The 54864-nt window shown below is 72.5% G+C and carries 55 protein-coding genes and 1 pseudogene (1 of these 56 only partly in view); 32 read left to right on the top strand and 24 right to left on the bottom strand.

Translation table 11 applies throughout. From position 1 onward, the window contains the following. Positions 1 to 298: the final stretch of a LysR family transcriptional regulator gene (locus tag AB0L00_RS33365; protein ID WP_364441127.1), read on the top strand. 593 nt of this gene lie to the left of the window's left edge; the window shows 298 of its 891 coding nt (coding positions 594–891); the start codon falls outside the window, past its left edge; it ends in the stop codon at positions 296 to 298. A gap of 95 nt (positions 299 to 393) precedes the next feature. On the opposite strand, the gene AB0L00_RS33360 is transcribed toward AB0L00_RS33365, so the two are convergent. Genes AB0L00_RS33360 through AB0L00_RS33345 form a run of 4 tightly spaced genes read right to left on the bottom strand, consistent with a single transcriptional unit; the run spans position 394 to position 2533 of the window. Next, positions 394 to 777, bottom strand: a complete 384-nt coding sequence (locus tag AB0L00_RS33360; protein ID WP_364441126.1) for an ACT domain-containing protein — start codon at positions 775 to 777, stop codon at positions 394 to 396. Continuing rightward, positions 765 to 1133 (bottom strand): antibiotic biosynthesis monooxygenase, encoded by a 369-nt coding sequence (locus AB0L00_RS33355; RefSeq protein WP_364441124.1) that lies wholly within the window; start codon positions 1131 to 1133, stop codon positions 765 to 767. The genes AB0L00_RS33360 and AB0L00_RS33355 overlap by 13 nt, the downstream gene beginning before the upstream one ends. Before the next feature lie 60 nt (positions 1134 to 1193). Then, positions 1194 to 1991, bottom strand: coding sequence for a cytochrome c oxidase assembly protein (locus AB0L00_RS33350; RefSeq protein WP_364441123.1), 798 nt, complete (start codon positions 1989 to 1991; stop codon positions 1194 to 1196). Next, positions 1991 to 2533 carry a DUF2243 domain-containing protein gene (locus tag AB0L00_RS33345; RefSeq protein WP_364441121.1) on the bottom strand — a complete coding sequence of 181 codons (543 nt, stop codon included), beginning with the start codon at positions 2531 to 2533 and terminating at the stop codon, positions 1991 to 1993. The genes AB0L00_RS33350 and AB0L00_RS33345 overlap by 1 nt, the downstream gene beginning before the upstream one ends. Positions 2534 to 2737: 204 nt before the next feature. Here AB0L00_RS33345 and AB0L00_RS33340 point away from each other — a divergent pair, with 204 nt between their 5' ends. After that, positions 2738 to 3535, top strand: a complete 798-nt coding sequence (locus AB0L00_RS33340) for an alpha/beta fold hydrolase (RefSeq protein WP_364441120.1) — start codon at positions 2738 to 2740, stop codon at positions 3533 to 3535. A 15-nt stretch (positions 3536 to 3550) separates the two neighbouring features. Beyond that, entirely contained in the window at positions 3551 to 4501 is a 951-nt protein-coding gene (locus AB0L00_RS33335) for a MerR family transcriptional regulator (RefSeq protein ID WP_364441118.1), read from the top strand. Between the two features lie 55 nt (positions 4502 to 4556). On the opposite strand, the gene AB0L00_RS33330 is transcribed toward AB0L00_RS33335, so the two are convergent. Continuing rightward, the gene (locus tag AB0L00_RS33330) at positions 4557 to 5774 is read right to left on the bottom strand and encodes a Cmx/CmrA family chloramphenicol efflux MFS transporter (protein WP_364441116.1); all 1218 of its coding nucleotides are present in this window, start codon (positions 5772 to 5774) and stop codon (positions 4557 to 4559) included. A gap of 487 nt (positions 5775 to 6261) precedes the next feature. Between AB0L00_RS33330 and AB0L00_RS33325 the strand changes: the two genes are divergently transcribed. From AB0L00_RS33325 to AB0L00_RS33315, 3 genes are all read left to right on the top strand, one after another. Beyond that, positions 6262 to 6540: a hypothetical protein gene (locus AB0L00_RS33325; RefSeq protein ID WP_364441115.1), complete on the top strand. Its 279-nt coding sequence runs from the start codon at positions 6262 to 6264 to the stop codon at positions 6538 to 6540. A 5-nt stretch (positions 6541 to 6545) separates the two neighbouring features. Continuing rightward, positions 6546 to 7289 carry a glucose 1-dehydrogenase gene (locus AB0L00_RS33320; protein ID WP_364441114.1) on the top strand — a complete coding sequence of 248 codons (744 nt, stop codon included), beginning with the start codon at positions 6546 to 6548 and terminating at the stop codon, positions 7287 to 7289. A gap of 219 nt (positions 7290 to 7508) precedes the next feature. Beyond that, positions 7509 to 8120 carry an NAD(P)H-binding protein gene (locus AB0L00_RS33315; protein ID WP_364441113.1) on the top strand — a complete coding sequence of 204 codons (612 nt, stop codon included), beginning with the start codon at positions 7509 to 7511 and terminating at the stop codon, positions 8118 to 8120. 50 nt (positions 8121 to 8170) lie between these two features. Here the strand turns inward: AB0L00_RS33315 and AB0L00_RS33310 are convergent, their stop codons facing one another. Together AB0L00_RS33310 and AB0L00_RS33305 are read right to left on the bottom strand one after the other, a co-directional pair. Next, positions 8171 to 8713 (bottom strand): TrmH family RNA methyltransferase, encoded by a 543-nt coding sequence (locus AB0L00_RS33310; RefSeq protein ID WP_364441237.1) that lies wholly within the window; start codon positions 8711 to 8713, stop codon positions 8171 to 8173. Then, positions 8707 to 9312 carry a methyltransferase gene (locus tag AB0L00_RS33305; RefSeq protein WP_364441111.1) on the bottom strand — a complete coding sequence of 202 codons (606 nt, stop codon included), beginning with the start codon at positions 9310 to 9312 and terminating at the stop codon, positions 8707 to 8709. The genes AB0L00_RS33310 and AB0L00_RS33305 overlap by 7 nt, the downstream gene beginning before the upstream one ends. Before the next feature lie 99 nt (positions 9313 to 9411). On the opposite strand from AB0L00_RS33305, the gene AB0L00_RS33300 reads away from it, so the two are divergent. Then, positions 9412 to 9864: a hypothetical protein gene (locus AB0L00_RS33300; RefSeq protein ID WP_364441110.1), complete on the top strand. Its 453-nt coding sequence runs from the start codon at positions 9412 to 9414 to the stop codon at positions 9862 to 9864. Positions 9865 to 9935: 71 nt separating this feature from the next. Here AB0L00_RS33300 and AB0L00_RS33295 read toward each other — a convergent pair whose 3' ends face one another. Continuing rightward, positions 9936 to 10937, bottom strand: coding sequence for a sigma-70 family RNA polymerase sigma factor (locus tag AB0L00_RS33295; RefSeq protein ID WP_364441108.1), 1002 nt, complete (start codon positions 10935 to 10937; stop codon positions 9936 to 9938). Positions 10938 to 11108: 171 nt separating this feature from the next. On the opposite strand from AB0L00_RS33295, the gene AB0L00_RS33290 reads away from it, so the two are divergent. Next, positions 11109 to 11834 (top strand): SDR family NAD(P)-dependent oxidoreductase, encoded by a 726-nt coding sequence (locus AB0L00_RS33290; protein ID WP_364441106.1) that lies wholly within the window; start codon positions 11109 to 11111, stop codon positions 11832 to 11834. A 22-nt stretch (positions 11835 to 11856) separates the two neighbouring features. Here AB0L00_RS33290 and AB0L00_RS33285 read toward each other — a convergent pair whose 3' ends face one another. The 3 genes from AB0L00_RS33285 to AB0L00_RS33275 are packed head-to-tail and all read right to left on the bottom strand — an operon-like array spanning position 11857 to position 14758. Then, positions 11857 to 12804 carry a VWA domain-containing protein gene (locus AB0L00_RS33285; protein WP_345347698.1) on the bottom strand — a complete coding sequence of 316 codons (948 nt, stop codon included), beginning with the start codon at positions 12802 to 12804 and terminating at the stop codon, positions 11857 to 11859. After that, positions 12801 to 13757 (bottom strand): DUF58 domain-containing protein, encoded by a 957-nt coding sequence (locus AB0L00_RS33280; RefSeq protein ID WP_364441104.1) that lies wholly within the window; start codon positions 13755 to 13757, stop codon positions 12801 to 12803. The genes AB0L00_RS33285 and AB0L00_RS33280 overlap by 4 nt, the downstream gene beginning before the upstream one ends. Beyond that, positions 13754 to 14758 (bottom strand): MoxR family ATPase, encoded by a 1005-nt coding sequence (locus AB0L00_RS33275; RefSeq protein ID WP_364441102.1) that lies wholly within the window; start codon positions 14756 to 14758, stop codon positions 13754 to 13756. Before AB0L00_RS33275 ends, AB0L00_RS33280 begins: the two co-directional genes overlap by 4 nt. 127 nt (positions 14759 to 14885) lie before the next feature. Here AB0L00_RS33275 and AB0L00_RS33270 point away from each other — a divergent pair, with 127 nt between their 5' ends. Beyond that, on the top strand, positions 14886 to 15668 hold the full coding sequence (locus AB0L00_RS33270) for a hypothetical protein (protein ID WP_364441101.1): 783 nt from the start codon (positions 14886 to 14888) through the stop codon (positions 15666 to 15668). Between the two features lie 89 nt (positions 15669 to 15757). Here the strand turns inward: AB0L00_RS33270 and AB0L00_RS33265 are convergent, their stop codons facing one another. Further along, positions 15758 to 17245, bottom strand: a complete 1488-nt coding sequence (locus tag AB0L00_RS33265) for a carboxylesterase family protein (protein ID WP_364441100.1) — start codon at positions 17243 to 17245, stop codon at positions 15758 to 15760. 85 nt (positions 17246 to 17330) lie between these two features. On the opposite strand from AB0L00_RS33265, the gene AB0L00_RS33260 reads away from it, so the two are divergent. The 5 genes from AB0L00_RS33260 to AB0L00_RS33240 all read left to right on the top strand — a co-directional run bounded on the left by AB0L00_RS33260 (position 17331) and on the right by AB0L00_RS33240 (position 20752). After that, complete coding sequence (locus tag AB0L00_RS33260) at positions 17331 to 17933, top strand: TetR/AcrR family transcriptional regulator (protein ID WP_364441098.1); 603 nt, start codon at positions 17331 to 17333, stop codon at positions 17931 to 17933. Positions 17934 to 18026: 93 nt separating this feature from the next. Further along, positions 18027 to 18656, top strand: coding sequence for a LysE family translocator (locus tag AB0L00_RS33255; protein WP_364441096.1), 630 nt, complete (start codon positions 18027 to 18029; stop codon positions 18654 to 18656). 259 nt (positions 18657 to 18915) lie between these two features. After that, complete coding sequence (locus tag AB0L00_RS33250) at positions 18916 to 19065, top strand: hypothetical protein (protein WP_364441094.1); 150 nt, start codon at positions 18916 to 18918, stop codon at positions 19063 to 19065. A gap of 131 nt (positions 19066 to 19196) precedes the next feature. Continuing rightward, positions 19197 to 19520, top strand: a complete 324-nt coding sequence (locus tag AB0L00_RS33245; RefSeq protein ID WP_364441093.1) for a YciI family protein — start codon at positions 19197 to 19199, stop codon at positions 19518 to 19520. Continuing rightward, complete coding sequence (locus AB0L00_RS33240; protein ID WP_364441091.1) at positions 19517 to 20752, top strand: DUF6596 domain-containing protein; 1236 nt, start codon at positions 19517 to 19519, stop codon at positions 20750 to 20752. The genes AB0L00_RS33245 and AB0L00_RS33240 overlap by 4 nt, the downstream gene beginning before the upstream one ends. A gap of 111 nt (positions 20753 to 20863) precedes the next feature. Here the strand turns inward: AB0L00_RS33240 and AB0L00_RS33235 are convergent, their stop codons facing one another. Beyond that, on the bottom strand, positions 20864 to 22123 hold the full coding sequence (locus tag AB0L00_RS33235; protein ID WP_364441089.1) for an MFS transporter: 1260 nt from the start codon (positions 22121 to 22123) through the stop codon (positions 20864 to 20866). Positions 22124 to 22246: 123 nt separating this feature from the next. On the opposite strand from AB0L00_RS33235, the gene AB0L00_RS33230 reads away from it, so the two are divergent. Continuing rightward, entirely contained in the window at positions 22247 to 23683 is a 1437-nt protein-coding gene (locus tag AB0L00_RS33230) for a PLP-dependent aminotransferase family protein (RefSeq protein ID WP_364441088.1), read from the top strand. A gap of 19 nt (positions 23684 to 23702) precedes the next feature. Here AB0L00_RS33230 and AB0L00_RS33225 read toward each other — a convergent pair whose 3' ends face one another. Beyond that, a complete protein-coding gene (locus AB0L00_RS33225; protein ID WP_364441086.1) occupies positions 23703 to 24380 on the bottom strand; it encodes a TetR/AcrR family transcriptional regulator in 678 nt (225 codons plus the stop codon). On the opposite strand from AB0L00_RS33225, the gene AB0L00_RS33220 reads away from it, so the two are divergent. After that, a complete protein-coding gene (locus AB0L00_RS33220) occupies positions 24299 to 25165 on the top strand; it encodes an MFS transporter (protein ID WP_364441085.1) in 867 nt (288 codons plus the stop codon). The genes AB0L00_RS33225 and AB0L00_RS33220 overlap by 82 nt on opposite strands. 114 nt (positions 25166 to 25279) lie before the next feature. Here AB0L00_RS33220 and AB0L00_RS33215 read toward each other — a convergent pair whose 3' ends face one another. Further along, a complete protein-coding gene (locus AB0L00_RS33215) occupies positions 25280 to 26293 on the bottom strand; it encodes a tyrosine-type recombinase/integrase (RefSeq protein WP_364441083.1) in 1014 nt (337 codons plus the stop codon). Between the two features lie 206 nt (positions 26294 to 26499). Continuing rightward, positions 26500 to 27114: a TetR/AcrR family transcriptional regulator gene (locus AB0L00_RS33210; RefSeq protein ID WP_364441082.1), complete on the bottom strand. Its 615-nt coding sequence runs from the start codon at positions 27112 to 27114 to the stop codon at positions 26500 to 26502. A 226-nt stretch (positions 27115 to 27340) separates the two neighbouring features. On the opposite strand from AB0L00_RS33210, the gene AB0L00_RS33205 reads away from it, so the two are divergent. Continuing rightward, positions 27341 to 28840, top strand: a complete 1500-nt coding sequence (locus AB0L00_RS33205) for an MFS transporter (protein ID WP_364441080.1) — start codon at positions 27341 to 27343, stop codon at positions 28838 to 28840. A gap of 32 nt (positions 28841 to 28872) precedes the next feature. Here AB0L00_RS33205 and AB0L00_RS33200 read toward each other — a convergent pair whose 3' ends face one another. After that, a complete protein-coding gene (locus AB0L00_RS33200; protein ID WP_364441079.1) occupies positions 28873 to 29508 on the bottom strand; it encodes a TetR/AcrR family transcriptional regulator C-terminal domain-containing protein in 636 nt (211 codons plus the stop codon). A 125-nt stretch (positions 29509 to 29633) separates the two neighbouring features. Between AB0L00_RS33200 and AB0L00_RS33195 the strand changes: the two are divergent. The 3 genes and pseudogenes from AB0L00_RS33195 to AB0L00_RS33185 form a co-directional block, all read left to right on the top strand. Then, positions 29634 to 29942 (top strand): annotated as a pseudogene (locus AB0L00_RS33195) (alcohol dehydrogenase catalytic domain-containing protein); the annotation flags it as partial. A 149-nt stretch (positions 29943 to 30091) separates the two neighbouring features. Further along, a complete protein-coding gene (locus AB0L00_RS33190; protein WP_364441077.1) occupies positions 30092 to 30760 on the top strand; it encodes an immunity 49 family protein in 669 nt (222 codons plus the stop codon). A gap of 291 nt (positions 30761 to 31051) precedes the next feature. Then, the gene (locus tag AB0L00_RS33185; RefSeq protein ID WP_364441075.1) at positions 31052 to 32203 is read left to right on the top strand and encodes an MFS transporter; all 1152 of its coding nucleotides are present in this window, start codon (positions 31052 to 31054) and stop codon (positions 32201 to 32203) included. 662 nt (positions 32204 to 32865) lie between these two features. Here the strand turns inward: AB0L00_RS33185 and AB0L00_RS33180 are convergent. After that, complete coding sequence (locus AB0L00_RS33180) at positions 32866 to 33156, bottom strand: hypothetical protein (protein WP_364441074.1); 291 nt, start codon at positions 33154 to 33156, stop codon at positions 32866 to 32868. A 528-nt stretch (positions 33157 to 33684) separates the two neighbouring features. Between AB0L00_RS33180 and AB0L00_RS33175 the strand changes: the two genes are divergently transcribed. From AB0L00_RS33175 to AB0L00_RS33160, 4 genes are all read left to right on the top strand, one after another. After that, positions 33685 to 35151 carry a hypothetical protein gene (locus AB0L00_RS33175; RefSeq protein WP_364441073.1) on the top strand — a complete coding sequence of 489 codons (1467 nt, stop codon included), beginning with the start codon at positions 33685 to 33687 and terminating at the stop codon, positions 35149 to 35151. Between the two features lie 180 nt (positions 35152 to 35331). Continuing rightward, a complete protein-coding gene (locus tag AB0L00_RS33170; RefSeq protein WP_364441236.1) occupies positions 35332 to 37101 on the top strand; it encodes a copper resistance protein CopC in 1770 nt (589 codons plus the stop codon). 58 nt (positions 37102 to 37159) lie between these two features. Continuing rightward, entirely contained in the window at positions 37160 to 37882 is a 723-nt protein-coding gene (locus tag AB0L00_RS33165; RefSeq protein WP_364441072.1) for a hypothetical protein, read from the top strand. Positions 37883 to 37914: 32 nt separating this feature from the next. Beyond that, entirely contained in the window at positions 37915 to 38565 is a 651-nt protein-coding gene (locus AB0L00_RS33160; protein WP_364441071.1) for a YcnI family protein, read from the top strand. A gap of 466 nt (positions 38566 to 39031) precedes the next feature. On the opposite strand, the gene AB0L00_RS33155 is transcribed toward AB0L00_RS33160, so the two are convergent. Genes AB0L00_RS33155 through aroB form a run of 3 tightly spaced genes read right to left on the bottom strand, consistent with a single transcriptional unit; the run spans position 39032 to position 43372 of the window. Continuing rightward, positions 39032 to 40177, bottom strand: a complete 1146-nt coding sequence (locus AB0L00_RS33155) for a sugar phosphate nucleotidyltransferase (RefSeq protein WP_364441070.1) — start codon at positions 40175 to 40177, stop codon at positions 39032 to 39034. A 31-nt stretch (positions 40178 to 40208) separates the two neighbouring features. Continuing rightward, the gene (locus tag AB0L00_RS33150) at positions 40209 to 42203 is read right to left on the bottom strand and encodes a TIM barrel protein (RefSeq protein WP_364441069.1); all 1995 of its coding nucleotides are present in this window, start codon (positions 42201 to 42203) and stop codon (positions 40209 to 40211) included. Beyond that, positions 42200 to 43372, bottom strand: coding sequence for a 3-dehydroquinate synthase (gene aroB, locus AB0L00_RS33145; RefSeq protein ID WP_364441068.1), 1173 nt, complete (start codon positions 43370 to 43372; stop codon positions 42200 to 42202). Before aroB ends, AB0L00_RS33150 begins: the two co-directional genes overlap by 4 nt. A 209-nt stretch (positions 43373 to 43581) precedes the next feature. Here aroB and AB0L00_RS33140 point away from each other — a divergent pair, with 209 nt between their 5' ends. The 4 genes from AB0L00_RS33140 to AB0L00_RS33125 are packed head-to-tail and all read left to right on the top strand — an operon-like array spanning position 43582 to position 48240. Beyond that, on the top strand, positions 43582 to 44508 hold the full coding sequence (locus AB0L00_RS33140; RefSeq protein ID WP_364441234.1) for a sugar nucleotide-binding protein: 927 nt from the start codon (positions 43582 to 43584) through the stop codon (positions 44506 to 44508). Between the two features lie 2 nt (positions 44509 to 44510). Continuing rightward, positions 44511 to 45935: a trehalose-6-phosphate synthase gene (locus AB0L00_RS33135; RefSeq protein ID WP_364441067.1), complete on the top strand. Its 1425-nt coding sequence runs from the start codon at positions 44511 to 44513 to the stop codon at positions 45933 to 45935. Continuing rightward, the gene (locus AB0L00_RS33130) at positions 45935 to 47197 is read left to right on the top strand and encodes an aspartate aminotransferase family protein (RefSeq protein WP_364441066.1); all 1263 of its coding nucleotides are present in this window, start codon (positions 45935 to 45937) and stop codon (positions 47195 to 47197) included. The genes AB0L00_RS33135 and AB0L00_RS33130 overlap by 1 nt, the downstream gene beginning before the upstream one ends. Continuing rightward, on the top strand, positions 47194 to 48240 hold the full coding sequence (locus AB0L00_RS33125) for an alcohol dehydrogenase catalytic domain-containing protein (RefSeq protein WP_364441065.1): 1047 nt from the start codon (positions 47194 to 47196) through the stop codon (positions 48238 to 48240). Before AB0L00_RS33130 ends, AB0L00_RS33125 begins: the two co-directional genes overlap by 4 nt. 88 nt (positions 48241 to 48328) lie before the next feature. Here the strand turns inward: AB0L00_RS33125 and AB0L00_RS33120 are convergent, their stop codons facing one another. Beyond that, positions 48329 to 49018 carry an HAD-IA family hydrolase gene (locus AB0L00_RS33120; protein ID WP_345347806.1) on the bottom strand — a complete coding sequence of 230 codons (690 nt, stop codon included), beginning with the start codon at positions 49016 to 49018 and terminating at the stop codon, positions 48329 to 48331. A gap of 259 nt (positions 49019 to 49277) precedes the next feature. On the opposite strand from AB0L00_RS33120, the gene AB0L00_RS33115 reads away from it, so the two are divergent. Both AB0L00_RS33115 and AB0L00_RS33110 read left to right on the top strand, forming a co-directional pair. After that, a complete protein-coding gene (locus tag AB0L00_RS33115) occupies positions 49278 to 50801 on the top strand; it encodes a serine/threonine-protein kinase (protein ID WP_364441064.1) in 1524 nt (507 codons plus the stop codon). Positions 50802 to 50956: 155 nt separating this feature from the next. After that, on the top strand, positions 50957 to 51082 hold the full coding sequence (locus tag AB0L00_RS33110; protein ID WP_364441063.1) for a hypothetical protein: 126 nt from the start codon (positions 50957 to 50959) through the stop codon (positions 51080 to 51082). Positions 51083 to 51215: 133 nt separating this feature from the next. On the opposite strand, the gene AB0L00_RS33105 is transcribed toward AB0L00_RS33110, so the two are convergent. Both AB0L00_RS33105 and AB0L00_RS33100 read right to left on the bottom strand, forming a co-directional pair. Beyond that, positions 51216 to 52466, bottom strand: coding sequence for an MFS transporter (locus AB0L00_RS33105; protein WP_364441062.1), 1251 nt, complete (start codon positions 52464 to 52466; stop codon positions 51216 to 51218). Positions 52467 to 52540: 74 nt separating this feature from the next. After that, entirely contained in the window at positions 52541 to 53362 is an 822-nt protein-coding gene (locus AB0L00_RS33100; RefSeq protein ID WP_364441061.1) for a universal stress protein, read from the bottom strand. A gap of 299 nt (positions 53363 to 53661) precedes the next feature. Between AB0L00_RS33100 and AB0L00_RS33095 the strand changes: the two genes are divergently transcribed. Both AB0L00_RS33095 and AB0L00_RS33090 read left to right on the top strand, forming a co-directional pair. Next, positions 53662 to 54321 carry a response regulator transcription factor gene (locus AB0L00_RS33095; RefSeq protein WP_364405822.1) on the top strand — a complete coding sequence of 220 codons (660 nt, stop codon included), beginning with the start codon at positions 53662 to 53664 and terminating at the stop codon, positions 54319 to 54321. Then, complete coding sequence (locus AB0L00_RS33090) at positions 54311 to 54748, top strand: pyridoxamine 5'-phosphate oxidase family protein (RefSeq protein WP_364441060.1); 438 nt, start codon at positions 54311 to 54313, stop codon at positions 54746 to 54748. Before AB0L00_RS33095 ends, AB0L00_RS33090 begins: the two co-directional genes overlap by 11 nt. Positions 54749 to 54864: the final 116 nt, after the last annotated feature.

The raw sequence follows: 54864 nt of genomic DNA, 5'->3' as shown, positions 1-54864 counted from the left end.
ACCGCCGGGCTCGTGTCTCGACGTCATGCTCGACGCCTGCGCTGCGGCCGGTTTCAGCCCGAACTTCGTCGCGGTGAGCGAGGACTACGCCACCGCACAGGGCCTGGTCGCGGCCGGCCTCGGGGTCGCGCTGATCCCCGGGCTCGGGCTGGGCGGCCGTCGTCCCGGCGTCGTCATGCGCAGGGTGCGGCGTCCTCGGCCGATCAGGGCGATCTACGCGGCGGTACGCGAGGCCGCGCTGGCCCAGGCCGCTCTGCGCACGCTGCTTGAGGCGCTCGAGGCGGCGGCGAAGCCGTGAGGACACCGACCCATGCACTTACCTTACTGCGTAAAGGCGGTGGGCTTGTTGTTATGCCATCGACCCGGTCCGACCCCGATCGACCCCCGACCTGCTCAACGATCCCAAGCCGTCGTCGCCGCCGCGCCGGCGCGCGGATCGTCCACGACGAGGATCAGCCGGTGGTCGTGGTCGGAGTAGAGCACCTCGATGTTCACGCCGGCGTCGGCGAGGGCCCGGGTGATCGCCCCCAACTGGCCCGGCCGGTCCTGGTCCAGACGGCGGGCCAGGACCGGCCGGCAGGCCGTGACCCGCAGACCGGCCGCGCGCAGCGCCGCGCTCGCCGCCTCGCCGTCGTGGAACAGGAAGTGCGCGACGGCCCGCCCGCCGACGACGAACATGCCGCCGCCCTCCACGCTGACGCCCGCGGCGCCGAGCGCCTCGCCCATGGCCGCCAGCGCGCCCGGCTCGTCGTCGAGGTCGATGGTCAGGTCGTACATGGAGATTCCTCCTTGTCGTGGGCGCGGCGGCTGTCGGCGGGGGCCTCTCCGCGGTCGCGCGGCCCGTAGTCGCGGATCACCTCGGCCATCCGCAGCCGGTAGTCGGTGAAGAACCGGTGCCGGCCCAGCGCCTGCGCGCGCCGGTGCGCCGGGGTGTTACGCCACGCGGCGACCGCCTCCTCGTCCCGAAAGTAGCCGATCGCGACGAACCGCCCTGGATCGGTGTCGCTGGTGAACCGCTCGATCCCGTGGAAGCCGTCCAGGTCCGGGAGCAGCTCACGCAGCCGCGCCGACTCCGCGAGGTACTCCCGGTAGGCGGCCTCGTCACCGGGATCGAACCGGTACTCAAAGATCATCGCTATCACCAGGTGAACGTATCCCGGTGACGGTTGCGCCGCCGTCGAAGTGTCGGCGCCCTACCGCGACTCGCCGAGCCGTACGACCCGCAGCCGGGAGCGCTCGGGACGCCAGGTCGCCACCAGCGCGGCGGCCAGGAGGAGCTCGGCGACGTCCCCGCCGTAGTACATGATCACCGCGGCGTCCCGCAGCTGGGGGATCGGGGCGTGGACCTGAACGAGGAACCCGCCGTACAGCAGCTGCGCGACGGTGGCGTGCGCCGCCACGGCCACCCCGAGCAGCACGAGCCGCGCGCGCACGCCCGGACGGGCCGGCGCGGGATCGGGCCCGGCCACCACCCAGGCGAACAGGTAACCCGACGCCAGGAAGTGGGCGTGCAGCAGCCAGTGCGCGGCGGGCCGGACGGCGATCGCGTCGTACAGCGGCGTGAAGTACAGCACGCCCAGGCTGCCGGTGCCGAGGATGAGGGCGGTGACCGGGTGGGCGAGCACGCGCGCGGGACGGGCGCGCAGCAGGCGGGTCACCCGCCGCGCGTGGCCGCCGGGCAGCGCCCGCAGCAGCGTCGTCAGGGGAGCGCCGAGGACGAGGGCGAGCGGCGCGTACATCCCGATGATCATGTGCTGCAGCATGTGGTGGCGGAAGTCGCCATGAGCGGCGACGGGTGGCAGCAGCGCGACGGTGAGCAGGGCGCATCCGCCGAGGAAGCTCGCCGTCCGCAGGTGGTGCCGGCCCCGGCAGGGGCTCCGGTCGCGGGCCCGCGCGACGAGCCACAGGTACGCGGCCGCCGCCAGGACCGGGGCCAGGGCGATGAGCATGCCGGGCGTCGTCTGCCCGGCGTGGTGGAGGTGGCCGTCCATCAGGCGGGGACCGTCCCGGCCGGGACCGGGCCGACGGGCCGGGCGCCGCGCCGCAGCAGCGTGCCGGCGGCGACCAGCAGTGCGCCCAGCGCCAGGAAGCCGATGTCCCACCACAGCCGGTTCGGGCCGCCGCGGACGTGGTGGATGGCGAGGATGTGGTGGTCGAGGATCCCCTCGACGAGGTTGAACAGGCCCCAGCCGACGAGGACCCAGCCCCACAGGACGCGGGAGGTCCACACGCGGCGGCGGTCGCGGGTCACGCGGGAGTACAGCACGGCGAGCCCGGTGAGCACCGACAGCCAGCACACGACATGGAAGATCCCATCCCACACGGTGTTCATCCGCAGCCCGGACACGGTGTTCGGGTCGTAGTACCTCACGCCGATGCGGTCGCCGTTCGTGCTGGAGAGCATGTGGTGCCACTGCAGGAGCTGGTGGAGCAGGATGCCGTCGACGAAGCCGCCCAGGCCCACTCCCAGCAGGATTCCGGGCAGCCGGATGCTCCGGGCCGGCGGGTGGACCTCGCGCCCGGTCGTGCCCATCGTCGGCCTCCGTCCCCCCGCCCGCGTGATCCACGCGGGTGGGGTCCTTCCCTCGCCGCGTACCCGCCACACAGGCACCGCGCCGGCGGGCCCGGGCGCCCGCTTCCTCCCCGCCGCCGAGCCGGGCCGCCCGGGTTGAGTCTCAAGGGACTTGAGGCTCCATAGTCTCCGCGTCGGCCGAACCCCGGAATCGAAGGAGTCACGATGAGCGAAGGAACCGACCATGTCGTGTCCCGCGGAGGTGTGGACATCGCCGTTCGCGACCACGAGGGAACGGGCGCGACGGTCGTCCTGCTGCACGGCGGTGGCCGCGCCATGGACGACTGGCGGCGGGTGACCCCGCTGCTCACGGCGGCCGGGCTGCGCGTGGTCACCGTCGACCTGCGCGGGCACGGTGCCTCCGGGGCGGCCCTGTGGTCCTGGCCGGACGCGATCGACGATCTCGCCGCGGTCATCGACCATCTCGGGCTGGACGACCCGGCGGTGGTCGGGCACTCCCTCGGCGGGATCGTCGCCGCGCTGTGGGCCACACGGCGCCCGCGCTGCCCCCTGGCCGTCAACCTGGACGGGCACACCAACCCCACCGGGCCGTTCGACCTGGACACCGGCGCCGCGCGGGCGGCGGAGCAGACGATGCGCGGCTTCCTCGACGCGGAGGTACGGCGGGCCGGCGATCCCGCGCTGGCCCGGCTGGTCGCCGAGCTGGGCGCCCTGGACCTGTTCGCGACCTACCGCGCGACGCGCTGCCCGCTCGTGGTGGTCCAGTCGGCGGGCCAGGACCTGGAGGAGCTGCTGCCGCCGGAGGTCGCCACGGTGTTCGCGGCCTACCGGCGCGGGTTCGCGCGCGAGCTGGCGGCGGTCGCGGCGGCCACGCCGCTGCTGACGGTGGTGGACGTAGCGACCGGCCACGACGTTCACCTGGAGGCGCCCGGCCGGGTCGCCGACCTGATCCTGGACCGGCTGAGCCCGGCGGGGGACGGGTCCCGTCCGGCGGATCGATGAGCCAGGCTGGACGGCATGCACGAGGGTCTGCACACGATCGGCGAGATGGCCCGGCTCAGCGGGCTTCCGGTGGCCACGATCCGGTACTACTCCGATCAGGGACTGGTGCCCCCGGTCGCCAGGTCGCCCGGCGGATACCGCCTGTACGACGATGAGGCGCGGGCCCGGCTTGAGCTCGTCCGCACGCTTCGTGATCTCGGTGTCGGTCTCGCCACGGTCGCCCGGGTGCTCAGTGGGGCGCAGAGCCTGGCGCAGGTCGCCGACCGGCAGGCGGCCGCGCTGGAGGCACGGATCCAGGAGCTGCGGGTACGGCAGGCCGTGCTGCGGCACGCCGCCTCCCACGGCGCGGATCCGGCTGCGGTCACCCGGGCGCACCGGCTCGCCGCGCTCGCGGCGGGGCAGCGCCGCCGGATGGTGGCCGACCTCATCGGCGAGGCGACCCGTGGCCTGGACATGGATCCGGGCTTCGCCGCGCGGCTGCGCTCGATGGTGCCCGACCCGCCGGACGACCCGGCGCCCGCGCAACTCGAGGCGTGGGTCGAACTGGCGTACCTGGTCAGCGATCCGGACTTCCGGGCGGCGGTACGCGCCGGGTTCGAGCGGCACGCCGCCGATCGGGCCTCCGGAGCGGACCGCGGCGATCCGGCGAGCTGGCGGCGGGCCGAGCGGGCCGTCCTCGACCTGGCCGGCGCGGCGCTCGCGGAGGGCGTCCCACCGGGCTGCGCGCGGGCTCGGGCGGTCGTGGCGGAACTGGTCGCGGTCTTCGCCGACGCGCACGGCCGCGACGACGACGCGGAGTTCCGGCGCTGGCTGGCCGAACGGGTCCGGGTCGGCGCGGACGCGCGGGTCTCGCGGTACTTCGCGCTGCTGGCCGTGGTCGACGGCCGGCCCACCGGGCCCGACCCCGTCCCGGAGGCCCGGTGGTTCCTCAGTGCGCTGGAGTCCTCGGCCGCGCAGCCGGTGTGAGCGGCCGGGGCGGCCCCGGCCTGCGACGACGCACCGTGGATCTTCAAGGTCTCGGTCATCCGCGCGGTCGCCCCGTGGCGGGGAAGGCCGGTGCGTCATCGCGCGGCGTGGCCCGCGAGCGCCGTACGGCGTGGGCGAGGCTCGCCGTGGCCAGCGCCGCGGCCACCAGCAGGGCGCTGACCCACAGCGGCGAGCGGTAGCCGAGCCCGGCGGCGATGGTGGCGCCGCCGATGGCGGGGCCGGCGGCCGCGCCGACGTTGAGCGCCGCGGTCGCGAACGAGCCGCCGAGTGAGGGCGCCCGGGTCGCCGCGTACAGGACCTGGGCGATCAGGGTCGAGCCGACGGCGAACGAGAGGGCCCCCTGGACGAAGATGAGCAGGACCGCGGCGACCGGGCTGGCGGCCGTGGCCGTGAAGAGCGCCCACCCGGCGAGCAGGGCGATCCCGCCGGGAATCAGGACCCGCATCGGCCGGGTGTCGGACAGGCGGCCGCCGAGGGTGACCCCGGCGAACGACCCGAGACCGAACAGCGCCAGCAGCGCGGGCACCCAGCCCTCGGCGAAGCCGCTGACGTCGGTGCTCAGCGGGGTCAGGTAGGTGAAGGTGCAGAAGGTGGCGGCGTTGACCAGCGCCGCCAGCAGCAGCATGACCAGCAGCCGCGGGTCGCGCAGCGCCCGCAGTTGGTCCCGGGCGCCGGGACGGGCCTCGTCCGGGTCGTCGGCCGCCCGGACGGTGTCCGGCACCGAGCGCAGGATGGCGAGGACGGCCGGCAGGGAGACGAGGGCCACCGCCCAGAACGCCGACCGCCAGCCGAGGGTCTGACCGAGCGCGGCGCCGGCGGGTACTCCCGCGACGCACGCGAGTGTGATCCCGCTCAGCAGGACGGAGGTCGCCCGTCCCTTGGCGTCCGGCTTGGCCATGCCGGTCGCCGTCGCGAGTCCCACGGCGAGGAAACCGGCGTTGGCCAGTGCCCCGAGCGTCCGAGTCACCAGGAGGACCGGGAAGCTGGTGGTGATCGCGCCGACGGCGTGCACGATCACGAACGCGGTCAGGAAGACCAGAAGCGCCCGCCGGCGCGGCCAGCGCAGGCTGAGGACCGCCATCAGCGGGGCTCCGACGATCATCCCCGCGGCGAACGCGGATGTCAGCGTGCCGGCGGCCGAGATGGAGACGCCGAGGTCATGGGCGATGTCGGGGATCAGCCCGGACAGCATGAACTCGGACGTCCCCTGGGCGAAGACCGCCAGTCCGAGGATGTAGATGGCGAAGGGCATGGGCAGGAACTCCACGGTCGCGTCGAAAAGGCATCGCGGGCAGGACGCGGACGCACCATCGCGGCGTCCCGGGCAGGCCGCGGGAAGGCGGGCGGCTACCGGGGACGCGCGGGTGTCATCGCGTGAGGGAGACCGGGCTCGGCACCACGAGGGCGGTGGAGCTCACGGAATCCCGGGGAAGAACCGGTCCGGACGACGGTGATCGGGCGGCGGGGGAGGCGTGGCCTCAGCGACGGCGCCGCCGCGTGTCATCACGAGAAGCCACCGAAGGACCGGTGGCTAGCGTCTGGATGCCTCGGGACCGGACATGAGCCCACACGATAGTGAGGGGGCACCGGACTCGTCCACTCGAGCTCGTGGGTCTCCAGTTAAATGATGCCTGCAGGTTATCGCTGGAGATCGAACCGGTCTTGGACATCAGAGGCGTCCGCCCTCAAGAATCAACAGCGTGATTAAGCACACGATGATCGTTTCCTTCGATCAAGCCTTGCCCGACACCGAGCTCGATCAGTACCTCGCGGACATCGAACGGGTCATGCTCGACTCCGGTTTCGTGCAGTCGGTCGTGACCCGGCGCCACATCCCCCTCCCCGGCGAGGAGTCCATCCCGGCGCTGATCGCGACCGCGATCGTGCAGGCCGCCGTGGCCGACCTCGACGCGTTGGCGAAGGCGTTCACCGCGCCCGGCGTGCACGAGGTCATCGACCACTGGCAGTCGCGGCACCCGTACAAGGTCGCCTGGGCGAACCACGGGCCGCTGGCATGAGCGCGATGTCCGGGAAGGTGGGGCTGGTGACCGGCGCCGGCAGTGGGATCGGCCGTGCGGCGGCGCTGGAGTTCGCCAGGAGCGGTGCCACGGTCGCCGTGCTCGACATCGAGGAGAGCACGGCGACCGAGACCGCCGAGATGATCAGGAAGGACGGTGGGGAGGCGCTGGCCGTGACCGTCGACATCGCCGACGAGCGCTCCGTGCGGGCGGCCGTCGAGCGCACGGTCACGGCGTACGGTGGCCTCGATTTCGCCGTCAACAACGCCGGTCTGGCCTCGCACCACCGGCGGCTCGATCAGATGACCTTGGAGGAGTTCGAGCGCGTCGTCCACGTCAACCTGGCCGGGACGTTCCTGTGCATGAGGTATGAGCTGCCTCTCCTTCGGCGGCGTGGTGGCGGCGCGATCGTCAACGTCGCCTCGAACGGAGGTCTGTACGCGATCCCGACCGCGCCCGCCTACGTGGCGGCCAAGCACGGCGTCGTCGGGCTCACCAAGGTCGCCGCGGTCGACTACGCGCCGGACGGCATCCGGGTCAACGCCGTCTGCCCCGGCCCGACCCTCACGCCCGGGTTCGAGGAGGTGGCGGCCGGCACCGACATGATCGCGCGGCAGGCGGCGATCACGCCGCTCGGCCGGCTGGCCACGCCGGAGGAGGCCGCGGCGGCGGCCGTCTGGCTCTGCTCGGACGCCGCGTCCTTCGTCACCGGGATCGCGTTGTCGGTCGACGGCGGGCGGCGGGCGTGAGGGAGGACCCGGCGGCCGCCGTGGCCTTCCTGCGGGACGTGCCGCTTTCCGGCGATCAGCGGACGGCGATCGGCCGCCGCACGGCCGAGCGCGTGTTCGGTATCGCCTAGGCCGGCCCGTATCGAGATCGCCTCGCCGCAGATCTCGATACGGGCCTTCTCGCGGTAGGACCTGTCCACCTGTCTCACCAACACTTGTTCGGCCAGAGGATGGATCATCATGCGCATCGCCGTACTCGGCGCGTCCGGGAAGGTCGGCCGCCTGCTCGTCGACCAGGCACTCGAGCGGGGACACGAGGTCGTGGCCCTCGCCCGTACTCCAGACCGGGTCACCGTGCCCACGTCGCGGGAGGTCGACGTCCGGCGGGCGGATGTCTTCTCCCCTCGGGACTTCCCCGACCTGGACGACGTCGACGTGGCCGTCTCGGCCATCGGTATCAGTAAGGGCGACCGCCCGGGCGCACTGGTCGCCGGGGCCGGGCTGCTCGCCGCGGCGCGCGTTCGCACGGTGTGGCTCGGTGCTCTGGGGTCGGGCGCGTCGAAGGGCGCGGGCGGGCTGATCTACTCGGCGGTGATGCGGATGTTCGTCGGCGCGGAACTGGCCGAGAAGGCCGAGGCCGACCAGGTCGCCCTGGACGCCGGTGCCACGGTGTTCCACGCTCCGGACCTCACCGACGGGCCCGTCGGACCCGGGCGTCGCGTCGTGCCGCTCGCGGAGCTACGGCGCCCCCTGCTGCCGCCCCGGATCTCCCGCGCTTCGGTGGCCGCCCTCATGCTGGACGAGGCGCAGACGGGCGACCACGGTGGCGGAATCGTCGTGCCGCTCAGCTGATCGGCGGCTACCGGGAACCGGCCGACGCCGCGGCGGGGGAGGGCCGCCGGTCAGCGGGCCCACTCGCGGCGGCGGGCCTCGGCCAGGGCGATGGCGGTGGCGACCGCGACGTTGAGGGATCCGACCCGCCCGATCTGGGGGATGTAGGCGACCGCGTCGGCGGCGGCCAGCAGGGCGGGGGAGCAGCCGTGGTCCTCTCCGCCGACGGCCAGGCAGACGTCGCCGTCCAGCGGCGCCTCGTGCAGGGGCGTCGCGTCGCCGGTCAGCTCGATCGCCACGATCCGGAAGCCGTCCTCGCGTGCGGCGCGCACGGCGTCGGCGACCGGCACGGGAGGTTCCCAGGTGATGAGGCGTTCGGTGCCGAGCGCGGTCTTGTTGACGTTCGGGTGGGTCAGGGGAGTGGCGTTGCCGGCCAGCCACACGTGGTCGACGCCGAACGCCGCGGCGGAGCGGGTGATCGAGCCGATGTTGAACGGCTGGGTCACCGACTCGACGAGCAGCGCGAGGCGGTCCTCGGTGCGCCTGCGCCACGTGCGGTTCAGGCGCTTGACGTCGGTGGGGCGCAGTTGCCGGCGCGCGTCCGTGGTCACGATGGTTCCTTCGGGTCGACGGCCAGGACGCGGTACCCGGCGCGGGAGGTGAGGCGTTGGGTCGGGTGGCCCTGGTCGGTGAGCCAGCGCTGCAGGGAGTCGGAGCCGAGATTTTTCTGCACGACCAGGTGGGCGCGGCCGCCGGGGGCGAGCCTGGCCAGCCAGGTCTCCAGCAGCGCGCGCAGAGCCTGCTTGCCGATGCGGATCGGCGGGTTCGACCAGATCGCGGCGAACCGCAGCTCGGGGTCGATCCGGTCGGCCAAACTGAACCTTACATTGTCAAGGCCGGCGGTTTGGGCATTACGCTCCGCTATGGTCAGGGCACGTTCATTAACGTCCACGCCCCAGACCATCGCCTGCGGCGATCGGCTGGCCATGGTCAAGGCGATGGGCCCGTACCCGCAGCCCAGGTCGAGCAGGTCTCCCCGTGGCGGGGGAGGGGGCACGGTCTCCAGCAGGACGCGGGTGCCCAGGTCGACGCGGTCGGGGGAGAACATCCCCCGGTCGGTGGCGAGCCGCAGATGAAGATCGGGCAGGACGAGGTCGACGGTGCCCGGTCTGCTGTCCGCCTGCGGCTGTCGCGCGAAGTAGTGCTCCCCCACGTCGGCTGACCGTACCAGCGTTCGGGTGGGGGTGACCTCAGGGGCGGGTCGGGGGAATCCCCGATGGCCTTCCCGCCGATCCTGGCGCATCATCGCGATATGACGCATCAACCGGATGTACCGAGCCGGTCGGAGACGACCTGGATCGCCATGTCGGCGGCCTCCGAAGGGCCCTGGACCCTCGCGCTCGCCGGGGGAGCGGCGGTCGGCGTGGCCGACTTCGCCCTGCACCTGCTGGGCTGGCACCTGAGCCTCGCCGCCCCGATCGCCCTCGGCCTGTCGGTCTTCTTCCTCATCGGCGCCGGCGGCGCACTGCTGCGCCGCGGCCATGACCGCGCGCGGGCGTGGGCGCAGGCACACCCGTGGTCGTACGCGGCGGTCCCGGCCGCGGGCACGGCGCTCACGGTGTTCGCGACCTACGTGTTCCTGTCCGGGCACGGCCTGTTCGGCAGCATGTGGGAGGGACTGTCCGACGGCCTGGGCGTCCTGGTCCTACTGGGCATCATCGGGTACGTCGCGCGCGGCGTCCGCCCGGCCGCCCGCCGCGGCTGAACCCCGGACCGGCGGCCGGGCGCCTCACACCCTGAGAGCCCTCAATGCGGCCCTGAGCGGCAGACCCGCTCTCAGCCGGGAAGCGAGGCCGGCAGCCCGAACGACGGGAGCACGCCGGCGTCGAAACGGGTAATGGCGCGGATCCGGTCGCCGGCGAGGGTGAGGACGACGAGACCGATCCCGTGGGCGACGCCGGTCGGGCCGCGAAGGTAGGTCCCGAGCGCCGGCTGGCCGTTCGCGCGCGTCGGCACGAAGTCATAGGTCCAGTCCTGGCGGAGGATGGTGGCGTAGAAGCGGGCCACGTCGGCACGGCCCTGGTATTCGAGGGGGATCGGCGGCATGGACAGGTGGATGTCGTCGGTCAGCAGGGCGACCAGGGCGTCGATGTCACCTGACCCGTATGCGCGGACGAACCTGGCCACGAGCGCCTGCTCGGCGGGTGAGCCCGGAGGGGGCGGCGGTTCGCCATCGCCGGACGGCGACAGACGACGCTGCAGCCCGGCGCGGGCCCGTTTGAGCGCGCTGGTGACCGATTCGACGGTCGTGTCGAGCATGTCGGCGACCTCGCCCGCGTGGAACCCGAGTACGTCGCGCAGGATGAGCACGGCGAGCTGGCGGGCCGGCAGGACCTGGAGCGCGGTGACGAAGGCCAGCGAGATGGCCTCGCTCTGCTCGTACCGGGCCGCAGGGCCGAGCGTGCTTTCAAGGAGCACGTCGGGAAACGGTTCAAGCCAGACCGCCTCCCCGAGCCGGGTCGGCTCGGGCGGTTCGACCTGGGGGATGTCCCACGGCACGGCCGGGCGGCGGCTCGCCGAGCGGAGCGCGTCGAGGCACCGATTGGTGGCGATCCGGTACAGCCAGGTGCGGATCGAGGCACGTTCCTTGAACGCCGCGATGCCCTGCCAGGCGGACAGGAGCGTGTCCTGCAGGGCGTCCTCCGCGTCCTGGAAGGACCCGAGCATCCGGTAGCAGTGCACGTGCAGCTCTCGACGGTATGGCTCGGTCAGTTCCCGGAACGCGTCGCCGTCCCCGGCTCGCGCCCTGCCGATCAGATCGGCGGTTGCCGTCCCCACTCTGGGGTCACCTCTCTCCCGCGGGTCGTGTCGTACGCAGTATGGACGTCGGCCAAGGCGCGAACTGGGCGCTCGGCGGGCGCCCAGTTCGGTGACTTTGCCCCGTCTGCATCCTCGACGGCTCGGACGGCCGGGGTACGCCGCGGACCGTCCGTTTTCTCAGGAGGACGCATGTCGATCGCAGGCAAGACCATTCTGGTGACCGGGGCCAACCGTGGTATCGGGCAGGCGCTGGTCGAGGAGGCTTTGAGCAGGGGAGCGGAGCGCGTTTACGCCGGTACGCGCCGGCCGCTGCCGCACACGGACGGGCGCGTCACGCCACTGACCCTGGACGTGACCAGCACGGAGGAGGTTCAGGCGGCGGCGGAGAGCGTCGCGTCCCTTGACGTCCTCATCAACAACGCCGGGCTGGCGCTCTACGAAGACCTCAGCGACCGGGCCGCGCTCGAACGGTTGCTCGCCGTCAACCTGTACGGCACGTACGGCGTGACCCAGGCGTTCCTGCCGCTGCTGACCGCGTCGAAGGGGGCGATCGTCAACGTCCTGTCGCTGGCGGCCGTCGCGGCCGTGCCGGTCATGCCGGCCTACTCGGTTTCGAAGGCGGCCGCGTTCTCGCTGTCCCAGTCGATGCGGGCGCTGCTGGCCGGGCGGGGCGTGCGGGTCCATGCCGTGCTGAGCGGGCCGGTCGACACCGACATGACCCGGGTGCTCGACGTTCCCAAGGCGGCTCCGGATTCGGTCGCGCGGAGCATCTTCGACGGGGTGGACAAGGGAGAGGAGGACATCTTCCCCGATCCCCTGGCGGAGTCCGTGGCCGACGGCTGGCACGGCGGGGTGGCGAAGGCGCTCGAACGCCAGAACGCGACGCTCCTGGGGGCGGCGCCCGCCGCTTCGTAAGGGCGCCGCTTCGGACGGCCGGTCAGGGCAGGCGCTGGAACCACACCAGCGACAGCCCGCCGGCCGTCAGGGCCAGCAGCAGCGCGCCGAAGATGTACTGCGAGGCCGCCTCCTGGCGTTCGATGCGGTACCCCAGCGAGCTGCCGATGTGCCGGTACACCTCCGACAGCTCGGACCCGGCCTGCGCCTCGTACGCCTTGCCGGACGTGTCGTTCGCGAGGTTGCGCAGCGTGGTCTTGTTGACCTGCACCGGCACGGTCTCCCCGTCGATGTCGACGGTGCCGTACGGGGTGCCGAACGCGATCGTCGACACCGGTACCTTCGCGGCGCGGGCCGCGGCGGCGGCCTCGGTGACCGACCGGCCGCTCTGGTTGTCGCCGTCGGACAACAAGACGATGTGCGAGGGCGGCGGGTCCTGGTTCGCGCGGGCGTCGAACGACCGGATCGACTGCAGGGAGGTGAACACCGCCTCCCCGATCGCGGTGCCCTTGCCCAGCTGCAGCCCGTCGACGGCGTGCCCCACCGCCTCCCGGTCGAAGGTCGGGGCGACCACGGCGGAGGCGCTGCCGGAGAAGCTGACCAGACCGACGTTGAACCGCATCGGCAGGTCCTGCACGAACTTCTTCGCCGCGGCCTTGGCGGCGTCCAGGCGGGTCGGGGCGACGTCCGTGGCCTTCATCGACAGGGACACGTCGATCGCCACGATGATCGTGGCGCGCTCCCGCGGCACCTTCACGGGCTTGGCGGGCCGCGCGAACCCGACCGTCATCAAGATCACCGAGAGCAGGAACAGCGTCGCCGCCAGGTGCCGGCGCCATCCGGGGCGGCGCGGCGCGATCTGCGACAGCAACGCCAGGTTGGAGAACCGCACCGCGGCCTGCCGTCGGCGGGCCTGCATCAGCAGGTACGCGCCGACCAGCAGCGGCACGAGCGCCAGCAGCCACAGGCGTCCGGGAGACAGGAATGTCATGGGCGGGCTCCTCCCGGCTGCGGACGGCCCGCGACGCGCCGCTGCTGCAGCGCGAACCGGGCCACGTCGGTGATCCAGTCACGGTCGGTGCGCAGCACCAGATGGGACGCTCCGCTGCCGCGGATCGCCTCGCGGATCCGGGCGCGCTGGGCGGCCGCCGCAGCCGCGTACGCGGCACGGACCCGACCCGACAGGATGATCTCGCGGGTCTTGCCGGTCTCCGGGTCGGTCATCATCACCGGCCCGACGGCGGGCAGGTCCAGTTCCCTCGGGTCGATGATCTCGACGGCGATGACCTGGTTGCGGGCGGCGAGTCGGCGCAGCGGACGCTGCCACGCCAGCTCCCCGCCCGTGCTCTCTTGCCCGTCCAGGAAGTCGGAGATGACGACGCGCAGGCCCCGTTTGACCTGGCCGCGGGCCAGCCCGGAGATCCCCTCGGCCAGGCGCGGACCGGGCGCGCCGCCGGATGCGCGGGGGGTGTCCAGCAGCGCCTGCAACAGGGCGTACGTGGCCGCGCGGCCGGTGCGGGCGGGCCAGCGGCGCACCGGACCGCCGTGCATGATGTAGGCGCCGAGCCGGTCTCCGAGGCGGGCGGTGAGGAACCCGACGGCGGCCAGGGCCGCGACGGCCAGGTCGCGTTTGGTCATCCGCGCGGTGCCGAAGTCCATGCTGGGCGACATGTCGACCAGCGCCCATGTCTCCAGCTCATGGTCGGCGATCAGGTCCCGTACGTGGGGGACGGTCGTGCGGGCGGTGACGGCCCAGTCCATGTGCCGGATGTCGTCCTCACCGGGCTGGTAGAGGCGGGCCTCGGCCAGGTCGCTGCCGGGCCCGGGCAGCAGGCCCAGGTGCTCACCGTGCAGCAGGCCGTCGAGGCGGCGCGTCACCTTCAGCTCCAGCCGCCGCAGGGACTGCTCGGGCGCGAGCCGGCTGAGTTTCGCTGATCTGCTCATGAGGCGTGCTGGTGGTTCCAGACCACGCGCGGCGGCGGGACCGTGGCCAGGATCCGCTCGATGATCGTGACGGGGTCGACGCCGTCGGCGACGGCGTCGAAGGACAGCAGGACCCGGTGGGACATCACGTCGACGGCCACGGCGCGGACGTCGTCGGGCAGCACGTAGTCGCGCCCGCGCAGCAGCGCCAGCGCGCGGGCGGAGGCGACGAGACCGAGCGTGGCGCGGGGGCTGGCGCCGATCTCGATGACGCCTTTGAGGTCGGGCAGGCGGTACTGCTCCGGTTCGCGGGTGGCCATCACGAGGCGCACGATGTAGTCGGCGACCAGTTCGTGCACGGCGATGTCGTCGGCGGCGCGCTGCAAGGCGATGAGGCCGTCGGGGTCGAGGATCCGCGTCGCGTCCGGCGGGTCGACGCTCATCCGCTGCAGGATCTGCATTTCCTCGCTCGCGCCGGGGTAGGCGACGTTGACCTTCATCAAGAACCGGTCCCGCTGCGCCTCGGGCAGCGGGTAGACGCCCTCGGACTCGATGGGGTTCTGTGTGGCGATCACCACGAACGGCTTCGGCAGCGGGTGGGTCCGCCCGCCGAGGGACACCTGACGCTCGGCCATCACCTCCAGCAGCGCGGACTGCACCTTCGCCGGGGCGCGGTTGATCTCGTCGGCGAGGACGAAGTTGACGAAGACCGGGCCGAGATCCACGTCGAATTGCTCGGTGGACGGATGGTAGATCCGGGTCCCGACGATGTCGGAGGGCACCAGGTCGGGGGTGAACTGCAGGCGGGCGAACGATCCGCCGACGACGGTGGCCAGGGTGCCGACGGCGAGGGTCTTGGCGACGCCGGGAACACCCTCGAGCAGACAGTGGCCGCGCGCGAGCAGGGCGATGACCATGCGCTCGACCATGTGCTCCTGGCCGACGATGACCTTTTTGACCTCCGCCACGCTCTGCTGCAGCAGAGCCGCCGCCTCTTCGATGTCACCTATGGCGATCGTCATCTATTCCCTCGGGTCAGGGGCGTGCGCCGACGCTGACGACCCTATGCGATTCAGGCGAAAAGTCGTCTGATCCCCTAGCTGTTAGGGTGTCGCGCGCGACACGGTCACGCCGGGGGAGGGGGCATCGATGCCCAAACCGCTGCAGGTCGGCGATCCAGCCGAGCTGGGGCCGTTCCGGCTGCACTCCCGGCTGCGCGAGTCCGTCGCCGGGATCGTCTATCTGGGCACCGACCCGAACGGCCGATCGGTGTCGGTGGCGTTGCTGACCACCGCCGCGGCCGGTGACGCGGCCGCCCGGGACCGGTTCCGCGCGGCGATCGCGCGTGAGACGCCGCCACCGGATTCGGTGCCGCGGGTGCTGCCGGAACCCGGCGCGGGCGGGCCCGCTCCGGTGATCGCGGCGCTGACCGAGGGCGGCGCGCCGTGGGTGGCGACGACGTACGAGGAGGGCGGTCCGGGCGCGGAGCGGTTCCTGGAGCCGGTGCTGCCGCAGCGTGGGTGGACGGGCCGGACCCGTCGGGGCCCGCAGTTCCAGGCGCACTGGGTGTCCGGCCCGGTCGATCCGGCGGTCGGTGTCGAGGGCCCGCCGGTCGCCGGTCCGGTGGCGGCGTTCGGTGATTCGAAGGGGCTGGCCGCCGCGGTGCTGTCCCTGGCGGCGCTGCTGGCGTTGCTGGCTCTGCTGGTGCTTCTGCTGTTCTCGTGCGAGCCGACGCAGCCGACCCCGCCGATCCCGACGGAGACCCCCACGTCGTCGCCGGGCAGCCCGGAGCCGTCGCCGTCGCTGACGTCGCCGCGGCCGTCGCCGTCCCCGGGCCGGTCCACGCCGGGGAGCCCGCGGCCCACGCCCAGCGGCAGCCAGGACACCGGGAACCCTCCGGGTGGCCCGCTGGCCGGCGTCGGGGGCGGCTGAACCGGCGCGTTGAGGGGACGACGCCGAAGGGGTCACCGGCCGGGTACTCGGCGTCGGCGGCGGATCGGCCAGGCGGACTGGGTCCTCGTCTATGTGAGGTCGAAGGGGGCCGGGTCGTGTCGTTCCCAGATCCGGCGCGAGGTCTCTTCCGGGTAGGGCAAGGTCTTCGACTCGATGTCCAGGACGCGAGTCAGCCGTCGTTCGGGCCGGTGGGCGGGCCACCCGGGGTCGCCGGTCGTGGCGAAGCGGACCCATGCCCGCTGCAGTTCCCGGGATACCGCCGAGACCTCCGGCGGTGGCCGGTCGCCGAAGAGGTGCCGGCCGGCGGGGCTGTCCAACGTGGCGAACGCCAGGGGGACGTCGAGGCTGTGGCAGGCGCCCAGGGCTCCGCCGGACGCCGGAGCCGCCAGTCGCAGCTCGAAGAGGAACGACGTGCCTCCAGCGGCTTGGTTCGCCTGGGCCAGTTGCAGTGAGGGCATGCGGAAGAGGGCATCGGAGTACACCAGTTCGAGCAGCTCTTCAGGGGTGGCCTGTGGGTAGGCGGCACGGTAGGCGTCGGCGCCGTCTGGTGCCGGGGCGAACAGCTCCAGGGCCGTATGGGCCTCGTCCTCGGTGAAGGTGCCCAGCCGCCCCATCATGACGCTGAACAGCCGGAATTCATCGCGAGTGTGGCCGACGAGGAGCTCGGTTCCGCCCGTACCGCCGCCGGCCAGCGCCCTCCAGGGCGTTTCGGTGAGCACCACGCCGTCGAGGACCGGGCATACGGCGACACCGAGCTGCGAGAGCCGGCCCCAACTCTCGCGGTGGCGGGGAAGGCCGGCACCGAGGGCGGTGAGCTCGCCGGCCAGGCGCAGGGGGTCGATGCCGGAGAGGGCTTCAGCGTCAGGTGCCGCCCCGACCCGGCGCGCGAGCGCGGCGGCGACTTCTTCCGCCAGCGCGCGGGTGCACAGCGATCCCGGCACCGAGTGCGCGATGGCCCTGCGGAACAACCCGTGCGCCCGCTTCATCGTCAGCAGGGCCGCGATCGACCCGGCCCCGGCGGACTGTCCCGCTACCGTGACCTGGTCGGGGTCTCCGCCGAAAGCGGCGATGTTGCGCTGTACCCATTCCAAGGCCGCGATCTGGTCGAGGAACCCGCGATTGGCCGGGGCGCCCTCGATGAGAGCGAAACCCTCGACCGCCACCCGGTAGTTGATGCTCACCACGACCAGGCCCGCGCTGGTCAGGGCCGCAGGGTCGTACATCGGATCGCTGGAGGCCCCCGCGATGTAGGCGCCACCGTGGATCCACACCAGCACGGGCAGCCCGGCCGTCCCCGGGGCCGGGGTGCTGACGTTGAGCGTGAGCCAGTCGTTCCCGATCGAGGTCTCGGCCGTCGGTCCCGCCTGCGGAACCACCGGGCCGAACCCGGTCGCCTGCCTCGTCCCGTCCCACCCCTTGACCGGGGCGGGTGCCTGGAAGCGCAGCGGTCCGACCGGCGGCTGAGCATAGGGGATGCCACGGAACACCGCATGCTCTCCCCGCCGGCACCCTTCGACGAGGCCCTCCGCGGTCCGTGCTCGTGGTCGTCCGGACATGCCCACCCTTTCTTTCGTGAACGGGCTCCCAACTTTTATCGGTCAACTGTAATATGTCAACTGTATTGGAACAGGGGGGGCGACGATGCCCAAGCAGGTGGATCACCGCGAACGCCGCGAGACGATCGCCCGAGCGCTGTGGCGCGTAGTGGAACAACGCGGCATCGCGCACGCGAGCGTCCGCGAAGTCGCCCAGGAAGCGGGCATCTCCCACGGCGCGGTGCAGCACTACTTCGCCAACCGAGAGGAGATGCTGGTCTTCGCCATGGACTTCGCGTCCGAACGGACATCACGACGCGTCGCCGAAGGCGTCAGAGAACTCGGCGACCCACCACACCCCCGTGACGTGCTCCGGGTGATGCTCGCGGAGATGCTCCCTCTCCACCCCGACGCACGCGCGACGAGCCGGATGAGCGCCGCCTATGTCCTGGAGGCGCTGCACGACGCGAACATCCGTACACGCGCACGCGACGGGTTGGCTCACGGCCGCGGCCTCGTCGAGCGGATCGTCCGCCAGGCGATCGCCGATGGCCATATCGGCCCCGACCGTGACCCGGCGACAGAGACCAACCTGCTTCTGGCACTCACCGGCTTGACCCCGCTCATCGAACTGAACGTGATCGGGCCCCAAGAGGCCCTGACCGCCGTCGACCAGCACCTCGACCGACTGTTCACCAACAAGGCCTGACCGCGCCCGATCGCCGGCGGTCACGTTCCGGGAGCCGCCTCAACCGCCGTTAACGGGTTGCCGGTGCCGGCGCGCGGCCGTGATCATGACGGCATGCTGCAGAGTCTGCTCGTGTTCGTCGGCGCGGCGTTCCTCGTCGCGATGGTGCCCGGGCCCAGCACGGCGGTGATCGTGCGCGAGTCGGTGCGGTCCGGTCGCCGGGCGGGTGTGGCGGTGATGCTGGGCAACGAGATCGGGGTGCTGCTGTGGGGGGCGGCGGCGGTGTTCGGCCTGTCGGCGCTGCTGCTGGCCTCCCGGATCGCCTATGACGTGATGCGTGTCGCCGGCGCGGTGTTCCTGATCTGGATGGGGGCGCGGGCGCTGTGGCGGGCGCGGCGGGAGGGCGCGCCGGCGGGGGAGGAGGACGTCCCGGCGCCGGCGGTTTCGCGGGGGCGGCTGTTCCGGCTGGGGGTGCTGACCAACGCCGCCAATCCCAAGGCGGGGGTGTTCGCGGTGTCGTTCCTGCCGCAGTTCGTGCCGCACGGGGTCGCCGTCCCGCCGATGCTGGCGCTGCTGGTGGTGGTGTGGGCGCTGGTCGATGTGGCCTGGTATCTCGGGGTGATCTGGCTGGCGGGGCGTGCCGGGCGGCTGCTGCGCGGACCGCGTGTGCGGCGGCGCATGGAGCAGGTGTCCGGTGTCGTGCTGGTGGGGCTGGGCGTGCGGCTGGTGACGGACTCCCGCTGAGAGCGGTCGTCCCGGGGCCGTCCACAGCGTCATCCCCAGCCGGCCGCCCGGATCGTGGCGCGGCGCGGCATTCGCCGGGCGGCCCGGAGCCGGGTTTTCCACAGGTACGGAACTGTCGTGTCGTCGGAGCGCCGAGGACCGGCGTCCCGGAGAGTTCTTCGAAGAAATCCGGGAGGCGGTGTCGGATCGGGGCGGTGGTGTTCGTAGCAGGGGTGAGGACGCCCACGAGGGGCGGCGCCAAGGCAGAGGAACCGCGATCATGAAGCTGACGACCGTGACTCAGGTCAGCATCGATGGAGTGACCCAGGGAAACGGCGGCGTGTCGGATGAGGACCGCAGGAACGGCTTCGACGGATGGGCCCGGGGGAAGGGCGACAGCGAGACCCACGCGTTCATCAACCAGGCATAGTCGCGAGTCGGCTCCAAGGGCGTGACGATCCAGGTCCACCGGCCGGCCGGGCGCCCGCAGTACGCGCCGACGCCGTGACGTCCCTGACCACCGGACCACGCCGTCTTGACACCACAGGAGATGAGCTTCAGATGCAGTACCTGGTTTCCGTGATCGACGACAAGAGCAATCCCGGCAGCACGGACAGGCAGCCTGCCATCAGCGCGTTCAACGAACGACTTATCGCCGAGGGTTATTGGGTCTTCGCGGGCGGACTCGCGGACACCGACGCGGCCACGGTCGTCGACAACCGGGGCGAGCAGGCGGTGTTCAGCGACGGGCCTTTCGTGGAGTCGAAGGAGTACCTCGCCGGCGTCTGGGTGTGGGAGGCCCCCGATCTGGATGTGGCGCTCAAGCTCGCCACCGAGGCGTCGAAGATCTGCGATCGGAAGATCGAGGTGCGGCCGTTCCAGTGAGCGACGTCGAGGTGGCGGTCACCCGGGCCCACCACGAGGAGTGGGCCCGGGTGGTCGCCACCCTGACCAGGCGCTTCGGTGACCTCGACATCGCCGAGGAGGCGGCCGCCGAGGCGTTCGCGACCGCCGTCGCGCGGTGGCCGGCCGACGGCGTTCCCCCCAACCCCGGCGCCTGGCTGACCACCACCGCGGGCCGCAAGGCCATCGACCGGCTCCGCCGCGAGAACAAGCGCGCCGACAAGCACAAGGAGGCTCAGATGGTCTACGACGCCGACCCGCCCGAGCCCGTCGGAGCCATCGACGACGACCGGCTCCGGCTGATCTTCACCTGCTGTCACCCGGCGCTGGCGACGCAGACCCGCGTGGCGCTGACGCTGCGCATGGTCGGCGGTCTGACCGTGCCCGAGATCGCCCGCGCCTTCCTCGCGCAGGAGACCGCCATAGAGCGGCGGATCACCCGCGCGAAGGCCAAGATCAAGGCGGCTCGCATCCCCTACCGGGTGCCGTCCGCCGAGGATCTGCCGACGCGCGTCTCCGGCGTACTCGCCGTCCTGTACCTGGTGTTCAACGAGGGCTACCTGGCCACCGGCCCCGGCACCGATCCCCTGCGTCACGACCTGACCGCCGAGGCGATCCGGCTCACCCGCCTGATCCGCGCACTCCTGCCGGACGACGGCGAGGTGGCCGGGCTGCTGGCGCTGATGCTGCTCACCGAGGCCCGCCGCACCGCCCGCGTCTCGGCCGGCGGCGAACTGGTCACGCTCGTCGAGCAGGACCGTGGGGCCTGGGACGCGGCGCTGATCTCCGAGGGCCATCGGCTGGTGCGCGAACGCCTCGCCGCTGCCGCCGCCGGGGTGGCGCCGGGCCGCTACCAGATCCTCGCCGCGATCAACGCCGTGCACACCTCCGCCCGCGACATGCGCGACACCGACTGGTCGCAGGTCCTCGCCCTCTACGACCAGCTCGTCCGCCTCGACCCATCGCCGATCGTCGCCCTCAACCGGGCCATCGCGGTCGCCGAGCTCGACGGCCCGCAGGCGGCCCTCGCGGCCGTCGACGGTCTTGAGCACAGGTTGTCCGGCTATCACGCCTACCACGCCACCCGCGCCGACCTGCTGCGCCGGCTGGGCCGTGGTCATGAGTCGCGTGCGGCCTATGACAAAGCCATCGAACTGGCCGGCAACACCGCCGAGACCGCCTACCTGACCCGCCGCCGCGACCAACTGCGGTAGCGCCCACAGATCCCGATCAAAACCCCGCGCGCAGCGGCGGCCGGCCCCGGGGCGCCCTGCCGATGGTGCCGCGCGGTCCCCGGTGGGCCGCGGCGCGCCCCCCGCCTCCGATCACCGGTCGCCCGCGCAGATCGGAGTGTCCACCGGCCGTGCCGCATCCGCGCCGGCCCGCGGTGCCGTACGGGTCCGCGCGGCGTACCGCGTGACCGGGCCCATCGCCAGCCCCGCCGCCAGGAACGCACCCCCGAGCACCAGCCAGCCCGGCCCGCCCCAGCCCAGCAGCAGCGTCGTCAGCACCAGCGGGCCCACCATCCGCGCGAACTGCGGCGCCATCCCGTAGAACCCCTGGTACTGCCCGTGCCCGCCCTCCGGCGCGAGCGCGAAGCTCAGCTCCCAGCCGCCGGCGCCCTGCAGCATCTCACCGAACACCTGCAACAGGGCGGCCACGACCAGCACCGCGACCGTCGCCACGACTCCCGCGCGAGCGCCCGACAGCGCGTACACGGCGCACGCGGCAGCCAGCAGCGTCCCGGCGCGCCGCGTCGCCCGTGCCGCGGCCACCGGCCCGGTCACCGGCCGGGCCACCCGCACCTGGAACACCACCACGCTGAGCATGTTGACCACCAGCAGCACCGCCGCCACCGGCGCCGGCGCGCCGGTACGCCGCACCACCCACAGCGGCAGGCCCAGGCTCAGCAGCGGCATGTTCAGGTACATCACCGCGTTCAGGAACGTGACCAGCGCGTACGGCCGGTCCCGCAGCACGGCGGGCCGCGGGCCGTTCGCCCGTGGCGCGGCCGGCGCCTCCGGCAGCCGCGCGAGGATCAGCGCGGCCGCCCCGAACGCGACCGCGTCCATCCCGAACACCGCCAGATACGCCGGCCGTGTCCCGAAGCACAGCGCCAGCGCGCCCAGCCCGGCGCCGACGGCCAGGCCCGCGTTCGACGCCGACTGCACCCCCGCCCGTACGCCGGTGCGCTCACCGGCCGGCACCAGGCCCGCCAGCAGCGCCTGCCGCGCCGACGTCAGCCCCGCCTGACCGCACGCGTACGCGGTGAAGGTCACCGCGAACAGCGGGAACGACCGCACCACCAGGAACGCGGCCAGCGTCCCCGCCGTCGCGCCCGCCAGCGCCACCGCCGTACGCCGTGGTCCCCGCCGGTCGGCCAGCCGCCCCAGCGGAACCCCGGCGAGCATGCCGACCGCCCACCCCAGCGTCAGCGCGAACCCCACCCGCGTGGGCGACAGCCCCATCACGCGCGTGAAGAACAGCACCGAGCAGGCGTAGAACGCCCCATCGCCCACCGAACCGACCAGCTGCGCCAGGGCCAGCGTCCGCGCCGGCCCGGAACCCGCCACGATACGGAACATCTCCGGCCGCTCCTCATCCCACCGGGCGGACACGCCACCCGGTGACCCTCGGCCAGCGAACCGCAGCCGATTGGCCGCCGGAAGAGCCAATGACCGTACGATCGAACGGGCCAATATAGGGACGTGGACCTGCACATCGCCCTGGACGGCCCCGGTGACCTGGCCGCCCGCATCTACCGCCAGCTCCTGGAGGCGATCCTCGACGGCCGGCTCCGCCCCGGCGAGCGCCTGCCGGCCAGCCGTGAACTCGCCCGCGGCCTCCAGGTCTCCCGCAACACCGTCTGCGTCGCCTACGAGCGCCTGACCGCCGAGGGATTCCTGGTCGCCCGCGTCGGAGCGGGCACCTACGTCGGTGACGCCCAGCGCGCCCGCGTACGGCGCCGCGCCGCGCCGACCGGCGGCACCGTGCGTCCCCGCCCGCCCTGGGACTCCCTGGCCCCGGCGCCGCACCCCACCGGCCCGCCGGCCCCGTACGACTTCGGCGTCGGCATGCCCGACAGCGCCCTGTTCCCGCTGGCCACCTGGCGGCGCCTGCTCACCGCGGAACTGCGCTCCTCGGCGCTGCGCGTCGCGGGGTACGGCGATCCCGCCGGGCATCCCGCGCTGCGCGCCGCCATCGCCCGATACGTCGGGGTGTCCCGGTCCGTACGCGCCGACGCCGAGGACGTGCTCATCACCCAGGGCGCCCAGCAGGCCCTCGACCTGCTCGGCCGCGTCCTCATCGCCCCCGGCGACCAGGTCGCCGTGGAGGAGCCCGGCTACCCGCCGGCGCGGCGCCTGTTCAGTGCCCTGGGCGCCCGTGTCATCGGCGTGCCCGTCGACGCGGAGGGCCTGGACGTCACCGCGCTCCCGGACGGCGCCCGCGTCGTGTACGTGACGCCCTCCCACCAGTTCCCGCTGGGCGTCCCGATGTCGGCGGCCCGCCGCACCGCGCTGCTCGCCTGGGCCGACCGTCACGGCTCGGTGATCGTCGAGGACGACTACGACAGCGAGTTCCGGTTCTCCGCCCGGCCCCTGCAGCCTCTGCAGAGCCTCGACCGCACCGGGCGGGTCGTCTATGTCGGGACGTTCTCCAAGACGCTGTCGCCGGTGCTGCGCGCCGGGTTCCTGGTGGCTCCGGCCGCGCTGCGAACGGCGCTGCGGGCGGCCCGGCAGCTCACCGACTGGCACGGCGATCCGGCCGCCCAGGCGGCCCTGGCCCGCCTCATCGACTCCGGGGAGCTGTCGCGTCACGTCCGCAAGGCCACCCGCGTCTACGCCGCCCGTCACGAGCGCCTGACCACGGCACTGGGGGAGGGCTTCGCCGGCCTGCTCACCCCGGTGCCCTCGACGGCCGGCCTGCACCTGTGCGCCCGCCTCGCCCCGGACGTGCCCGCCGACCCGCGCGCCGTACAGGCCGCGGCCCGCCGTCTCGGCGTCACCGTCGAGACCCTGGCCGCCTACTGCGCCGACCGGCCTCAGGCGGGCCTGGTGCTGGGGTACGGCATGATCCCGGCCGAGCGCATCCCCGAGGGACTGCGTCTGCTGCGCCGGGGTCTCGAGGAGGTCCTGGCGGCCTGAGCCGTTGCCGGCGGCCGGTTCACCGCGTGGATCCCAGGGCCTGGATCGCGGCGTCGATCGCGGTGGCCAGGCGTTCGGGGTCGTGGCCGGCGCGTTCCCGTACCCGTAGTCCGAGCACGGTAGTGAACAGCAGTTCCACGGCGGCGTCGATGTCGAGGTCGGTGGACAGTTCGCCGTTGTTCCGGCCCTCGCGCAGCAGGGATCGCAGTGCCTGGCGGGTGACCTCGAAGGCGGCCTCGGTCCGCTGACGGACCTGGGCGTCGGTGGTGCCGAGTTCGGTCGCCGTGTTGACCACGAAGCAGCCTCGGCCGGACTCGCCGTCGGACGGGCAGGAGACCAGCCACAGCATCCAGTCCCGCAGTACCCGGCGGACCGGGCGGCCGGCGGCGTCCAGCCGCTGCCCGGCCTGCGCGGAGTCGGTGGCCCGGTAGTGGTCGAGCGCGCGCAGGAACAGCGTGTGCTTGTCGGTGAACGTCCGGTACAGGCTGCTGGGAGTGAGCTGGAGTTCGGCGCCGAGATCGCGCACCGAGGTGGCGTTGTAGCCGCGACGCCAGAACAGGTCGGTCGCCCTGATGACCGCGTCCTGCTCGTCTGCCGATCGGGCTGCTGACCGACGTGGGATCGGCCCTGTCGGTCTCCGAAGGGACGGCCGGGCTGATGGTGACGGTGCCCAGCCTCGTCGCCGCGGTCTCGGCACCCCTGGTCCCCGTGCTCGTCGGCCGAATGAACCGGCGGCTCCTGCTGCTCGGCCTGATGGGTCTCATGACACTCGCCAACGCGGCCTCGGCCCTGGCCCCGAGCTTCGCCGTCCTCGTGTCCTCCCGGGTGCTGGTCGGAGTGGCGATCGGAGGCTTCTGGGCCGTCGCCAGCAGCCTGGCCGTCCGGCTCGTGACCACCGCGAACGTGCCACGGGCCACCGCGATCATCTTCGGCGGTGTCGGAGCCGCCAACGTGTTCGGCGTCCCCATCGGCACGCTGCTCGGCGGGTTCTCCGGCTTGCGGATCGCCTTCGCGGCGCTGAGCGCCCTGGCACTCGTCGCATTGCTCGCCCTGCTGGCCGTACTGCCGCCGCTGGCCGCCTCCCAGCCCGTCCGCCCGCGGCTCCTGGCCGAGCAGTTCCGCAACCCCGGCGTACGCGTCGGCATCCTCGCGACATTCCTCATCGTGACCGGCCACTTCTCGGCCTACACCTTCGTCAGCCCGGCACTGCAGAAACTGTCGGGAACCGACGAACGACTCGTCGGCCCGCTGCTGTTCGCCTTCGGCCTGGCGGGCATGGCCGGCAACTTCGTCGCCGGCGCCGCGCTGGCGCGCAACCCGCACCGGACCGTGCTGGCCATCACCGTGACCCTGGCCGCCGCGATGCCGCTCTACCTGCTGCTGGGCCGCACACCGGCCGGCGGCGCCGCACTGCTGATCGCCTGCGCCCTGGCGGCCGCACTGGCGGTCCGGAGCGCACGCACCAACGAGAACCTGCGCTGACCAGGATCCCTGGCCCCACGCCCCCGAGGCCCGGCTTCACCCTGACCTGACCGCCACGACCAGGCCACAGCCGCCGCGACCAGGAGGACGGCGCCGCCCACGACGGCCACGTGCCTACCGCGGGCCGCCGGCCTCCCGGTCGCCGAGCAGGGGATGGGCGCGCATCGCCGCCTCCAGCTCCCCGGGCAGCTCATCGCGGTACCGGCCCAGCGTCGACAGGTCCGAATGCCCCAGCACCCGCCGTACGGCGTCCATGTCCGTCGCCGCGGCCAGCAGATGCGTCGCGGTCGTATGCCGCAGCCCATGCGGCGTCACCGAACGCCGCCGGTCCGGATCGACCCGCGCCAGCACCCGGTCGATCACCCCCTGCACGTCCCCGCGCGCCAGCCGGCGCCCCCGCCATGACAGCAGCAACGCCGCAGTCTCCACCACCCGGGCGCGCCGCTGCGCCAAGTAGGCGTCCAGCACCTGCGCGACACCGTGGGGGAGCGGCACGTCACGGGTACGACCCCCCTTGCCGAAGATCCGCCAGTAACGCACGCCGTCATTGGTGAAGAAATGGTCCACGTCCGCGCGCGTCAGCTCCGACACCCGCGGCCCGACCGTCGCCAGCAGCAACACGATCAGAGCATCACGCAACTCGGTGCGCTGATCGGCCCGCTTACCCTCCTCCGGCCCCGCCGACGCCAGCACCCGCGCCGTGCCCAGCAGCCCCTCCGCCTGCTCCCGGGTCAGCGCGCGCCGCTCCGGACGCAGACCGCCCCGCTGCCGCGACGTCACCGTCACCGCCCGCATCGGGTTCAGCTGCACCCACCCGGCCACGGCGGCATGCCGGAAGAACGCCGACACCGACCGGCGGAACCGCGCCTGGGAGTGCGCGCTCTGCAGCGGAGCGGACCCGTCGGCGGCCACGGGCGACTTCCGGCGCCCGTCCGGCTTGCGGGCGAACCTCAGCAGCACCTCGTCGACGTCCTCACCGGTCAGATCGTCCAGCACCCGCTCCCCGCCGGCGAGGGCCGCGAACGTGTGGACGTCACGCGTGTAGATCTCCGCGGTGCTCGCCGCCAGCGCACCGGTGACGGTCTTGGCCCGCACCATCTCCGCGTAACGATCCGCGGCTTCTTCCACGGTGATCCGTTGAACATCGGCAGGACGCACCCGCCGGACCTTACCGAGCCCCTACGACAGAAGACCGCCGCACCGGACGGACGGCGGACGGCCGCTCTCACTGCGAGCGATCACGGCCGGAGCGAGGGCGCGCTCGCCGTCCCCGACGGCGATCCGGCGCGCGGCGTCCAGCAGGGCTGCGGCAGCGCGCGGCGCGGCGGAGAGCCTCACGCCTCGGGCACGACCCCGCTGGTGAGGGCGTCGAACAGGCGTTCCAGGCGGGCCCGGTGGTCCTCGGCGACGGCGTCAGCCGGTTCTTCGGCGATCAGGCGCCGGGCGGTCTCCACCAGCACGGTGGTGTAACCGGCGATGAAGAAGGCGGCGAGCAGCGAGGCGTCGCCGTCGAAGGACGGGTCGTCTTCGAGCTCGCCTGCGAGCGTCTGCTGGAGGTCGGAGGCGATCTCCCTGGCGCGCGCGACGAGGGCGGGCGAGGCCGCGACGGTCCGGAAGAAGGGGACGGACCCGTCCTTGAGGCCGGACAGGGAATGCCGCTCCTCGAGGAGCCGGAACGTCATGTCGTGCAGCGACTGGAGTGCCCCGGCCTCCGGAGCGCGGTCGCGCACCGCCGAACGGAGGAGCCCGACGGCGTCGACCTCACGGTCCAGCAGGAGGTCCTCTTTGCGCGGGAAATGCTTGAAGACCGTCACGGCCGAGACCCCGGCCTCCCGCGCGACCTCCGTGACCGTGACGGTGTCGAACCCGCGTTCGAGGAAGAGCCGGGTCGCGACCTCCGAGATCTTCGCGCGCGTCCGCGGTCCGCCTCGCGCTCCGGTCCTGGGCATCCCGACCTCACTATCTTGTGTCACTTAACTTAGTCACATAACCTAGTGGTGTGTCCTTCACACAGATAACCGTCATTCTCGCCGGAACAGGTCCCAGCGGGCCGCGCGCCACCCCGGCCGCGTCCCGCGCGGGGCGAAGGCGGCCGGCCCGCGTGAGCGGCCGGATCGCCCCGTTCCCGGCCCCGCCCACGCCCGCGCAGATCAGGGTCCCCGCCGGGAGCACGACGTGAAAGGGGCCCTCCAGGATGAGACGGCCGCGGGCCGGCCCGGTCGTTCTCCCCGTTCACTGGGGGAGGCGTGGGTCGCATTGGCGGGGCTGGCGGCGGTGTTCCTCTTCGAGATGCTGGACAACTCGATCCTGAACGTCGCGCTGCCCGTGATCGGACGCGAGCTGCACGCCTCCACGACAGCGCTGCAATGGGTGACGGGCGCCTACGCGGTCGCGTTCGGCGGGCTGATGCCGGCGTTCGGCGCGATCGCCGACCGGTCCGGCCGACGGCGGATCATGCTGATCGGGCTGGTCCTGCTCGGCGCTGCGAGCCTGGCGACCGCCTTCGTCACCACCGCCGGGCAGCTGATCGCCGTCCGGGCGGCGATGGGGGCCGCCGCGGCGATGACCACCCCGGGCTCGATGGCCCTGGCGTTCCGGCTGTTCGACGAGGACGGCCTGCGCGTCCGCGCGCTGACTCTCATCTCGACGGTGGGCCTGGTCGGGCTCGCGATCGGCCCGACGGCGGGCGGCCTGGTGCTGGCGATCGCGCCCTGGCAGGTCCTACTGCTGGTGAACGTGCCGATCGCCGCGCTCGCGTTCCTCGGCGTGCGGTCCGGCATCGCCGCCGACGACCCGGCCGGTCTCCACCGCGACCCCCTCGACGTCCCCGGAATGCTGCTGGGCACGGCGACGATCGTGCTCGCGCTCCTGGCGCCGACGCTGTTCGTGGACGAGGGCGCCGGTTCCCGGGCGCCCTGGGCGGCCACCGCCGCGGCCACCGCGACGGCCGTCTGCTTCGTCCTGCGCGAGCGCCTGGCCCGCCATCCGCTGCTCGACCTGAAGCTCCTCGCCCTCCCTCTGGTCTCCAGCGGCCTGGCCTACAAGGCCGCCGCCGGGCTGGCGACCGCCGGACTCGGTTACCTGGTGACGCTGCAACTGCAGCTCGACTGGGGCTGGACGCCCGCGCTGGCCGCCATCGGCATGCTGCCGCAGGTCGCCGTCCTCATCGCGGGCAGCGCCTTCGTCAACCCGTTCGTGCAGCGCGTCGGCCTGGACCGCGCCGCATGGATCAGCGCCGCGGCGGTCGTGTCCGGCCTCGCCGTCTACGGCCTGCTGAGCCGTTTCGGGTACCTGTGGGTCGCGATCGCGCTCGTAATCGTGGCCGCCGGGATGCGCGTGGTCGGCGTCGTCGCCGGGCTCAACGTGGTCCGCGGCCTGCCCGGGAACCGGACCACGATCGGCGCCGCGCTCGTCGACACCGCCACCGAGGTCACCTCCGGTGTCGGCATCGCCGTCACCGGCACGATCCTCGCCGCCCTGTTCACCGGCGACATCGCCACCTCGAACTGGAGCCCGCAGCAGACCGGCGAGTTCCACCAGGCCGTCACGCTCGCAGGCCTCGCCCTCGCCGTCGTCGCAGCGGTCCTCGTCGGCTGGGGCATCGCCCGTACCCGGCGGGCCGCCGGCGACCAGGCGGCCACCCCCGTCGACGACACCGTCCCCCAGGACGCCTGACACCCCGATCGAGGTGATCCACCACCCGCCGGTCAGGGCACGGGTCCGTCCAACCGGGCGCGGATCCCGGTGAGAAGCAGGTCCAGCCCATAGCGGAAGTGCTCCTGCGGATGCGGGGCCGCCACATCGCCCGCCGCGGCATGCATGACCGGATGACGGTCGGGGTCGAGCGCCGACCTCAGTCGCGCGACGGCCGACCGGCCGCCGTCGGGCACCGCGGCCGCCAGCTGTTCCTCGGTCGCATGACCGACGACGTAGTAGGTCAGAGCGTCCACGGCCCAGACGGCGTCACGGAGCGCCAGCCCCGCCTCCCGCAGCGTGGCGGTCATGGTCTCGCCGTAGGCCAGGGCGTTGGGCAACGGGAAGAACACCCCGGCGAACAGCCGCGCGCCGTCCCGGCGCGCCAGCAGCGCACCCCGCAGGCGGTGCGCGGTCTCGGCGATCCGCGCGTCCCAGGACAGGCCCGGGTCCACGGTGGTGGTCACTTCCTCGAGCATGCGGTCGGCCATCGCCTCCAGCAGCGCCTGCTTGCTGGAGAAATGCCAGTACGTCGCGCCGTTCTGCACGCCCAGCGCCGCAGCGAGCCGGCGCATCGTCAGCTTGTCCAGGCCGACCTCGTCGAGCAGGTCCAGACCGCCGGCGACCACCTGGTCACGGGTCAGCCGCATCCGTGTCCCTCCCGTTAATCCGTTGACGAACCCCAGCCAGTATCCCGCAGACTTCAACACCGTTGAACTTTAACAATGTTGAAGTCCTGAAGGGGAGGAGGCCGGATGCTGATCAGGAACACGCCGTGACGCAGTCCCGCGCCGGGCACCGCCCGGCGCACGCCGACACAACGACCAACGAAGGAGGTCGGACATGCGCACCGGTCCGTTTCCACGAGCACGGCGGCCCAGAGGTACTGCAGATCGATGAGGTCCCCGCACCCGAACCCGCAGAGGGGGAGATCCTCATCGACGTCGACGCCATCGGCGTCACACTGCCGGTCGTCCGCCTCACCCGCGGACGACCCGGCGTGCCGCTCCCGCACATCCCCGGCGGTGACATCGTCGGACGGGTGACACGGATCGGCCGGGAGGTGACCGGCCGGCGGGTGGGGGAGCGGGTGGCCGGACTCGCCTTCAGCGGCGCGTACGCCGAGACCGTCGCGGTCCCGGCCGCCATGACGACGACCGTGCCCGACGAGGTCGACAGTGCTCATCCAGTACCGGTTCTCGGCAATGGCCGATCCCGGAGAGCACATCATGTATGGCGCTGTCGTTCCGCTCCGTGCTGGACCCGCGCGCCGAGAACGCTGCGTACACCGACGGGCTGGTCCTGGCGAGCGAATCGTTCGCGTCGGCGTTCCGGCTGGCCTCGGTCCCGCGCGGCACGGCGATCGCCGTCACGCTGGGTGGACGCACCGCGGAACTACCCGCGTCCGGACCGAACCGCGACGCCTCCGACTGGATTTACGCGCGGGCCGCCGCGCTGGCATGGACGTCCCGTCGGCAGGCCGATCTCGCGATCCTGGCCGAGTTCAACGCCGACGACCTTCACTCCACGATTCCGGACACCAACTCCTACGCGCACGCGTGCCACGCCGTCCTGCGCGGACAGGACCCGCGTCCGCACCTGCGGAACGCACTGGCCAAGACCTCCGGCGACGAGGACTGGGAGTGCCTGCGCAACCCCCGTGCCCGGCTACTGGAGCGCATCGCCGAGAACGACGCCGACGGCTTCAACGCCGTCCTCGCCGACGCGCTCGGCCTCCACCGCGACTACTACAGTGCGGGCGACCGCATCGACGACCCGGACGGGCAGCTCTCCTTCGACGCGCTCGGACTGGCCTGCCTCGCCCACGACCGGGGCATTCCGGTGCGGGTCGAGTCCGACTACCTGCCGCGCGCGGTGATCGAAGGGCTCAGCCCACACTGAATACCAGCCACCGCGAAGCCGTAACCGACACAGCCCCCAACCCCATATCGGACCGGTGGGCGGCACCGCCCGACGCCGCCGGAAAGGGCAATGGTCATGTCGACCGTCTCACCGAGTGCGGCGACGCGCCAAATGAGTTGATGCGAGCTGAGCGCCTGCGTCATCTTGATGCGCACACCTGAGGGTTGCGGGGGAGCGCGGACGGAGATCATGGGAAGCGGTGGCTCGTATCGGAGGGCGCTTGCCAGTCCAGGCGCGCTGCGGTTCTGCGCGGCGGGGTTGGTCGGACGGATGCAGATCGCCATGGCCGGCCTGGGAACCGTGCTGCTGGTCACCTCGAGCACGGGCCGGTACGGGCTGGCGGGTGAGGTAGCGGCGGCCGGGTCGGCTGGATATGCGCTGGTGTCACCGCTGGCCGCCCGGCTCGCCGACCGGTTCGGCCAGGGCCGGGTGCTGCCACCGCTGACACTGCTCTATGGGGCGTCAACGGCCGGTCTCATCGGCTGCGCGCACCTACGCGCGCCGGGCTGGGCGCTGATGGGCTGCAGCGGGCTGGCCGGTGCCGCCACCCCGCAGCTCGGCTCGATGGCTCGAGCTCGGTGGAGCACGCTACTGGGTGGCTCGCCGCTGCTGCAGGCTGCGTTCTCGCTGGAGTCGGTGGCAGACGAGGTGATCTTCGTGGCCGGGCCGGTGCTGGTCACCGTGCTGGCCACCGAGGTCTACCCGGCGTCGGGGCTAGAGGTGGCGGCGGCCACGTGCGTGGCCGGCTCGCTGCTGCTGGCCGCGCAGCGTGCCACCGAGCCTCCGGCGAGCACGGCAGGCGTGCGGCGCGGTGTCCGCGGGCACCTGCTGCCCGCGCGGGGCCTGGTCACGCTGGCACCGGTGGGCTTGTTCTTCGGTGCGATGCTCGCCGCGATCGACCTGGCCACCGTGGCCTTCGCCCAACAGCACGGGCACAAGCCGCTGGCCGGCTTCATTCTCGGCGGCTACGCCCTGGGCAGCGCGGCCAGCGGACTATGGTACGGATCGCGGACCTGGCAGGCCTCGCTACGGCGCCGTTTCACGCTGAACCTGGGCGCGGCCGCGGCTGGAACGGCCACGTTCTGGGCGATGCCCGGGCTGACCGTCCTCGCCGCCGTAATGCTCTGCTCCGGGCCGGCTGTCTCACCGATGCTGATCAGCGGGTTCAGCGTCATCGAGCGACAGGCGCCGCCGAATCGGCAAACCGAGGCCATGGCCTGGCTTACCTCGGCGATCTCGGTCGGCACCGCCGTGGGCTCGACCGCCGCCGGCCAGATCATCGACACTGCCGGCGCCCGCTGGGGATACGGTCTCGCCGCCACCTTCGCCGTCGCGGCCGTGCTCACCTGCCTGCTCGGGCTCACCAAGCTCACCGTCCCCACCGTTGCCCCCACACCGTACGAAACCCAGCGGATTCAGTGAGGCGCCGGCTCGCCGCCAAGCAGATTCGGTGAGACAGGACATCAGGTCCCGAGGTGGCCAAAAGTGATGAAATGCCCATACCGGACAGAAGCTGGATTCTGTCCGGTATGGGCCGGGTTGGAGCGACTTGACCGATCCGGGGGGCGGGCGGCGGGGCGAGGCGGGCGGCGGCCTGGTGACGCGGCAGTTGGTACCCGCGCCACCGGCGGTGCGGCCGCGGCCTGGGTCGGGTCGGGTCGTTCGAGGGTGCGGATATCGGAGGCCTTCTAATCGTCACAGGCCGCACGTAGGCCGGGTCGATCTCGGCGCTCCGGCCCGAGCGTTCCAAGATCGTCGGTAGGCGCCCGCCGTCCGTCCGGTCGTCCTGCGGCGCCTGCTCGACATCCCGGAGACTTCACGGCGGCACGCCTCGCATCGCGCCACCCGGCGATGGCGCATTCGCTTGAGCCGCCGGACTCGCGGCGGCGGTCGACGGTTGTCGCAGTCCGCTCTCTGCCCTCTGGCTGATGCTCGATAAGGGACATTATGTCAAGTAGAGGATCTGGAATCACGCCCGTGTGATCCCCCGGCCGTCCTGCGTCAAGGATGTCGGCCGAGGCCGCCGCGGATGGCGGGACGCCATGCGATCCGTCATCCGCGGCGGCCTCGGCCCGGCCGCTGGGCTACTTGATCGAGACGCTGAGCCCGGACTCCCAGGCGACGCTCTGGCCGGGACGGAGAATCCAGGCGGGCCAGCCCTTGCAGTCGGGCTTATTGAAGATGAGGGCAGGGTGGTCGGTCTTGTTGCTGACCCGCAGCGGTCCCCTGTCGCTGCCGTAGCAGCCGCTGGGGTTCTTGTACGTCTTGTGGCTGATGATCAGTTTCCCGTCGGCCGCGTGTGCGGCCGTGGGGACCGTCAGGGTGAGAAGGCCGCCGAGTGGCAGGGCGCCGAGCGCTGTGACGATACGTCGCATTGGGGGTGTCTCCTCGGGTGGCGGGGGGCGCCGTGCGCGCTTCCCGCCGAACCTAATACCCTACGCTACTGATCGATTTCCCTGAGTGTTCATTATGGCCGGCATCGATCCTGTATGCGCCACACCCCTTAAGCGGCTGCGGGTCCGCCTCTCCCCCGGCCCGGGCGGCCGCTCCGAGGGCGGTGATCAGCTGGGGAACCACTCCGCGCCGGTGGACACGTCCGATGTTCGGCGTCCGTTGTGTCGTTGAGCGTGCCGGTTTGACCGGTATTCGGTGGTGACACGGGCAGGAATGATCATTATCCTCTCATTGCCTGACACTGCGTCGGTTATCGCCCTGCCCGGCCGACGGAAAGGAGGACGGCGGTCCCGCGAGACAGACCACCTCCCAGGCCTGTCACACCCCCGAGTCATCGGTTCTCTCTCGCGGTCCTGGCTCGATCCGCAAGGGGAGGCGTCAACCCGGCTTGGTCGAACCCGCGACGTCCGGCGGCCCGCTCGTATCAGTGAGCGTTCAGGAGTAACGCATTGAAGATCAAATCGTTCGCGGCTGGTGTGGTCGCATTCGCCGCGGCGGTGGCGCTGCAGCTGCCGGGTTCGGTGTCGGCGTTCGCCGCCGCACCGGCCGGCCCGGCCTCCGGCGGCCCCGCCGGTGGCGGCCCCGCCCTCGATGACACCCACAACGTGCCCACCAACGCGGTCTCGGGCAACGTCACCTTCATCGACAACGTCAAGGGTGTCAGCGGCTACTCGGGGCTGAACTTCATCAGCTACAAGAACTACGGCTACGACTTCATGTTCGCCAACGGCACCGGTGGCCTGGCGATCTGGTCGCTGAAGGACCGTAAGCACCCGGCGCTCGTCGGGAAGCTCACGGCCGCCGATCTGCGCCGTCCCGGCGACACCCAGGACCGGTTCTGGGAAGGCGAGAACATGACCGTCGACCAGAAGCGGAAGCTGGTCTTCTTGAGCCGCGACCCGCGCGGCTTCGGCGGCACTCTCACCACCGGCCAGTCCGGCTTCTACATCATCGATGTGAAGAACCCCTGGCAGCCCAGGATTGTCACGTTCCAATCCGTTCCCGCCGGTCACACCGCCACCTGTATCAACGACTGTGACTACCTGTGGTCGGTCGGGCCGTACAACACCGGCACCAAGGGGAACGACCCGAGCTGGCACGGCGTGCCGGTCTGGGTCACCGACATCCGTGACATCAACCATCAGAAGACCCTTGCGCAGGCGCTCGACCTGAACCGGTTCGATCAGACCACCGACTACGTCCACAGCGTGGACGTGGACAAGAACGGCGTCGCGTGGACGTCCGGGGCTGGTGGCGTGCGCGGCTACTGGACGACGGGCCGGCACTACGACCCGGTCAAGAAGGTCAAGCGCACCGCGACGGCGTACGACCCCGTGCCGTACGCGGGTGGCACCGTCGTGGACCCCGCCCCGGTGTCGTACTTCGACCACAACTCGTACCACAACACCGAGAAGCTCGGTAAGTACGACAAGGGCGAGCTGCTCTACATCACCGAAGAGGACATCCGTACCTGCTCCGACGCCGGTGCGCTGATGATCGCCTCGACCAAGGGCAGCTACAACGGCGAGAGCTGGAATTCCACGCCGGAGAAGCCGTTCCGCCTCAACCTGGTCAGCAGCTGGACGGCGTGGGGCCAGGAGGGCTCGGACACCTCGGCCGCCAGCTGCTCCGCTCACTGGTTCACGGTGAACGGCAACATCATCGCCCAGGGCTGGTACGCCCAGGGCACGCGGTTCATCGACGTCTCCGACCCGAAGCACCCGAAGCAGGTCGGCTACTTCCGCATCCCGTCCGGTACCGCGAACGTGACCGCCGGGTCGGCCTCGGCCGCCTACTGGCACAACGGTTACGTCTACGTCGCCGACTACAGCCGCGGCGTCGACGTCCTGCGGTTCGACGGCAAGCTGGCCGGCAAGCCCGACAAGAAGATCTGCTGGAACTCCTGCGACAAGTGACATCACCGATCATCGCCCGCCGGCGCGTCGCGCCGGCGGGCCCGACCGGCCGGACGCGGTTCAGGACCGGTGTCCCGGCGCATGCGTCTGGGCGGTTCGACCTCGTCGTCGCCGTCGTACGAGGCGACGCGTCCGTCTTGGCCGGCGAGCCGCGCACAGATTGATTACCACTTGACCTTCATGTTTCGCGCGGCCGAACGCGGCGGTCACCACCGGCGGGTTCTGCGTGTCCTCCTCGTCGCGGCGCTGGCCGTGGGCTGTTTCGCCGCCGAGGTGACGTTCGGTGCGCTGTTCCGCCCCGCCGAGGCCCACGCCGTGCTCATCGAATCCTCCCCCGTCGACAACGCGGTCGTCGGCTCCGCGCCACGGCAGGCGGTCCTTCGCTTCAACGAAGCGGTGACGCTGACTCCGGAGTCGATCCAGCTCCTGGACCCCAACGGCGACAAGGTCCGGGTCGGTGCTCCCGTGCACGCGGCGGGCAAGGCGAACACCGCGGCGGCGGCGCTGCCCGCCGACCTGGCCAAGGGGACCTATACGGTCGCGTGGCGTGTCGTGTCCGCGGACTCGCACGCGGTCTCCGGGGCCTTCCGGTTCAGTGTCGGCGCGCCGAGCGCCGCGGTCGCCGCCCCCCGGACGGGGACCGGCCGGGTGACGCCGGTGGTGCACGCCGTCGGGCGTGGCCTGGCGTTCCTGGGGCTGGCGCTCACGCTCGGGGGTGTCGTCTTCCTCGGCGTCACCTGGCCGGGCGGGCTGCGGCGGCGTCGTGGCCGGCTCATCGTCTGGGCCGGGTTCGCCGCGCTGGGTGTGGGAACCGTTGTGGTGTTCCTCGCCCAGGGCCCCTACGGCACCGGGAGGTCGCTGGCGACGGCGTTCGACCCCGGCGTCCTGCGGCTGACCCTGAGCACGCGTTTCGGCCATGCCCTGTCGGCGCGCCTCGGGATCGCCGTCGTGCTCGCCGTCGTCTTCGCGGTCGTGGTCCGGCGCCGGGGCGGGGCCGATGGGGGGGACGGTGCGGAGGCGCGGGTGCCGGTGGCCGCGCTCATCCTGGGCGCGGTCTGCGGGGTCGCGCTGGTGCTGACCTGGCCGCTCACGGACCACGCGCACACCGGCTCACAGGCGTGGCTGGCCGTTCCCGTCACCGGTCTGCACCTTCTGGCCATCGCGGTGTGGTTCGGCGGTCTGGTCCCGCTCACGGCGTGTGTCGTCGGTCCGGCCGCCGGCCGCCCGGAGCGCGTGCGGGACCTGCGGCCGGCACTCCCCCGTTTCTCCGGTCTGGCGCAGGTCTGCTTCGCGGTGATCGCGGTGACCGGCCTGTATCTGGCGTGGCGGCAGGTGGGGACCTTCGGCGCTCTCGGCGGTACGACCTACGGTCGGCTGCTGCTGGTGAAGTTCGGTCTCGTGCTCCTCGTCGTCGCGCTCGCGGCGCGGGGACGGTCGTTCGTCCGGCGCCGCGGGTCGGAGCCGGCGGAGGACGTGCCCGCCGGAGAGTTGCGCCGGTTGCGTGTGTCGGTGGCGGCCGAGGTCGTTCTCGGCGTCGTCGTGCTGTCGGTGACCTCGGTCCTGGTCAACACGGCTCCCGCCCGCAGCAGTCACGCGCCGCCGGTACGGGCGACGGTCGCCGTGCCGGCGATGGCCGGGACGCACACCGGCCTGGACGGCGGTCATGTCGAGCTGAGGCTGACGCCGGCGAGGCGGGGGTCCAACGTCGCCGACATCTATCTCGTGGCGAAGGGCGGGTCGCTGGTCAACGTCCCTGAGGTCTCCGGCCGGCTGGCACCGGTCGGCAAGGACATCGGCGCGCTGCCGGTCACGGTGTCCGCGGCGGAACCCGGCCACTATGTCGCGAGCGCGATGTCCATTCCGTACCCGGGCCGGTGGGACCTGTGGCTCAACATCCGCACCTCCGACTTCGACGAGGTGCCGGTGCACTTCTCGTTCACGGCGCGTTGAAAGGATCGCAGACGAAATGAGGCTCGCGGGTCTTCGTGACAGGCTGAGGCGGCGTCCCGTGGTGGCGCTGGTGGCCGGTGCGGCGGTCGTGGCGTCGGCCGCCGTGGGCGGCTGTGGCTCGGATTCGGGTAAGAAGCTCACCCATCCGCCGTACACGGTGAAGTCGATTCAGTTGGGGTTCGTCACCGTCAGGGACATCGGTAAGGGCGCGATCCAGGTTCAGGATTCCGATCACGGCTCGCATGTGATCTACACGCCGCCGAACAGTGTGCCGACCTGTCCTTACGTTCAGCGTGCGGACAACATCACCGTGGCGGTGCAGCCGGACGTCGAGCCGGTGGGCGGCAATTCGACCGGTCGTTTCATCGTCGGTCCGCCCAACGCGGAACAGTCCTCGCTTCCCGTGGTCACCCAGGGCGCGGTGGTCTTCACCACCGACGCGCTGGCGGACACGGGGATGAAGGCCGTGCTGGCCGAGTCGGCGAAGTGTCCGGCGTCGTTCACGATTCTCGGCGGGCCGCCGATCATCGTCGGCGACTACAAGATCCACAGTCGTGCGTTCAAGTCGGGGGGCTGGACGGGGTTCGCGCAGCAGCTCGCGCACACGGCGCCGCCGGACCTGGGCACCACGACGTACGACGATCTGACGACCATCGTCGCGCACAAGGCGAACGCCGTCATCTATTTCGGCTACGCGGAGATCCACAAGATCGGTCAGCGCGCCGACTCCAGGGCTAAGGCCGAGAAGCTGGCGAAGACCACGCTCGGCCGGCTCGGCTGAGCCGGCTCATCTGATGATCAGTGGGAGAACATATGTGGCGGCATTCCGTCCGAGGCGCGGTCATCGCCGTCGGGGCGGCGCTTGTGGTCGGGTTCGGGGCCACCGCGGCCTCGGCGCACGTGACGGTCGCTCCGGAGACCGCGACGCAGGGCGACTATGCGGCCTTCGTGTTCCGTGTCCCGAATGAGCGGGACGACGCGAACACCGTCAAGGTCGACGTTCAGTTGCCGTCGGGTGTGCCGCTGGCGTCGGTCCGCGTCAAGGCGCATCCGGGCTGGTCCTATGAGATCAAGAAGACGAAGCTGGCCACGCCGGTCGAGTCGGATGGTGTCAAGGTCACCGAGGCGGTCAGTGAGATCATCTGGACCGCGCAGGACCCGAAGGCGGGGATCAGACCGGACGAGTACGACGAGTTCGCCGTGAGCGCGGGGCCGCTGCCGAAGGCCGATTCGATGACCTTCAAGACGCTGCAGTACTACGGCGACGGTCAGGTGGTGCGCTGGATCCAGGAGCCGCAGCCGAACGGCCCGGAGCCGGAGAACCCCGCTCCGGTGCTCAGGCTCCTGCCCCCGTCGAAGACCGGCGCCGGACCGGCCGTGGACGCGCCGGCGCGGGTCTCCCGCGGCGCCGTGGTCGTCGCGCTCGCGTCTGCGGTGATGGCGCTCCGCACGTCGCGCCGCTGAGAGTCCGCAAGGGCAAGCGTGTCGGCGCGGTCCGGGCATCCGGCCCGTGAGCCGGAAAGGGTGCAGCCCCCCGCCTGATGGCGGAGGGCTGCTGTGGTAGGGAGGGCCCGCCTCAGCGGCGGCTGCTTGATGCGATCATCCAGTCATCAGGCAGCCGACACGGGAAGCGATGGCCTGGAGCCAGCTGGCGTTACCGACGGGGCGGCACGACCCGCTGGGGCGGCGGGAGGGTCGGCGTCCCCGGCGGGAGCGGCGGCGTTCCCTGCGGAAGCGGCTGCGGCCGGGGGTCGATCCGCTCGGTCATGGTGTACTCCTTCGTCTGCTCTGCGGTCAGCGTCCGCTTCTTTGGCGCGGACGGGCCCGGTCCGGATGGAGCGGGTCGATCTTGACCGTACGGGGGTCGGTGTTCGGCGCAATCGTCCTGGCGCGGGAATTTCGCGGGTCCTGTGGGGGGAACGGTCGGGTGCTACGGCTCCCCCGCTGCCGTGGCCGGGGGTCCGCCGGCTCGAGTGGGGGCCAGGCCTTCCAAGCCGGTGCGGGGGCCGGTGACGTCTTCACCGGTGGCGGCGATGGTGCCGGTGAGGCGCGCGCCGGCGCGTACGGTCGCTCCGGGCAGGATCAGGGACCGGTTCACTTCGGCGCCGGGTTCGATGACGCAGCCGGGGAACAGGACGCTGGAGCGGACGACGGCGCCGGGTGGCACGGTGACGTCCGCGCCGACGAGGCCGCGGGGGCCGTCGAGGCGTGGGGGCGTGTCGGTGAGGGTGCGCGGGAGGGTGTCCGGTGGGAGCGGGAAGGGCCGGTGCAGGAGCTTGAGCTGTTCGAGGTGGTAGCGCTCGACGGTGCCGATGTCGGCCCAGTAGCCGCTGATCGGGTACGCCTGGACGCGCCGTCCCTCACCGATCATGAGGGGCAGGACGTCGCGGCTGATGTCGTGCTGCCAGCGGTCCTGCCCGAGCGCGGCGAGTGAGTGCAACACGTCGTGGAGGACGTCGGCGCGGAACAGGCAGAACGCGGTGAAGACCAGGTCGGAGGTCGGCTCGGCGGGTTTTTCGACCAGTTGGCGGACGCGCAGGTCCGCGTCGACGTCGACCATGCCGAACAGGTGCACGAACCGTCGTTCGATGCGCTGGACTCCGATGGTGGCGTCCGCGCCGGCGGCGCGGTGCGCGGCGACCATGGGCCCGTAGTCGTGGACGTAGACGTGGTCGGCGTGCTGGATGAGGATGTCGTGGGCGCCGGGGGCGAAGACGTGGTCGGCGTTGGTGAGGAGGGCGTCGGCGGTGCCGGCTTCGGGTGGGCGTGGCGGCAGGGGTTCGCCGGGGGTGAGGGCGCCGGAGCGGATGAGGTGGTCGTGGGGGCCGTAGTTGATCCGCACTCCCCTGCCGTCCCAGTGGCCGCGGAGGTGGTCGATGAGGTCGCGTTCGCGGTGCAGGGACAGCAGGACGATCTCCGGTATTCCGGAGCGGGCGGCGTTGGCGACGCTGAAGTCGACGAGGCGGCAGGACGCGGCGTAGGGGACGAGGGGTTTGCAGAGGGTGTCGGTGAGGTGGCCCATGCGTTCACCGAGGCCGCCGGCGAGCAGGGCCGCGCGTACGTCGTGCAGGGTCATCGGGTCCTCCTCCGGCGTGGGTGCGGGCGGGTCACCAGGTGCGTCCCTGTGGGGCGTGCTGTGGGAGCAGGTCGCGCAGGAGCCGTGTCGAGACGTGGACGCTTTGTTCGCGGGGCAGCAGCGCGTCTTCGTGTTCGACGTACAGGGTGCCGTGGAAGTCCTCGTCGAGCAGCGCGGAGATGATCGCGGGCCAGGGCAGTTCGCCGGCGCCGAGGGCGCGGAACCGGATGGGTGGTCCGGGGCCGTAGCGGGACCAGCCGGCGCCGTGGGGGGCCTGGGTGGTGGTCCAGCGTTGCAGGTCTTTGGCGTGTGCGGCGGCGAGGTCGGTTCCCCAGCCGCGTACGGCGTCGACGGGGTCGTGGCCGGTGGCGGCGAGGTTGGCGGGGTCCAGGCAGATCCGTACGGTGGCGCGGGGTTCGGTGCGGGCGGCGGCGTCGAGGAGCCTGCGGGTGCTGGCGCGGTCGTAGGCGACCTGTTTGGGGTGGGGTTCGATGAGGAGGGTCACGCCGTGTTCGGCGGCGAGGGTGAGGATGGGGTGGGCGCGTTCGCACCAGGTGGTGATGTTGTCGTCCCAGGTGACGGGGCTGTGCCACCAGGAGAGCCAGCGGGTGAGGTCGGGGACGCCGAGCATGAGGCGGGCGTGGGGCGCGCCGAGGTCGGCGGCGAGGCGGATGGTGTCGCGGGCGTGGCGGAGGGCGTGGTCGTGTTTGGCGTGTTCGGTGCCGTGCAGGACGGGGTCGGTGTGGGGGCCGTGGGGGCCGAGGAGGAGTTGGGTGTCGCGGCTGTTGCTGACGCAGCCGACGTCGACGCCGGTGAGTGCGGTGCGCAGTTCGGCGCGGTAGGTGTCGTCGTGGGACCAGCGGTTCAGGTCGAGCAGGCCGGTGGTGGCGTCGGTGGGCAGGTCGAGGGTGTCGGCGCCGGTCTCGGTGGCGTGCTGGAGGGCGGTGGTGAGGTCGGAGCCGCCCCAGGCGGCCAGGCACAGTCCGATGGTGATCGGCGGGTCGCCGATGCGGGGGCGGCGGGTCGGGGGTGCCGGTCGGCGGGGCCGGGGTGGCGGCGGGTCCAGGTCGATGAGCCAGGCGGCGGTGCCGGCCGGGCCGCCGGGTGGGTGGAGCCGGCCGTCCTTGAGGGTGTGGCGCAGGGCGGCGTGGACGGTGGCGGCCGGTTCGGTGATGGGGGCGACGTGGGCGGCCCCGAGTTCGTTTCGCAGTCTGCGGTCGAGTTCGGTGAGCATCTCCGGGCAGCCGCGCAGCACTCCCCCGCCGGCGGCGGCGGACCAGGGGCCGGTGAGTTCGGCGCGGTCGTGGGCGGCGCGGACGCCGAGGATGAGTTCGTCGAGTGCGGCGGTCACGAGGGCGGTGGCGGGTTCGTCGCCGTCGAGCCAGGCGTCGCAGACGGCGGGGGCGAGGGCGGCGACGGCGGTCTTGGGGAAGGCCGCGGCGGCGAGGCTGCGGGCGAGTTCGGCCGGGGGCCGGCCGTGCCGGGCGGTGAGGCGGGCGCCGATCGTGGTGGCCGGTCCCCGGCCGTCCTCGGCGCGGACGGCGGCGCGCAGTCCGGCCATGCCGAGGTCGAAGGCGCTGCCCTCGTCGCTGCCGAGGTATTCGCAGCCGCCGACGCGGGCGAGGCGGGGGTGGTCGCCGGCGGCGATGAACCCTGATCCGGTGCCGCAGACGAGGGCGACGCCGCGGCCGTGCAGCGGTGGGGCCAGGAGCCAGGGCAGGGCGTCGTTGGACAGGATGAGGCTGCCGTGCAGGCCGGCGTGGCGGGCGAGTTCGCGCAGGCGGTCGGGTTCGGTGCCGGGGGTGGTCAGGTCGACGGTGGCGGTGGCGAGCCATCCGGTGCCGGGCCGGCCGTCGAGGGCCTGGGCGATGTCGTGGAGGAGGGCGCGCAGGTTGTGGTCGGCGGTGTCGCCTCCGGTGGAGGCGGGGTTGATGGGGCCGTGGGTGGTGATGGCCCCCGGATCCGGCGTCGGGAGGATCGCGGAGGTGGTGGTTCCGCCGGCGTCGACGGCCCACAGTGCGGTCATGGGCGGCCTGCCGGGAGGTCCTCGGCGGTGGCGCGCAGGAGGGCGGCGCGTACTTCGTCCTCGGTGACGTCGTCGGTGATGAGGGTGGTGCCGAGTTCGACGGGGAGGACGAAGCGCAGGCTGCCGTCGCGGATCTGCCGGATCTTGCCGAGTGCGGTGAGGACGTCGTCGATGGGGGGTACGGCGCGGAGCTGGTGGAGGCGGACGGGCAGGTCGAGGTCGGTGAGCAGGTGGGTGATGCGGTCGGCGACGGCGGGGTCGAGCAGGCCGCGGGCGCGGGCGATGTCGACGGCGATGGCCATGCCGAAGGCGACGGCCTCGCCGTGCAGGACGGGGCCGTATCCGGTGGTGGTCTCGACGGCGTGCCCGACGGTGTGGCCGAAGTTGAGGGGGCGGCGCAGGTCCTGTTCGTAGGGGTCGCGTCCGACGAGTTCGGATTTGATGGCGCCGGCCGCGCGGACGAGTGTCTCGGTGGCGGGGCGGCGGTGGTGGAGGAGGTCGTCGGCGTGGTTCTCGATGAACTCGAACAGCTCCGGGGAGGCGATGACCGCTTTTTTGACGGCTTCGGCGAGGCCGGCGCTGGTCTGCCTGGTGTCGAGGGTGTCGAGGTAGGACAGGCAGGAGATGACGGCGCGGGGCTGGTGGAACGCTCCGACGAGGTTCTTGGCGGAGTTGTGGTCGACGGCGACCTTCCCGCCGATGGCGGCGTCGACCTGGGCGAGGAGGGTGGTGGGGACGTTGATGTAGGGCACTCCGCGCATGTACGCGCTGGCGACCCAGCCGACGGTGTCGAGGATCACGCCGCCGCCGAGGGCGATGACGACGTCGCGGCGGGCGAGGTCGAGCTGGGTGAGCCAGTCGATGAGGAGGTAGGCGGTGTCGAGGGTCTTGCTGCGCTCCCCCGGCGGGACGGCGATGTTGCCGAGCAGCAGGCCGTGCTCCTGGAGGGTGCGGGTGAGGTCGCCCGGTGGCAGGGCGGCGACGGTGCGTTCGGTGATGACCGCGGCGCGGCGGCCGTCGAGTTCGGCCAGGAGCGCCTGGGTGGCCGCTGCCGGATCGGCTGCGACGTGGATGCGGTAGGTGTCGTTTCGTTGGTGAGTGACCTCAATGGCCGACGGGGTCGTGGACAACGGGATGCGGTCGTGAACGACGTGACCGTTTACGGCCATCTTTCTTCCCTTACTTAGATCGACCAAATGTGTCGGGGTTACCCCACCGGTCCGCACCATAACCTTTTAACGGATGTGTTTGGCAAACACCAGATTTGTCAATGATCAGTCCCGATGCGTAAGTGTGCGGATGCCCGGCGGGCCGGGCGGGCCGGCCCTGACGGGGACGCGGGGCGTACCCGGACGCCGGGGGTGGCGGCGTGCTGACGATGGTGGTGGGCAGCGGCTACCTCGGCGGCCGCATCGGCGCCCGGATCCGCGCGCTGGGCGGCAGGGCGGTGCTGTGCTCGCGGCGGCCGCCTGCGGCGCGGTCCGCGGCGGGCCTGGAGTGGCGCGAGCTGGACGTGCGGGACGCGCGGGCGTGCCGGGACGTCGTGCGCGGCGTGGCGCCGGACTCCCTCGTCATCGTGCACGGCCCGTCCGACATCACCTGGTGCGAGGAGCATCCGCGGGAGGCGATGGCCGCGCACGGTACGGGCGCGGTGAACCTGGCGGCCGCCGCCGGGCGGCTCCCGGTGCTGCTGGTCTCCACCGACAACGTCTTCGCGGGAACGCGGGACAGCTACGGCGAGTCCGACCAGGTCGCGCCCGCCAACGCCTACGGCCGGGCCAAGCTGGCGGCCGAACAGGCCCTGCTGGACACCGGGGCGGCGCTGGTGCTGCGGGTGAGCCTGGTCTACGGCTGGGACCCGGACGGGCACCGCCCCAACTACTTCACCACCTGCGTGCGCTCGCTGCGGGCGGGGCGCGCGGTCGAGGCCCCGGACGACCACTGGAACACCCCCGTGCTCGTCGACGACGTGGCGGCCTGGTCGGCCGAGCTGGTGCGGACCCGGCGGACCGGGGTGCTGCACCTGGCGGGGCCCGAGCGGCTGTCCCGGTACGCGTGGGCGCGGCGGATCGCCGCCGGCCTGGGCCTGGGCGAGGACCTGGTCCGGGCCGTCGGCAAGGCCGGCACGGCGTACGCGTGCCGGCCGAGCAACGCCTGCCTGCACAGTGAGCACGCGGCGGACCTGCCGGAGCTGGCCGGGCTGTGGCCGGTCGACGTCGATGAGGGCACCCGGCGGCTGGCCGCGGTGGCGCTCGCCCCCGAAGGACCTCCTGCCGTCCCCGCCCCCCGATCCGTGGAGGAGTGAGAGTGAGCAAGCGCGTCTTCCTCGCCAGCAAACGCGCGGTCGTCAGTTACGCGCCCGAGCCGGAGACCGGGCGGCTGCGCGCGTGGCTGGCACCCGGCGGCACCGGGAACGTGGTCGCCGAGCAGGCCGGGTACCTGGACGTGGCGTGGATCGTGAGCGCGGACAGTGACGCGGACCACCAGGCGGCCCTGGAACATCCGGACGGGATGCGGATCGAGCTGCCGTCGGGGCGGGGGGTGCGGCTGCACCAGCTGCGCCACGACCGCGACACGTTCCGGATCGTGCAGGACTTCTTCACCGCCGAGCTGATGTGGGCGGGCAACAACTACGGGTGGGACCGGTGGACGCGGCCGTCGTTCGGGGCCGAGACCCGGGCGGCGTGGGAGCGGTTCGGGGAGTTCACCGAGGACTTCGCCGGTGAGCTGCTGCGGCGCTCCGAAGGTGAGCCCGACCCGGTGTTCCTCGTCCATGACTACCAGCTGGTGCGGGTGCCGCAGCGGCTGCGGGCCGAGCGCCCGGACGCGCCGATCCTGTTGTTCGTGCACATTCCCTGGCCGGCCGCGGACTACTGGCGGATCCTGCCGAAGATGATGCGGACGGGGGTGCTGGAGGGCATGCTGGCGGCCGACGTCATCGGGTTCTTCGCGCGCCGCTGGTCGGCCAACTTCCTGGCGTGCGTGGCCGACCTGCTGCCGGACGCCGAGGTCGACGTCGCCGCCGGCACCGTACGGCGGGGCGGGCACGTGACGAAGGTGTGCACGCAGCCGCTCGGCTACAGCCCGGAGACGCTGCACCGCAGGGACGCGCGGCTGCCCGAGGGCGTCGCGGAGTGGGCCGGCGACCGTCCGCTGGTGGTGCACTCGGGCCGCACCGACCCGATCAAGAACGGGGAGCGCGCCGTGCGGGCGTTCGTCGCGGCGGTCGAGGCGAACGAGCGGTTGCGCGGGACGCGGATGCTGGTGCGGATGAACCCGAACCGGCTGTACGTCGAGGCCAACGCCGAGTACCAGCGACGGGTGGAGGCTGCGGTGGCCGAGGCGAACGCCGCGCTGGGCGCGGGCACGGTCCGGGTGCACTGCGACAACGAGGTCGGTCACACGTTCGGCTGTTTCGAGCGGGCGGACCTGCTGATGTTCAACTCGACGGTGGACGGCCAGAATCTGAGTGTCTTCGAGGCGCCGCTGGTGAACGAGCGCGACGCCGACGTGGTCCTGTCGGAGCTGGCCGGGGCGGCGGAGATCCTGGGGCCGGTGTGCCGGACGGTGAACCCGTTCGACCTGGTGGAGCAGAGCGAGGCGATCGCCGCGGGGCTGCTGGCCGGGCCGGGCGAGCGGGCCGAGGCGGCGCGGCGGCGGCGGGAGACCGCCCGGCCGTGGACGCTGGAGGCGTGGGTCACCGCGCAGCTCGAGAGCCTGGGCGTCCGCTGATGGAGGCCGGTCCGGGGGCGTTCGCGTACTACGAGCTGGGCGAGGCCCGGCTGGTGCGCGGTGAGGGCGTGCGGGTCTGGGACGAAGGCGGCCGGGAGTACCTGGACTGTGTGGCCGGGACGTTCAACCTGGTGCTGGGGCACAACCATCCGGCGGTGCTGGCGGCGGTGCGGGGACAGCTGGATGATCTGGTGTTCGCCAGCTCGTCGTTCCGTACGGAGCCGACCGACCGGGTGATGGAGCTGCTGGTGGAGATGAGCCCGCCAGAGCTGACGCGGGTGAACCTTCGCAGTTCGGGCGGGTCGACGGCGAACGAGGGCGCCATCAAGATCGCCCAGTGGGTGACCGGGAGGCGTGATGTGATCGTGCCGTTCCGGGGGCATGTCGGGCAGAGCGTGGCCGCGACCAGCTACAACGGGACGTCGCGGATGCGGGCCCCGTTCCCGTACCACCTGCCGGGGGCGGTGCACGTCCCCGACCCGTACTGTTTCCGCTGTTTCTACCGGCAGACGCCGGACCGGTGCGGCATGTGGTGCGTGGACCGGATCGAGGACTTCATCACCTACGCCAGCTCCGGCAGCGTCGCCGCGATGATCATCGAGCCGATCAGCGGGGTGGGCGGGAACGTCGTCCCGCCCCCGGGCTACCTGCGGCGGCTCAAGGAGTTCTGCGACGAACGCGGCATCATCCTGATCTTCGATGAGAACCAGACGGGCCTGGGCCGCACGGGCCGGCTGTTCGCCGCCGACCACTTCGGCGTGACACCGCACATGATGACGCTGTCGAAGGGGCTGACGGGCAGCGGGTTCCCGCTGGCCGCGATCCTCACCGAGGAACGCCTGGTGGGCATGCCGCGCTCGATGCACGGGTTCACCTACGGTGGCCACACCCTGTCGGCGGCGGCCGCGGTGGTGACGCTGCAGGAGGTCCGCCGCCCGGAGTTCCTCGCCGGGGTGCGCGCGTCGGGCGCGGTGCTGCTGGAGCGGCTGCGCGCGCTGCGGGCGGACTTCCCGTGCGTCGGGGACGTGCGCGGGGTCGGGCTGATGCTGGGCGTGGAGCTGGTCGAGCCGGACGGGTCCCGCTCCCCCCGGCTGGCCACCGCGTTGAACAAGGCCCTGTACGAGCGGTCGGTGATCACCCGGGTGTCCGAGCACGGCCTGGGCAACGTGATCGAGTTGCGGCCGCCGCTGGTGCTGTCGGTGGAGGACGCCGGCCTGGTCGCCGACCGGTTCGGTGAGGCGCTGGAGACGCTGCGGCCGTGAACGCCCTTCCGGGAACCGGCCCGGCGCCGCCGGGCCCGCTGAGCGTGGAGCTGACCGGGTCGGGGCCGCGGCTGTCGCGTGCCCGGCCCCGCCGCCCGGACGGCGCGCACACGGTGCTGGTCGAACCGCTGGTCGTAGGCGTGTGCCGTTCGGACCTGAAGGAGATCGCCGGGCAGCGGCCCGGGCCGAGCCAGTTCGGCCACGAGCTGGTCGGGGTGGTGGCGCGCAGTTCGACGCCGCGGCTGCCGGTGGGCGCCCGGGTCTGCCTCGACCCGAACGTCCCGGTGCTGCGGGGCACCGGGTTCGCCCGCGCGATGTGGGTCGGCGGGGACGACGAGCCGCTGGCGCGGGCACTCCCCCTGGCGCCCGCCGGGGTTCCGGAGCGGCGGCTGGTCTTCGCCGAGCCGCTGGCGTGCGCGGCGCACTGCCTGACCATGGCCGGGCGGCATCTGGGCCGCGCCGGCCTGCGGGGCGCGGCGATGTGCGTGCTGGGGGCGGGGACGGCCGGGGTGCTCATCAGCCGGCTCGCCGAGGCCGCCGGCGCCGGTGTCTCGCTGGTCAACCGGGACGCCGACCGGCTCGCGTTCCTGTCGGCGCGGCGGATGCTGCCGGGCGCCGGCGGGATGCGCCTGGCCGAGGCGCCCTCCGGCGGCCACGACGTCGTGGTCGTCGCCACGAGTTTCGTGCTGCCCGAACTGCTGACACACGCGCTGCGGCTGGTCCGCCCGGGCGGGCTGGTGATGCTGTACGGCGGTACCGCCGCCGGTGACGGGCTCCCGGGCCTGGACTGCGACCTGGATCGGGTGCGGCGCGGCGAGCTGGTGGCGGCGGCGCGGTGGCGGGGCAGGCCGGTGCGGGTGGGCGGCAGCTATGGCACCACGCCCGCCGACTTCGCGCTGGCGCTGCGCGCCCTGGCCGGCGCACCGGACGGGCTCGGTGTCGAGCGGCTGATCACCGCCGAGGTGGCCCTGCCGGAACTGCCGGACCTCCTGCGCCGGATGGCGGCCGAGCGGTGCTTCGGGAAGGTGCTGGCCCGCCCGTGACGGGCCCGCCCGGGCGCGGGGCGGCGGCGCGCGGCCGGGACGGCCGACGCCGGTGCCGGTGCCGGGACCGCGGTCCGGGTCCGGACGGTCAGCGGACCAGCCGCAGGACCGCGGCCAGGCCCCGCGCCGCGCCGGCGGACCGCTCGCTGGGCAGCAGGTAGACCGGCAGCCCGGCGCGTACGGCCGCGCCGTCCTTGGCGGGGTCGTCTCCGACGTACAGGACCCGTCCCGGGGGCGTGCCCAGCCGCTCACACGCCAGGGCGAACAGCGCGGGGTCGGGTTTGGCGAGGCCGTGCTCGCAGGACAGCACCACGGTGTGCAGGGCGTCGAGGACCTCGACGCGCGCGAAGGCCGGCCGGATGTCCCAGCCGATGTTGCTGAGCACTCCGGTGCGCACCCCGGCCTCCCGCAGGGCGCGCAGCACCGGGACGGTGTCGGGGTAGGGCAGCCAGGCGTGGGGGTCGGTCAGGCAGGCGTAGAGCGCTTCGACGAGCGGGGCCTCGAACGGGCCGGCGTCGGCGATCAGTGTGGTCCAGACCCTCCGGTGGGCCTGCGGTGACAGGTCGCATCCCTCCCGGGCGGCGAAGCCCTCGGGTGAGTCGACGTGCCGCAGGGTCCGCCGGATCACCTCCGCGGCACCGGTCTCGTCGAGTCGTACGCCGTGGCGGGCGGCGGCCGCGGCGAGGGCGGCCGGGTCCAGCACGCCGGTGTCGTCGAACAAGGTGCCGGAGAAGTCGAACAGGACTGCTTCGGCCCGGGCGTCGGCGAGTTGATCCACGGGCGCCAGCATAGGGCGGCGGGCGGGCCGGGATGGCGTCCTGCTCCCGAACGTGTCCCCAGCCCCAAAGTGGCGGTCTGGGGGCGGGCGTTCATCTAACGAGCGTTTGACGAACGCCCGCGCGGGCCGCGCCCGGCGTACCGCGGTGTCCCGATTCGGGCGTTCATTTTGCCGTTCATTTCCCGATAATGACCTTGGCTCCTGACCTGCATCAGATCGAGGCCGGGGCGGAGATGTTCGAAACGGGGGAGGCACAGCAGTGAGAGACCAGCTCCTCGGGGACCGATACCGGCTGGTACGACAGCTCGGCGAGGGCGGAATGGGCCAAGTATGGGAGGCACACGACGAAACGCTGGGCCGGCCTGTCGCAGTCAAAGTGATCTCCCTGCTCGCCGGCGGCGGAAGCCGTGGCGACGAGGCACGCGCCAGGTTCCTGCGTGAGGCCCGGATCACGGCTCGTCTGCAGCATCCGCACATCGTGACCGTCCACGACCTCGGCGAGAGCGGTCCCGAGAACGGCAACGCCCCGTTTCTGGTGATGGAACTGGTCCGGGGCGAGGGCCTGGACGCCAAGCTGGCCCGGGGCGACGTCAGTCTGGAAGAGGCGGCCCAGTGGGGCGCGCAGGTCTGCGAAGCCCTGGCCGAGGCGCATGCGGCGGGCGTGATGCACCGGGACATCAAGCCGTCCAACGTCTTCATCACGCACACCGGTGCGGTGAAGGTCCTCGACTTCGGCGTTGCGCGGGCGGCCGACCCGTACGCCACCGCCGACCGTCTCACCCAGACCGGGTTCATCGTCGGCACGCCTCCGTACATGGCCCCCGAGCAGGCACGTGGCTACCCGGAGCCGGGCAGCGACCTGTACGCACTCGGGTGTCTGCTGTTCGAGCTGATCACCGGCCGATTGCCCTTCCAGGCACCCGACAGCGTCGGCTATTTGACGGCCCACCTCAGCCAGGAACCACCCGCTCCCAGTTCGGTGCGGCCCGATATCCCCGGCGCGTGGGACGGTCTCGTACGCAGACTCCTGAGGAAGGACCCGGCCGAGCGGTACGAAACCGCAGGTGACGTCTCTCGTGCCCTGCGGCAGCTCGACCGGGCGGCAACCACCAGGGTGCTCACCCGGAAGGACGACGTCTCCCCGTCTTCGGCCACTAGGAGCACGTCAGTGGGCGGCCCCTGGCTGCCGGGCACCGTGTGGCTCCTGACCGTAGTGGCGACCGCGGTCCTGGTCTCGATCAACGTGAACGGTGTCTCCGACGCCCGCGACGCAGCGACAGGCGCCCTCGCGGTCACTCTCGCCACCGCCTGGCTCATCGGCTATTTCGTTCTCATGTCGCGTCCGGGCTGGCGTGCGGCGGTGACGAAAGTGACCCGGTTCGTCCTGCCGCTGCTCGTGTTCGGCATCTACGGCATGGTGATCGCCAGGACGGCCAAGGACTACGGGGGCTATGGGCTGTACTGGTGGAAGCTGGGCATCTCCACCGTCGCTCTGGCGAGCCTGCTCGCCCTTGCCGCCGCCCTCACACCGCGGACTGGACTCTGGACCCGCAGAGTGGGCTATGCACTCGTGGCCTTCAACGCCATCGCGCTGGTCGACACCGGAGCCGCTCAGTTGGACATCTCTGTCTCCGTCACCCACTACATCGCCTTCGTCGACCCGCAACCGGGCACGGCCCCCGCTGCCGTCCTGGCCGTCGCGATGTACTGCATCCGCGAGATCGCGACCCGCCGGGCGGCGGACGGTCAGCGCTTGTCCCACACCGAGGTGTCGTTGCGGTAGTGGCTCCAACGGCCTACGCGTGGACGGTCAACCAGAACTGGCCGAGCAGAAGCACCGCGCCCTGCACGCCCTGGATCACGTCCTGCGCGGCACGGATGCCGCACAGACGGCCGAGGGCGCCGCGCTGGTGCAGAGCTACGCAGTGTTGGTCGCTCGTGCACGGCTACACCACCCTCGCACTGGAGGGAGCGATCGACGAGGAAGCCGCCGACCCGTTGACGAGCGACCTGCTCCCCGCGATGCTCCGGCTCGTCGATGTACACCCCGGAGACCGGCGGTAATCGACGAAGGCTCCACGTCGTGGCAGCGCAGCCTCACTCGCCGGCCCCAACGCAGCCGTGCCCAGTCCGTGCTCACTGTCGACTCCCGGAATCCCAGCGCCTCGCGGACTTGCCCCCGGTGGTGACGCCGGGATCAGGCGTCGGCGCGCTCGGGCGCCGGGCGCGCCGACGGGGCGGTGAACCCGCTCAGGCGCAGCAGCGGCGGGGTCAGCGCGACCAGGGCGGCGGCCAGGGCCGCGACCGCGACCATCGCGCCGCGCAGGCCGGTGGCGTCGGCCCACACGCCGACGTAGACCGGGCCGAGGAGGAAGCCCATGTAGGACACGGTGCCGACGATCGAGGTCGCGCGGCCCCGGTAGGCCTCCTCGACGTTGCGTGACACGACGCCCAGGAGGGTGGGGAACAGCACGGCGGTTCCCGCGCCGCCCAGGATGAGTCCCACGGCGGCCAGGAGCAGGTTCGGGGAGACGGAGATGACCAGCGCTCCCAGCGCGGCGGTGGCGGCGCCGCCGAGCAGGACCGGCCGGGCGTGGGCGTCGTTGAGCCCGCCGAGGCAGAACCGTGTGATCGCGACGGTCCCGGCGAACACGGCGGGGGCGACGGTGGTGAGCCACGCCCCGGCGTGCAGCTCGTCCTGGGCGAAGACCGCGCTCCAGCTCTGGTGGGCGTTCTCGCTGGCGAAGGCGAGCGTGCCCAGCACCCCGACGAGCAGGAGGGGCAGGAGCCGGGACCGGGTGACCGGGGCGAGCCGCGCCGGGGCGGCCTCCCCCTCGTCCTGGCCGGCGGCGCCCGGCGGAAGGGTCGTGAACAGGGCCGCGCCGGCGGCGACGGACAGGGCGGCCACCACGGCGAAGGGGACGGCCAGCGGCAAGGATGCGGCGGAGGCGGCGCCGGTGCCCAGGCTGGTGAGGACGACCAGGGCGGAGAAGGTGCCGTGGGCGCGGGTGATGACGGGCCGTCCGGCGAGCTTCTCGGCCCGCCCGGCGACCGCGTTCATGGCCACGTCCGCGGCGCCGCTGGAGGCACCGGCGACGGCGAGGCCGACGCACAGGGCCGGCAGGTCCACCGCGGTCAGGGCCAGGCCGGCGCCGACGAGGCCGAGCAGGGCGATGACGGCGGCCGAGACCCTCAGCCCCCACCGGTCGAGCACCCGGCCGACCAGAATCATCGCCGGCAGTGCGCCGGCGCCGACGAACAGCAGGGCGAAGCCGAGTTCGCCGTCGGTGACGTCGGCCTGGTCCTGGACCCGGGGCACCGAGGCGCCCCACACTCCCCAGAACGCGCCGAAGGCGGCGAAAGCCGTGAACGCCGAGACCACCAGGCTGCGTGGCGAGGTAATGACGTACTCCTTCGGCCCGTGTCGGTGCGCGTCGCGGACGATCACCGTACCGAAGCGCGCCGTTGCCCGTAAGCCGATCCGCCGCCCCGGGCGTCCCCGGCTCCTTTCGGAGGGGGCGGTCAGCGGCGTACGGCGACGGGGCAGTCGGCGTGGTGCAGGACGGCCTGGCTGACCGAGCCGAGCAGCAGGCCGCGGAAGCCGCCTCTGCCGCGGGAGCCGACGATGAGCAGGTCCGCGGCCGCGGAGGCGTTGATCAGGGCCTCGGCGGGATGGGCGGGCACGGTGACGAGGTCGACGGGCACGTCCGGGAGGCGCCGGCCGTGCCGTTCGATCGCCTCGATCAGAGCGGGGTCGGCGGTGACGGTCGCGTCCTCGACGGCGTGGACGGCGGTCAGTTCGGCGCCGCGGAGGGCCGCCTCGTCGAACGCGTAGGCGAGGGCGGCCAGGGAGGGGTCGGAGCCGTCGACGCCGACGACGATCCGCTGCGCCTTGTGCGGGCGGCCGCGTACGACGACCACGGGGCAGGGGGCGCGGGCAGCGAGTTCGACGCCGGTGGAGCCGACGAGCAGTCTGCCGACGGCGCCGATCCCTCGGGAGGCGACCACCATCAGTGAGGCGTGGGCGGCCTGCTGGAGCAGGACGGGGATGGGTGCGCCGTCGAGGACGGTGGTCTCGACGGGCAGCTCCGGCGCGCGGGCCTGCGCGCGGCGCTCGGCGGTGCGGGCGATCTGGTCGGACGTCTCACGCAGAGAGTCCAGCTCCGAGCCGAGCAGGGGCGGGCCCAGGGGTGCGTACAGCATCGGCAGGGTGAAGACGTGGACGATGCGCAGCGGTGCGTGGCGCAGGCGTGCCTCGTCCGCGGCCCATTCGACGGCGGTGAGGCTCTCGTCGGAGCCGTCGACGCCGACGGTGACGGGACCGGTCCCGGGCTGGTCGTGCATGTGGACCTCCTCTTGGTCGTCTCCAGCTCATCAACGGCGGGGCGGGGCCGGGCAGGGACCAACGGCCCGGAACGGCGGCCGACGGCCCCTTCTCCGGTGCGTCCGGTGGTGGTGCCTCGCAGGCGACCGGCGCCAGGGCGGGAATGTCGGGGATATCGGGGAATGCCGTCTCCAGGACGGCGGAGCCGGTCGCTCGACAGGGTCGTTGGTCCCTGATTTGCGGGGCGTGCCGCCCTGTCGCCCGGATCGAGTCCAGGTCTACGGTGGTGCGTCGCATCGGATCAGGAAGCGAGGCGGATATGACCGTCCGGGTGTTCTTGCTGGACGACCATGAAGTCGTCCGGCGCGGGGTGGCGGCCCTGCTGTCCTCCGAGTCCGACATCGAGATCGTCGGTGAGGCCGGCAGCGCGGAGCAGGCGCTGGCCCGTATCCCGGCGGCCCGCCCGGACGTGGCCGTGCTGGACGTGCGGCTGCCCGACGGTGACGGTGTCAGCGTGTGTCGGGAGGTCCGGTCGCGGATGCCGGAGGTGGCGTGCCTGATGCTGACGTCCTTCTCCGACGAGGAGGCGTTGTTCGACGCGGTGATGGCCGGGGCCGCCGGATACGTGCTCAAGCAGATCCACGGATCGGACCTGGTCAGCGCGGTCCGTACGGTGGCGTCCGGGCAGTCGCTGCTGGATCCGCGCAGTACCGCGCAGATGCTGGCGCGGCTGCGGGAGCGGCAGACCCGCAAGGATCCGCTGGCGGCCCTGTCGACGCAGGAACGTCAGATCCTCGAGCTGATCGGTGAGGGCCTGACGAACCGGCAGATCGGCGAGCGCCTGTTCCTGGCGGAGAAGACGGTGAAGAACTACGTGTCGAACCTGTTCGCCAAGCTGGACATGCGCCGGCGTACGCAGGCGGCCGCGTTCGTGGCGCAGCTGAAGGCGGCCGAGGGCCGCGAGTCCCGTGCCGAGTGACGGCGTGCTGGACGCCGGCGGCCTGGAGGTCCTGGGCCGGCAGGAGTGCCTCGCGCTGCTCGGCGCGGCCCCGATCGGCCGGATCGTGTTCACCGACCGGGCGTTGCCGGCGGTGCAGCCGGTGAACTTCGTGCTGAGCGGCGGGGACATCGTCATCCGCACCACGGCGGGGTCGAAGCTGGCGGCGGCGGCCCGTGGCGCGGTCGTCGCGTTCGAGGCCGATGAGTTCGATCCGCGGACCGGGACCGGCTGGTCGGTGGTGGTGACCGGGCAGGCCCGTGTCGTGTCCGAGGCCGGTGAGCTGCAGCGGTTGCGCGGCCTGCCGTTGCCGGTGTGGGTGCCCGGCGAACGCGGCGACTACATCGCGATCACTCCTGAGCTTGTGTCGGGGCGGCGGATCCCGGCGCGCGGCGGCTCGGCGGCCTGAGGGCCGCTCCCCTCCCCCGCGGCACGCCGCCTTGGACGATGTACTGGTAGAACGTTGACACGCCCAGCAGGTTGAGGCCGTTGTTCAGGACGCCCACGATCAGGACACCGACGATC

Origin of the sequence: Actinoallomurus sp. NPDC052308 (assembly GCF_040679195.1) — a bacterium.
Classification (GTDB): Bacteria; Actinomycetota; Actinomycetes; order Streptosporangiales; family Streptosporangiaceae; genus Actinoallomurus; species Actinoallomurus liliacearum.
The sequence above is the reverse complement of the archived record's forward strand: the minus strand, read 5'-3'. Positions and strand labels throughout refer to the sequence as shown.

Excerpts from the sequence above, each read along its gene's own strand:
- AB0L00_RS33130 (WP_364441066.1), top strand. The coding sequence starts at position 45,935 with ATGGAGGCCGGTCCGGGGGCGTTCGCGTACTACGAGCTGGGCGAGGCC.
- AB0L00_RS33180 (WP_364441074.1), bottom strand. The coding sequence starts at position 33,156 with ATGCGACGTATCGTCACAGCGCTCGGCGCCCTGCCACTCGGCGGCCTT.
- AB0L00_RS33250 (WP_364441094.1), top strand. The coding sequence starts at position 18,916 with ATGAAGCTGACGACCGTGACTCAGGTCAGCATCGATGGAGTGACCCAG.
- AB0L00_RS33330 (WP_364441116.1), bottom strand. The coding sequence starts at position 5,774 with ATGCCCTTCGCCATCTACATCCTCGGACTGGCGGTCTTCGCCCAGGGG.
- AB0L00_RS33350 (WP_364441123.1), bottom strand. The coding sequence starts at position 1,991 with ATGGACGGCCACCTCCACCACGCCGGGCAGACGACGCCCGGCATGCTC.
- AB0L00_RS33185 (WP_364441075.1), top strand. The coding sequence starts at position 31,052 with ATGCAGATCGCCATGGCCGGCCTGGGAACCGTGCTGCTGGTCACCTCG.
- AB0L00_RS33275 (WP_364441102.1), bottom strand. The coding sequence starts at position 14,758 with ATGACGATCGCCATAGGTGACATCGAAGAGGCGGCGGCTCTGCTGCAG.
- AB0L00_RS33355 (WP_364441124.1), bottom strand. The coding sequence starts at position 1,133 with ATGATCTTTGAGTACCGGTTCGATCCCGGTGACGAGGCCGCCTACCGG.
- AB0L00_RS33285 (WP_345347698.1), bottom strand. The coding sequence starts at position 12,804 with ATGACATTCCTGTCTCCCGGACGCCTGTGGCTGCTGGCGCTCGTGCCG.
- AB0L00_RS33170 (WP_364441236.1), top strand. The coding sequence starts at position 35,332 with ATGTTTCGCGCGGCCGAACGCGGCGGTCACCACCGGCGGGTTCTGCGT.
- AB0L00_RS33255 (WP_364441096.1), top strand. The coding sequence starts at position 18,027 with ATGCTGCAGAGTCTGCTCGTGTTCGTCGGCGCGGCGTTCCTCGTCGCG.
- AB0L00_RS33210 (WP_364441082.1), bottom strand. The coding sequence starts at position 27,114 with ATGCCCAGGACCGGAGCGCGAGGCGGACCGCGGACGCGCGCGAAGATC.
- AB0L00_RS33190 (WP_364441077.1), top strand. The coding sequence starts at position 30,092 with ATGGCGCTGTCGTTCCGCTCCGTGCTGGACCCGCGCGCCGAGAACGCT.
- AB0L00_RS33280 (WP_364441104.1), bottom strand. The coding sequence starts at position 13,757 with ATGAGCAGATCAGCGAAACTCAGCCGGCTCGCGCCCGAGCAGTCCCTG.
- AB0L00_RS33260 (WP_364441098.1), top strand. The coding sequence starts at position 17,331 with ATGCCCAAGCAGGTGGATCACCGCGAACGCCGCGAGACGATCGCCCGA.
- AB0L00_RS33095 (WP_364405822.1), top strand. The coding sequence starts at position 53,662 with ATGACCGTCCGGGTGTTCTTGCTGGACGACCATGAAGTCGTCCGGCGC.
- AB0L00_RS33160 (WP_364441071.1), top strand. The coding sequence starts at position 37,915 with ATGTGGCGGCATTCCGTCCGAGGCGCGGTCATCGCCGTCGGGGCGGCG.
- AB0L00_RS33360 (WP_364441126.1), bottom strand. The coding sequence starts at position 777 with ATGTACGACCTGACCATCGACCTCGACGACGAGCCGGGCGCGCTGGCG.
- AB0L00_RS33270 (WP_364441101.1), top strand. The coding sequence starts at position 14,886 with ATGCCCAAACCGCTGCAGGTCGGCGATCCAGCCGAGCTGGGGCCGTTC.
- AB0L00_RS33335 (WP_364441118.1), top strand. The coding sequence starts at position 3,551 with ATGCACGAGGGTCTGCACACGATCGGCGAGATGGCCCGGCTCAGCGGG.
- AB0L00_RS33290 (WP_364441106.1), top strand. The coding sequence starts at position 11,109 with ATGTCGATCGCAGGCAAGACCATTCTGGTGACCGGGGCCAACCGTGGT.
- aroB (WP_364441068.1), bottom strand. The coding sequence starts at position 43,372 with ATGGCCGTAAACGGTCACGTCGTTCACGACCGCATCCCGTTGTCCACG.
- AB0L00_RS33300 (WP_364441110.1), top strand. The coding sequence starts at position 9,412 with ATGACGCATCAACCGGATGTACCGAGCCGGTCGGAGACGACCTGGATC.
- AB0L00_RS33150 (WP_364441069.1), bottom strand. The coding sequence starts at position 42,203 with ATGACCGCACTGTGGGCCGTCGACGCCGGCGGAACCACCACCTCCGCG.
- AB0L00_RS33235 (WP_364441089.1), bottom strand. The coding sequence starts at position 22,123 with ATGTTCCGTATCGTGGCGGGTTCCGGGCCGGCGCGGACGCTGGCCCTG.
- AB0L00_RS33315 (WP_364441113.1), top strand. The coding sequence starts at position 7,509 with ATGCGCATCGCCGTACTCGGCGCGTCCGGGAAGGTCGGCCGCCTGCTC.
- AB0L00_RS33155 (WP_364441070.1), bottom strand. The coding sequence starts at position 40,177 with ATGACCCTGCACGACGTACGCGCGGCCCTGCTCGCCGGCGGCCTCGGT.
- AB0L00_RS33345 (WP_364441121.1), bottom strand. The coding sequence starts at position 2,533 with ATGGGCACGACCGGGCGCGAGGTCCACCCGCCGGCCCGGAGCATCCGG.
- AB0L00_RS33100 (WP_364441061.1), bottom strand. The coding sequence starts at position 53,362 with ATGCACGACCAGCCCGGGACCGGTCCCGTCACCGTCGGCGTCGACGGC.
- AB0L00_RS33320 (WP_364441114.1), top strand. The coding sequence starts at position 6,546 with ATGTCCGGGAAGGTGGGGCTGGTGACCGGCGCCGGCAGTGGGATCGGC.
- AB0L00_RS33140 (WP_364441234.1), top strand. The coding sequence starts at position 43,582 with ATGGTGGTGGGCAGCGGCTACCTCGGCGGCCGCATCGGCGCCCGGATC.
- AB0L00_RS33265 (WP_364441100.1), bottom strand. The coding sequence starts at position 17,245 with ATGTCCGGACGACCACGAGCACGGACCGCGGAGGGCCTCGTCGAAGGG.
- AB0L00_RS33245 (WP_364441093.1), top strand. The coding sequence starts at position 19,197 with ATGCAGTACCTGGTTTCCGTGATCGACGACAAGAGCAATCCCGGCAGC.
- AB0L00_RS33200 (WP_364441079.1), bottom strand. The coding sequence starts at position 29,508 with ATGCGGCTGACCCGTGACCAGGTGGTCGCCGGCGGTCTGGACCTGCTC.
- AB0L00_RS33340 (WP_364441120.1), top strand. The coding sequence starts at position 2,738 with ATGAGCGAAGGAACCGACCATGTCGTGTCCCGCGGAGGTGTGGACATC.